The organism is Sphingomonas sandaracina (genome assembly GCF_036663695.1).
Lineage (GTDB): Bacteria > Pseudomonadota > Alphaproteobacteria > Sphingomonadales > Sphingomonadaceae > Sphingomonas.
Genome location: NZ_JAXOJK010000008.1, coordinates 1 through 57,671, shown reverse-complemented (window position 1 = coordinate 57,671; position 57,671 = coordinate 1). Strand labels below are relative to the sequence as shown.

The following is a 57,671-nucleotide window of genomic DNA, read 5'->3' as shown; positions in this document are numbered from 1 at the left end:
GCCGCGGATCTCCCCATATAACGGGCTGTCGAGCAGGAAGAGGTCGCCCTGCGGGATATCCGCCTGGCCAGCGCTCGACTTGCGGGCTTTCGCGCGCGGGGCAGGGGGGCGCTTGGTGGGGCTTGGTCGGGTCATCGGCTATTTCTACTCGAAAGCACGAACTTTTGGGAGCCTGCCAAGGGAGACCGAGGGGAAAATCACGGTTTTGGGTAGAAAGCTCGTGCTTTCGAGTATGAATTCACCGGATGGCGTACCGCAGGCCATGACAGGCTACACGTCGCTGCGCATCGCGATATAGCGTCGATCAACAGACATGTCTGCATGTCGACATGTACAATTAGGATAAGGGGGTTATTGCTCCCGTCGACGTAAAAAGCGGCTCCATGCCCCAGCAGGAATCTCGGTAGGCAAACGCGGTTGGCCACGATCGGTACGAAAGGCAGCTATAGAAGGCATAAAAAACCGGTTAGCGGGCGTTCAATTTTGATAGGACCCAATACTCACGCGGGTTTTATACCATACATGTCGGCACGTATACACGTCGACACTGGTACATGGTTCCTGGTTGTTGGCAGCATTGTCGGCCAGGCACAGCCGACAATGCTGCCGAGACAGCCGCAAACGTGCCCGACGAACCTGGTACAGAAAGCGGGTCGGGGGCGGGACGCATGTCCCACCCCGGACCCGATCCGCTCAGGCCTTGGCCTTCATCGCCTCGATCAATTTCTTGACCTCCTGGCTGCGGCCGCGCGGCATGATCAGGACGTCGTTACCGCTGGCGACCACGATAAGGTCCTCGACGCCGACCAGCGATACGCGGATGCCGTCGCTGCGCACGAAGCAGTTCTGCGTATCGATCGCCAGAACATGGCCGTCCTTGTCGCTGCGATGCGCGTTGCCGCTGGCGTCGAGGTCGCTGATCGCATGCAGTGCGTCCCAGCTGCCGACGTCGTTCCAGCCCATCGCGACCGGTACCACCGCAACGCGGTCGGCCTTTTCCATGACCGCATAATCGATCGAATCGTCGGGCGACGCGGCAAAGGCGGCCGCATCGGGATAGATCCGCGTGCCCTCGGTCCGGGCCGTGTCCATCGCTTCGCGCGTCGCGACGAGGATACCCGGATGGAACTGCGCCAGCGCCTCGAGATAGGCATCGGCGAGAAACAGGAAGATCCCGCCGTTCCAGGCATGATCGCCGCTCGCCAGCATCGACTGCGCCTTATCGAGTGGCGGCTTCTCGACGAAGCGCGCGACGCGGTTGATACCGGGCTGGAGTTCCTCGCCGATCTGGATCCAGCCATAGCCGGTCTCGGGTGCATCGGGCGCGATCCCGAAGGTGACGAGCCAGCCCTGTGACACGAGCGGCATCGCCGCCTCGATGGCTGCGTGGAACGCAGCGACGTCGCCGATAACGTGATCGGACGGCATCACCAGCAGCGCGTCGCCACCGCCACCCGCCGAGGCGGCCTTTGCCGCGAGCGCGGCCAGCGCGATCGCCGGCGCGGTGTTGCGGCCGGCGGGTTCGAGGATCAGCGCCTGCGGCGTCGCACCGGCCTCGGCGAGCTGCCGCTCGACCAGATCGGCATGGCGCGCATTGGCGACGACGATCGGCGCGGCGAACCTATCGCCCAGCGCCCGCCCTGCGGTCAGTTGCAGCATGGTCTCGTCCGCCGTCAGTGCCAGCATCTGCTTGGGCATTTCGGGACGCGACATCGGCCAGAGGCGCGTTCCCGAACCGCCGGACAGGATAACGGGAACGATCTTACGTACGGTCATGAGTCCTCCAGATTTCGCCGAGCTATAACGGCGGGTCCGTCCCTGCCGAAGCCGTCTTCTTTCACGGGTTCAAGCATCCTTCGGCTATGTAGACCCAGGGCCGTACAGCCAGATCACGGGTGCTTGCCCTCGCGGCCTTTAAGCATGAAGCACGCCGAAATTCAATCATACCATCCTACATGTCGACAGGTCGAGGTGTAGGATGCTGGTATTACGAGATCGCCGTAACCTGCCCGCTGGCCGACAAAGCGCCCGACATGTTTGCAATTCCGTGCCGCGGACTGGCCGCTTCAAGCCGTGCGATCACACCTTCCGTCACACGCGTGAGCGCTTCTTCGGAAAAGAAACCGCCGGGTATCAGACACTGGTCGATGAGCACGCGGCGGAAGGCCGCAAAGGTCTCGGGGTCGGGCTTGCCGGGGTCACGCCAGAAATCGTCCAGCGATCCCTGAAAGGTTATACCCTCCATATCATAGACTGCATGGCCAAGCGCGATCACCGGAACGCCTTGCATCAACGCCAGCGTGCCGCTGGTACTGTTGATCGTCACCATGCCTTTCGCCTTGCAGGCGATCGGAACCATATCACCGCTTTCGAGATAGTCGATGCGATCCGATACGCCGTGCAGTGCCGCAAGCGACGCCGTTTCTTCGCGCCAGTCTCGGACACCATTATCGAGCGGATGCTCCTTGATGACCAGCCGCAGGGGGGCTGCGGTGTTCTCCGCAAAGGAATGGATGACCATCCGCAGCGCATCGGCGATGCCGGCAAAGCTCGAATGCAGCCGGATCTGGGCATCGGAATCGAGCTGTAAGGGAAAAAGGACGTAAGGGTCGCCGCGGTTTTCCAATTCCGTGATCAATGCAGCCGAGCGCACCGCCGCCTCCTTGCGCCCGCGCAACCGGCGTACCCAGCCCATTGCCTCGACCAGCGGATGCCACGGCCGGTGATTGGCCCAGTGCGGGTAGTACCAGCGGCTGAAGACGTCAGCGACGTTATAGGCGACGGCCTCGAGTGCGCGGCGACGGAACGACGACGCCACCTGCCGATGCTCCGGGATCGGCGGAAGCGTTGCCGCCTGGGCACGGTACCAGGCGGGATCGCGGGGTAAACTCGAATGCCCGTTCACGCCGCCCAGTTCCAGCGTCACCCAGTCCGGCCGGATATAGCCCTCTTCGAACACATGAACGGGGATATGGAGGTCTCGGCACACTTGGGTCGCGCCCAGATGCATCGCCCGGCAATCGCCGAACAGCATGACATCGGTGATCTCATGCTCGCCGAGCAATCGCACCAGGGCGTCAGGCCAGTCGTCGAGCGATCCGCGATAATCGATGCCGTTCGGCAACCGCCAGAACAGCCGGTCACCGCCATTGAAATTGACCTTGTAGACCCCGTACCCATGCTTGCGCAGAGCCTTGCCGACCCGGGCGAAGAGGGGGCCCATCAACCCTTGCAGAAGCAGGATGTTACGTCGTGCCGGCGGTCGCACCGAACTCGGCGCCGCTATCTTGGGGGTAATGTCAGGCACGTCGGCAAAGGGAGGAAGCATGCGGCAGCCTTTCATACATATACGATGCAGGCGATAGACATATAATGCGGTGCATCATGGCTGTTGTCCGTCGGCATTCGAGGCGTGGGCCCGGCAGCTAGATAGGTTGACGTGCCGAGGCAAGATTACCGGACGGTGACAGCCTGACGGCCGGCCGCTATAAGCCCGCCCCTATACATTCGCCGTCGTCTACTTTTGCGCGTCGATTTCATGACCTCCCTTCGAGCCCGATAACGCGGCAGACCTGTGACGATCGGTTTCATTTCATTCCTGCTGATGCAGAGCGTCTCGCTGGTGCTCGATGCGACGGTGCGGCCGCGACACCGCCATCGCGGTCGCGTGCTGCGAAGTGCTCAAGGGTTGATCCTGCACTGTCTGACGATGACGGCCCTGTTCGGCCTGATCCTGGCTGTTTCGGGAAGCGCGCCGGTTGCCGCCACCTTGGTCGTCGCGCTCATGGCCGTGTTCGTAACCGCGTCGAACGCCAAGCATGCCATGCTGGGCGAGCCGCTGCTCTTCTCTGATCTGGCGTTGCTGTCCGGGCTCGTCCGTCATCCCGGGTTCTATTTCACGGCGCTTTCGACGCAACAGAAGGCGGGGCTGACGATCGGCGCGCTCGGCTTGCTCCTCGCGCTGGTCTGGCTGTTCGTCGCGTATCTCACGCCACACCTCGTGGGCGCGGGCGTGCTGCTGCTCGCAGGCGGTGCCTTGGCCGCGCTGCTCTGCGGCAAGGCCTTTGCCGGTCTGGCGCGGACACCCGACATCGACGCCGATCTCGCCCGCCATGGCCTGATCGCGACCTTGCTACTGTATTGGCGGCGGTGGCGGGAAACGCCCGATCCTCCCATGTGCCCGGCCGGACCTCCTGACGGATCGCTCCCCGCAGCCGATTTCGACCGCCCCGACCTCGTCATTGTCATTCAGTGCGAATCCTTTGCCGATCCCGTCGACCTGACGACCGATCCCCGACACGCCTTGCCCGGCCTCGCCCGCGCGCGCGCATCGGCTGCGCAATGGGGGAACCTCGGCGTCAGCGGGTTCGGCGCCTATACGATGCGGACCGAATTCGGCGTACTGTTCGGTCGTAGCGAGGCGGCACTGGGCTTTCGCCGCTACGATCCGTTTCTGACCGCGCGTGGGGAAGGCTCCTATGCCTTGTCCGCGAGGCTTGGTGCAGCAGGCTATCGCTGCCTGTTCGTGCACCCGCATGACCTGCGCTTCTACGGGCGCGACGAGATGATGCCGGCGATCGGTTTCGATCGGCTGATCGGGGAGGAGCATTTCCCGCCGGCGATACCGGGCACCGGCCGCTACGTCGGCGATCGGACACTCGGTGCGTCGTTACGCACGCTGATCGCCGATGCTGCAGCACCGACGTTCATCTATGCGGTGACGATGGAAAACCACGGTCCCTGGATGAAGGACCGGTTGACCGGTTCGCCGGGTGGGCTCGACGCCTATCTCCACCATGTCCGCAACAGCGACACGATGCTGACGGAGCTGATCGACGGTCTCGCCGACACCGGTCGCTCCGCGCTCCTGGTCTTTTTTGGTGATCATCGACCGAGCATCCCCGGCGTGGCGGAGCCGGGACCGGTCCGTCACACGCCTTATGTGATGCTGCGGTTCGTCGACGGGAAAGCCGTCCCGGACAATGATGACCGCGTCGATCTTACCCCCGACCAACTACATCATGCCATCTTGCGCGCCGTCCGCGGAAGCTGACATCACTTCGGCCTGAGGCTGCGCAGCAATCGATCACGTAAGGCGGCCGGCAACAGACGATCGACCAGACGCAGCGCGGCAAACGGCCAGGGCAGGACCAGATGCGCCTCTCCCCGCGCGCTCGCCCGTACGATCCGCGCGGCAACGTCGTCCGGTTGCATCAGAAGGCGCTGTGGTGCCGCGACCTGACGCCCCTCCGGGGTATCAATCGGGCCGGGCGAGGCTAGCATCACGCTGACGCCATAAGGCGCTACGCCGATACGCAGGGCCTGCGCGAAGCGGGCAAGTCCTGCCTTCGATCCGGCATACGCCGCGGCGAAGGGGAGGGCGTGAAAGGCCGCAGCCGATCCGATCAAGACGATATGGCCGCGACCGCGCGCCGCCATCCTGTCGGCCAGCGCCGCGGCCATCGCGCTCGGGGTGACGAAGTTCACCAAACCCAGCCTGACCATCCGTACAGGGTCTTCGCTCCGTTCGTCGCTACCCTGAATATCGCCGAGCCCGGCAGCGAGCACGGCGATGTCGATGGCACCCACGGCCTCTTCCTCGTCTATCGCAGCGAGTGCTGCTGCCGGATCGACAAGATCGAGCAAGCGGAGCGTCACCATCGCCCCGGTGCCGCGGCACTGCTCTGCGACCCTGTCGAGCCGCTCGCGATCCCGTCCCCATAATACCAGCAGGACATCCGGACCGGCATAGTGCCGCGCAATCGCGGCACCCAGCCCTCGCGATGCACCGGTAATGAGAATTCGCTGTCGCACGTCTATCCTGAAGGCCCCTTATCCCGAACGGTTTTGGCAGGTGCATCGTCTACACCACAACTTGGCCCGATCTGGAACCAGAACACCGACGGATGCCATCTGTGGTAAGCTTCGGATAATCTATCCCTCGTAGTGTGACTTGACAGCGGTACCCCGCCTCTGTCCATAGCGGCGGTATGAGTATGCGTAGACAAGAGCCAAAGCCGAACCACGGCGGGGGCGCCGAGTATCCGCAACGCCTCCGGCTGTTTCGCAGCGACCTGCTAGAACGCCTTACCGTGATATCGCCCCGGGCGTTCGTGGCAACCTGGTCCGTTCTTCTCGTACTGGTTGCATGGGCTGGATGGGGAACAGTGACGCCGCTGACCTGGGTCGGACTGGTGATGACGGGTCTGCTGATCTGGTCGCTGTTCGAATATTGCATGCACCGCTTTCTTTTCCACCTGGAATTACAGTCGGAAATGGGCCGCTGGCTTGGCTATGTGATGCATGGCAACCATCATTCCGATCCAAACGATCCCTATCGCAGCCTGATGCCCCCGATCGTCAGCGTAACCTGGTCGGGAGCGATCTGGGCTGGCCTGGCGATGGCGTTCGGGCCCGCTGGAACGGTAATCTTCCTGGGGTTTGCGATCGGCTACGTGTCGTATGACGCCATTCATTACGCGTGCCATCAGCTACCGGCCCGTGGCCGCATGATGCGCGCGTTGCGCCGCCATCACCTTCGGCATCATTTCGGCCGTCGCGACGGCAACTATGCGATCACGACGATTTTCTGGGATCGCCTGTTCGGCTCGCATATCTCCGCCAAGGCAGCGGCAACCGCACCGGAGCCCCGCGCGCACTCCTGAATTTGGAGGCGATTGATCCAAATCGAATGACGATTGCGGGATCAGGGGGGACGTGACGACAGACCCGGTGCGTTGCCCTCAGCGACGCCCTTTCATCATCCGGCCCTGGATCTGGCGAAGACGCGTGACCCAGCCAAGCCGATTGACGGCATCCCCAGCGACCATCCGGGCGAACAGGGTTTCGGGTTCGCAGGGCAGGCCGCTTACCGGGTCGAGATACCGCGGATAGAGGATCAGCACGCCGGCCACGAGTTCGTCGAGCTTCAGCCCGCGCCCTCGACGGTCCGACAGCGGCATGAGATCGCGCGTCAGACCCCAACCGGCATAGAAGGGCATGCCGTGACAGGTAACGTCGCACCCGCGCAGTAACGCCTCGAAACCGGTGAGCGACGTCAGGACATGGACCGCGTCGACCCGTTCGAGCAGCGCGGCCATGCCGCCTCCGCGGACAATCCGGTCGGCGACCTGCAACGCATCGGCATCGGGGACAGCACCTTTGCGATGTCCCGCATCGACATCGGGGTGCGGCCGGAACCAGATTTCGGCCTCGGGCTCCAGCGCGCGCGCGCGCCGCAGCAGCTCGAGGTTGCTGGCAAGGCCTCCGCCACCCAGTTTCACCGACATGTCGTCTTCGACCTGCCCGGGTACCAGCACGAGCCGGCGCCCCGGTTCGCGTGCCGGAAACACATGTTGGGCGCTGCCGCCATATTTGCTGATCCCGCCCGCCAGGATGGCTGCGCGGAGTTGTACTGCGCGCGCTAGCAACGCCGGCGGAAACTGCGTTTCCGCGAGCAAGGTCTCGAGATCGCTGGCACGGCTCGGATCATAATGGATCCCCCGCCAGTCGATGGTGATCGAGGAGGGCGGCACCATGTCGCTGCCCAGTCCTACCGATCGGACGAAGCCATCCTCGACCCGTACCAGCGGGACGCCCGCGGCCGCGGCATCGCGGACCATCGCCGGCGATATCCGCGACGGCCATACCGCGACGGCGCCACCCTGCCGTCTGGCATGGGCGATGGCGCGGTGTTCGGACGAGAAGAACCGCAACCGGCGATCCGGCTGCCAGAGGAAGCGCGCGATCTCGCGCCGCTTCCACCACGCGATACCGCAGGCTGCGCCGATATCGCGATTGCCCTCGCATATCCGCCGCCAGAATCCGAGATGCGCGATGGTCGCATCGACGCCGGCCGCCAAACCGGTCGGCGGGTCGCGATACCGGATGCCGAACACGGCATTCGCGATCCGCTGGCGTCGCTCATGCGGGGTCGTATCGAGCGTGCCATAGGTACCGTCCGACAGCACCCGTACGCGACATCCAACAATATCGGCCAAGGCCACCCATTCGTCACCGCCATGCGCGAACAGCTGCACGTCCTCTTTGAGCAGCGACCAGGGATCGACCTCCCCAAAGACTACCGCCCCACGCAAACGCGGCGCGCTGAATGCCGGGTCGCCCGCCAGACCGGCCGGCAGGAGCCACAGGACCGTGTCCTGTTCCGCATCGGCCGTGCCCGCGCGGAGGTCGGCGATCTCGGACGCCGACCATGCGCGGACGATCGTGCGGGCGTTTGACGCAGCGACGGGTCTCTCCCAGAAGGGTCCGCCTACCCTGGCATCCCGAATGGCGGCAAAGACCCGCTCGATTTCGGCGTCCTCGATCACCGGGACGGTGACAGGTTCGACTCCAGGTATCGAACCCGGATCCGTCACGGCAGCGCCGGGGAAAGGCGGCGCCCGGAGCAACGGAAGGCGTACGCCCTGCAGGGCCGCGTACGTCACGGTACCGCCACCCCGTCCGGATGCGCGGGCGCAGCCGCGGTCTTGAGCCCGGCATTGCTCCACGGCTGGCCGAGTATCCTGCGCAACCGATCGCGGATCGACCATGCCAGCGGCGCGCGACGTTCCGCGATTCCCGGCAGGCTGAACGGATCGAACCCCGTCCAGGGCAGGAAGGGATTGCGGCGCCCATAGGTCCAGATCTCGATCCGCACCGACGGTCGCACCGAAGCGCCCCGCGCGTGAAACCCCGACGTGTCCGCGACGACCAGGGTATTGGCCGGGACGGCAAACGCCTGCGGTTCGGGAAGGTCGAGCGCGGCAAGTTCTTCCGTCGCGATCCGCAACGACCCACGCGCCGACAGTCGATCGAGACCCGCACGCGCACGGACGCTGCGGTCACGTTCCCAGGCCAGCCGCTGCGGCGTCATCCGGTGGGACCCTGGCACGTAGACGAACGGCCCTTCATCCACGGCAACGTCGGTCAGGAACAACCAGGCCTTGACCGTCGCGTGGAAGGTATCGGCGTGCAGCGCGGTCTGCGGGTCGGGCGCGGCATCGCTCACATGGCTGAGAATAGTCTGGATGTAGGCGATCGGCTCGCTGTTGAAGCTGCCGACATAGCGCATCAGCCCACGCCAGCGGGCACTGCCGATCAACCCGGCGACTGCCGGCATCGCCGCCAGCGCGGCGGGATCGAGCGCGATCCGCCGGGTGATCGTGTCGCCCTGCACCATTTCGCGCGCGGGACCGACATGCGCCAGCGCCTGTCGCTTTAGGTCGGCGAACATGTCGGCTGGAAGAAAGTCCCGCGTGAGGACGAAGCCGTCGCGGTCGAACGCAGCGCGATCCTCGGCCGAGACGAGATGCGCGAGCCGCTTGCGACGGACAGCGGCCAGCATCCCCGCCAGACGAACGCGCGCGACATGCAGGCCCCAACGATTAAGCAGGGGCGAACCGATGATCGGATTGTCGCTGAAGGCCTTGGCGCCGGTCGGCAATTGCGCGACCCACCAGGGCAACAAGAGGTAACGGGCCGGATTCATCGCCACCCTCTCTTCGAGGATACGGACGGACGCAAGCGTGCTGGGCACGCGCGCGCGATCATGGGCGGATCACGGGCGTCGATCCCAGGCGACGAGCTGCGCGCCGGCATCGTCAATCCGGATGATTCCGAACGCGCCGGTCCGCAATTTCAAGGTGGCGCACGCGCGTGCCTGCGTCATCAATGCGGCATCGGCGAGCAGCGCGAAGCGCGCGGCGCCGTTGCTCGTGACCAATAACGTCGTGCTGTGCGCCGACTCCGTTGGCGCGCAGATGGAAGTGGGTGCCGAGAAGAGCGCGCGCCATCCCGCAAGCCGCGCCTCGGCATCGACGATCCACCCAGGGGGCGCGGTGCCGTGTGTTTCCCATGCGACCAGTGCGTCGTTGCCGATCCGGTCGATCACGTCGCTCTCGATACGATCCTCGTCGATACCGTGGTCGATCTCGGCGAGCAGCGGCGCGGGTATACTCGTCGGAGCCTCGTCGAACGCGCCGCGGATTGCCTCGGCTGTCTCGCGCGTCCGCTGCAGGGGAGAACACAGGATGGTGTCGAAACGCCAGCCTTGCTCGGCGAACCAGCAACCCAGCCGTCGCGCCTGTTCATGACCGCTGGCAACGAGCGGCAGGTCGGTTCGTGCACCGATCCGGCGCGGCGCTTCGTGTTCGGCAAAGGTATTGCCGTGGCGGACGATGACGAACGTTCGGATCACGACGCGTAAGGATCGCCAAACCGACGGATCAGGTCCTCAGCGAGCGCGACATCCTCGGCGGTGTCTATCCCCGACATGGCATGGGTAGGCGGCGCGACCGCGATCGTCTGGATATCAAGACCCATTTCGAGAAAGCGCAACTGTTCGAGCCCTTCGAGACGCTCATAGCGGGTCGGGGGCATGGCCTCGAAGCGTTCCAACGCGTCGATCCGATAAGCATAGAGACCGAGGTGGCGGAACACCGGCGACAGCGCTCCCTCCGCGCGCAGGACGTCCTCGTCGCGGACGGCTGGGATGATCGTCTTCGAGAACCAGAAGGCCTTGCCTTCGGCATCCCTGGCGCAGGTCGTACCGCTAAACGGCGAGCGTGTCTTGTGCACACGCATCGCATCGAGTGCCGGCCAGTCAAGTTGGACAACCGGGGTGACGCAGGCGGCGGGGCTTGTGCGCGCGGCCGCAACCAGCGCGGCGACCATCTCGGCCGGAATGAACGGCGCATCACCCTGAAGGTTCACGACGATATTCGGGCGTATTTCGCGCTGCACCGCCGCGGCGCACGCGCGTCCCGAGCCCGACCGTATATCGCGTGCCGTCATTACTGCGTCGCAGCCGAGCGACCGGGCATGGGCCGCGATACGATCGTCGTCGGTCGCAACGACCACATCGCAATCGCCGGCGATCGTGGCGGCGGTGCGTGCGACTTGTACCACGCGCTCCAGCAAGGTCCGTCCGGCGATCCGGAGAAGCGGCTTTCCCGGCAACCGCGTCGATCCGTATCGTGCGGGAACGACGATCAGGTCGGTAGAAGGCGGAATGGGACTCAGACGACGCCAGCCCGCAGCAGGTCATGCACGTGCAACACGCCGATCAGCCTGGTGCCGTCGCACACGAACAACACCATGACGGCATTGGCGTTCATCGTGCGCAACGCCTCGGTCGACAGCGTCGTTGGCGGTACCGCCAGCGGGGTCGGCGTCATGTGCGCCTCGATCGGATCCTGCAAATGCTGGGTCGCGAAACTGCGCCGCAGATCGCCATCGGTAAACGCGCCGACCAGATTGCCCTCGGCATCGACGACGGCGGTCGAGCCATAGCGTTTGCGGCTCATCTCGAACGTCGCATCCATCAAAGATGCACCAAGCCGGACCACGGGGACCTCGTCGCCGCGGCCCATCAACTGTTCGACGGTGACGAGCTTTGCGCCCAGCTGGCCGCCCGGATGCAGCGACAGGAAATCCGACTTCGAAAAACCGCGTTGCTCGATCAGCGCGATCGCCAGCGCATCCCCCAATACCGCTTGCAGCGTCGTCGACGAGGTCGGCGCGAGTTCGTTCGGGCAGGCCTCGCGGACATGCGGCAGGACCAGGCAGATATGCGCAGCCTTCCCCGCCGTGCTGTTCGCCTTGGCGGTCGCGACGATCAGCGTGATGTTGAACCGGTGACAATAGGCGATGATGTCGCCGAGCTCGGTGGTTTCGCCCGACCAAGTGATCGCGAGCACGACGTCGCTCGGCGTGATCATGCCCAGATCGCCGTGGCTGGCTTCGCCTGGATGGATGAACAGCGACGGCGTGCCCGTCGAGGTCATTGTCGCGGCGATCTTGCGGCCGATGATGCCGCTCTTACCCATCCCGCTGACGATCAGCCGCCCTGAGGTCGCCGCAATGGCCGCGACCGATCGCTTGAAGGCATCGCAGAGCGCGGAATCCTCCAGCGCGATCGCGAGAATGTTGAGCGCCTCCTGTTCGATCCGAACTGTCTTCAACGCCGACGCCAGCGCGGCGTCGCCGACTTTACGCATTTCCATGGTCTGCAACTCGCCACCTCGTCGGACGGTCTCGTCATATCGCATATGGCGAAGCCGCCCCTTAAAAGATACACGACGGTCAGGGGCCGTCGCGCAGCGCATACTGCAAGTGCGACGGGCGATCCAGTTCATACAATTCTCGTGATCGACCGCAACGATACCGATTTTTCGCCGGTAATTGCGGTGGTCGTGGAATGACAAAAGGTAAAGCTAGATGCAATTGTGCGGCAAGGCGGTAGGCTCGACGGAACCTTTGTTCCTGATCGCTGGTCCATGCGCGATCGAAAACGAGTCGCTTGCGCTGTCGACCGCCGAGACGCTGAAAGGCATCGCGGACCAACTGGGCATCCTGCTGATCTACAAAAGTTCTTTCGACAAGGCCAACCGCAGTTCCGGTCTGTCCTTCCGTGGACCCGGGATGGACGAGGGCCTGCGCATCCTCGCCAAGGTGCGGTCGGAGATCGGCGTGCCCGTTCTCACCGACGTCCATACCACCGAACAGGTCGCTTCCGTCGCGGAGGTGGTGGACATGCTCCAGACGCCGGCGTTCCTCGCACGCCAGACCGATTTCATCGCGGCGGTCGCGGCCTGCGGCAAGCCGGTCAATATCAAGAAGGCGCAGTTCATGGCGCCGGGCGACATGAAGAACGTCATCGATAAGGCACGGCGCGCCGCGACCGAGGCGGGCTGCAATCCCGACAGCTTCACCGTGTGCGAACGCGGCGCGACGTTCGGCTACAACAATCTGGTATCGGACATGCGCAGTCTGGCGATCATGCGCGAGACCGGATGCCCCGTGGTGTTCGATGCGACCCATTCGGTGCAACTGCCGGGCGGGCAGGGCGATCGATCCGGTGGTCAGCGCGAGTTCGTGCCCGTCCTGGCGCGTGCCGCGGTCGGCGCCGGCGTTGCAGGCCTGTTCATCGAAACGCACCCCGATCCGGACCAGGCACTGTCGGATGGCCCGAATGCCTGGCCGCTGGGTGACATGGAGCCTCTGCTGCGTCAGCTGATGGCGATCGACGCGGTGGTCAAGGCGACACCAATGCTCTGACGTGCCGATGTTCCGGCACGCCCGCCTTACCGTGCGGGGAGGGTTTCCAGCCAGCGTTCGACGATGGCGAAATGCCCCTCCCAGCTCGGTGCGCGGTACGCGCGCATCGCCGCGATCTGCCGCGCGCGTTCGGGGGAGGGACCGCAGAAATCGAGGATCGTGCGTTCCCATTCGCCAGCGTCATGGACAGAAATGAACGTCGGGATCGTGTCGGCAATCTCGCGGAATACGGCAAGGTCGGATGCGATCACCGGCGCGCCGAGCTGCATCGCCTCAATGACCGGCATGCCGAACCCCTCGGCGAAGGAGGGCATCAACAGCGCTCGTGCACCCTTCAATAGCCCGGCCAATTCGCGGTCGTCGCATCGGCCGCGTTCGATCACCATGCCCTGCAGCGCCAGACTCCGGTCGAGCAATGCAAACGCCCCCTCGGCCTCCCAGCCGCGTTGCCCGACCAAAACCAGGCGGGGGGCGGCATCGCCAAGCCGTTCGACCAGCCGCTTCCACAGTTGCAACAGCAGCAGATGGTTCTTGCGTCCCTCGATCGTGCCGACGACCACGAAATAGGGGTGCTCGGCAGGCGTTGGCACGACATCGGACGGCAGAACATCGCCGGCGAGCCACGCAGCGACCATCGGCGGGCAGGGCAGGCTATGTGTTGCAGCGAAGTTGCGCAACGCCGTCAGCGTGGCCTCCGAATTGCCGATGATCCCGCTTGCGCTGATCAGTGCGTTAGTCATGCGCTGCACGTGCCGATCGGCTTCCCCCGGACGGCAGAATTCGGGGGTCTCGATCGGGATGAGATCGTGGATCAGATGGACCGCGCGCAGACCATGGTGGGCTATCCAGGCCACCAGGCTGTCGTCGTTCAGTCCGGTATGGCCGATGTTCAGATACAGTTGGCCGCGCTGCGGCGCGCCGGCAAAGGCGCTCGGGATCGCGCTGCCCAATATCCTGATCAGCTGTTGCCGGGACGGAGGCCCCGGTGCGACGAGCAATGCCATCAGGCGTCGCGAATGGTCGGCGGTCAGGACGATGCGCCGGCGCTTCCATTGCACGACGGCCTGCGCGCGCGGGCCGAAATGCTCGACATACGCCAGGCATACACGATCGATGCCGGTCGGTAGCCGACCAGACCAATATCGCCAGATCGAACGGCTGACATCGATAAGTACGGGGATCGGCACGGGACCATCATCGCGCGCGGATACGGGAGGGCGGTCGATCACGGTCATGATCGACGGTCACCAGACCGGTGATCAACGGGATAACGAACCCGGTAGAGGAATTGCACGGGGATGTCTGTCCTCGAAAACCGACGTGGAAGCACGTCGGAATGTGGCTCACCGAGGAATGCCACGGCTGCAGCTAGCGATATCGTCACTAGCTGCAGATTGCCTGTCGGCAAAGCTACGCCATCGACGGCCGAGACCGTCGATGGCGCTAACCGCTTACTTGAAGCGGATACCGATGCCGCCCATCACGCGCTGGCGCGAGGTGTGGTCGGAATACTGCGAGTAAACATACTGCGCGTTGACGTAGAGACCCGAAAGCGGCCCCTGGAAGCGGTTCGCCATCGAGGCTTCGACGCCACCGCCGACCTGATAGCCGTCGGTGTTGAAGTGGTTGTAGAAGCTCGTCTGGCCAGCCGGTGCGTCAAAGCGCTTGCGCTGCTCGTTAGTGACGTAACCGCCCTTTGCGAACACCAGCAGCTGCGGGGCGACCAGAACGCCTGCGCGAACGCCGACGCCGTATTCCTCGAACGACTTGTGGCAGATCGACCCGCCCGAAACGCCGGCGGTGCAGTTTTCACCAAAGCCGCTCGAACGCCAGTAGGTCGCTTCCGGTCCGATCACGATCCGCTCGCCGATCTGGCCGTCGAAGCCGATGCTCGCGCCGTAGCCGAGATTGTCGTCGTGGCGGCCCTGCGACTGGAAGCGATCGCCGCCAGCGTTACCTTCGATGCGGAAACCACGGAACGAGGTTGGACCGGTATCGGTTGTGGTCTGGGTCGTATCCGACGTCGTATCCTGTGCGAGGGCCGGGGTAGCAACGGCTGCAAAGCCCGCGATCGCGCAGAGCGCAACGAATTTACGCATGAAAAACATCCTTCATTGGTACGGTAGACGACGTTGAAACCTTGGCGCTGGCGGGACGTTCCCCGCCCAACTTAGAATAATCGGAGCGTGACTTTTGGGCCACAGGGGTGCCGCGCCATCTGGTTCCCACTATTTTAGCTTCGTTAAATTTCGGTTAGCCAATCGATATCCGGCGGGCATGATCGCTTCATACGGCTGTGCCGGTGGCTAGAGGTATGCCGTAAAATCCCTGTCCGCCCCTCAGCCCACACGCTAGGGACCCTGGCATGCGATCAATCAAATGGTGGTGGATCCGCGTATCCGCGCAGTTGCCGCTCAGCCAGCGGTCGGGCGGGGTTCGGGTCAACAGAACAACAGCCCGACACATTCGGACCGGAAATGCCGCCCGGGACCATCAGGACTGGCAAAGCGCGGCCGTCGCCTACCGCCATGCCTTGGCGCGCGAGCCCCATTTGCAGCATGTCTGGGTGCAACTGGGCCATATGGAAAAAGAGGCCGGCGAGATTGATCAGGCCACCCGCGCCTATGAAGAGGCCGCGCGCCTGAGGCCGGACGATACCGAACCGCTCCTTCGGCTGGGCCATCTCGCGAAAGCGTGGCGCCAACCGATCGATGCAGCAGCATATTTCATCGCGGCTCTACAGCGCGACCGCGGCAATTTGCAGGCCCTCTCCGAACTCGTGCGCCTTTTCCCCGATCGCGACGATGTCGAACCGGACCTGTGGTCTACCGTGCTCGACGTATTGGAGATCGAACCGAACGACCGGATATCGGACGATACGGGCCACCTGCCTACGGGGGCAGTGGTACTCGACGTTACCGACCTGCTCGCCTTTTTCGGTCAGCGCCGTCTGCCCACCGGCATCCAGCGCGTCCAGATCGAGGTGTCGCTGGTGTGCCTCGAACAGATGTTCGATCCACAGCCGGTATTCTGTGTCTATTCGAGCGCACGGCGCGGTTGGATCAGACTGTCGCGCGAGCATTTCGACACGCTCTGCCGGCTGGCTAAGCAAAGCGACGATGTCGAGGATCCGGCCTGGACCAGCCAGCTCGACCGGATGTATCGGAAAATCGCGGTAGCCCGTACGCTCCGGTTTTCATCGTCGACCGTCCTGGTGAATTTGGGGACATCGTGGGCGGACCGGAACTATCTGCTCGATGTCCGCATCGTCCGCGCGCGCGATGGCGTGGTGTATGTGCCCTTGGTGTTCGACCTGATCCCGTTGATCGGACCCCAGTGGTTCATGCAGTCGCTGGTCCGCGATTATCGCGCGTGGTTCGGATCGCTGCTCCATTCCGCCGACGGGTTCCTGGCGATTTCGCAGGCCACGCGCGAGGATCTGGTGCGGGTTTCCGCGGAGTGGCGGGCACCTGTCCCCCCGGCATCGGTTCCGGTGGTCCGTCTCGACGGTGACTTCCGCCAAGCCGCGGCCGATGGCGCTTCGCTGCACGCTTATGGTCTTGAACCGGGCAGCTACGCCCTGCTTGTCTCCACGCTCGAGCCCCGCAAGAACCATCGGACCGCGTTCGAGGCATGGCTAGCGCTCGCCGACACGCTGGGCGAAGCGCGCGTTCCCCGGCTCGTCTGCGTGGGTGGGCGCGGCTGGCTCAACGAGGGCCTGCACCAGATGCTGCGCGAGAAGCCGGCGCTGCGGCGCATGGTCCTCATCCTGCACGGGATCCCCGACGATACGCTGGCGGCGCTCTACGAACATTGCCTGTTCGCGCTGTATCCCAGCTTCTACGAGGGATGGGGCCTGCCGGTTTCCGAAGCACTGTCCTACGGCAAGGTTCCGGCGATCTCGCGCGTTTCGTCGCTTCCCGAAGCCGGCGGACGCTTCGCGCATTATTTCGATCCGAGCGATCCTGCCGATATCGCTGCGACGGTCCGTGCCCTCCTGGATGCGCCGACCCGGCACACCGCCGAAGCGGTGATCCGGCAGGACTATGTGCCGCGCACATGGCGCGGGATTGCGCAGGACGTCGTGGCGAAGGCGAGAAGCGTCTCGTCGCGCGTGCAGGAAACGCTGCCTTGCCTCACCGATGCCGGATCATGGACCTTGGCATTGCCGCATCAGGCAGACACGTTCGATCGACCGTCGGCAGACGCCTGGCAAGGCGAGGCCCTCCGTCAGGGTCGGGCATGGCAGTCACCCGGTCTTTCGGGATGCAGGGTCGATGGCAACGATGCGGCGCTGTGGTTCCATTGGGCAGGACCGCCAGGCGCCATGCTGCATATCCATTTCGCGCCCGGCCGCGCCGAGGCCATGGTCGAAGTCGGGATAGGGGGTGTGGAAAGGACAGGTCGTATTCGGCCCGGTATGCCGGAGATCGTTTCCTGCCCGCTGCCGAATGCGGCCGAGACGATGTGGATTACGATCGTACCGATCGTCGGCGACGTCATCGTCGAAAAGATCGAGATCGCGACCTAGAGACTAGGCTTCGAAGATCCGCATTTGTGTGTTCGGCCGGTCGAGCCAAATGGTACAGCTGGGCGATATACTAAAGCTGATACCCGAAATCGCACATCACGTCGCGAAACATCGTTGTCAGCTTTTCGATAGTAACAGGCTGCAGCTTGTTTGCGTGGTCTCCCGGGGTTCCACGGCGGATATGTCTTGTCGGATCTTCGGATACCGGGCGAATATCGTGCGCCATTGCGACAGCTTCTATCGCCGTCCTATCTATGTTTATCCCGATATGCGATATAACAGCTTGGAGCGACCGGTATTTATCGAAGAAGATATCCTCGTAACGAACTATGAGCAGATTTTCATCGAAAATACGCTCCCTGTAACAGCGTAGCTTGTCGTGCAGAACCTCGGCATGGTCGATCACATACTCGTCTATCTCCAAATGCTTGTCGCGCATATGGTACTCGACGACAGAGTCCGCATTCTTGTTGGGCAGCCTGTGAGAAAAATGCTTTCCGCCAAAGGAGAAATACTGCGATGTCAGTATGTCTCTCGGATCTCTTATGAGGAAAACCTTGCGAACCGCACCGAACCGCGCGTAATTTTCCAATACCGGGGGGAAAGACCGAAATCCGAAATACACGTAGCCCGGCGTGAACATCGGTCGAATATCGTCGTCCGCCTCCCAAGCGTGATCGCCGATACCTTCCAGAAACAAGATATCCGGTATGGATATTGCCGGAACCTCGCATCTGGCGAAGAGATCTTCCAGCATGCCGAAAAGTAACGAGCTTCCCGCTTTGTGCACCGAAAACACAAAGGACTCGCTACCGACCCCGGCCACGGGCATCTTTATAATGGAACTATAGTCCATGCGGATTTCCGCGTGTTCTATATGTCGCCATCACTGCCTATCCGCCTAGAGTTTACGCACTCCCGGCACCTCGCGACGAAACAGGAGAGACCTAGCCTTCAATCACGGGACGGTGAACCAGGATATTCTCAGGGACGTCTATCATGACTTCGAACAAAATGAAGCCGAGTTCCTGCCCAGGCGGGCGCAGCACGTCGCTGACTTCGAACGTTACATCGATATCCCCTGTTGGCCAGTCCACCAGCCATGCGCGACGCTCGACGTGACCGATCGGGCCGGCCAGGGCCGCGCACCAGTCATAGGCCCGTCCCGCAATCACCGGGCGGACGCGCTGATCGCGGACACCCGCGGCCAAGGCGAGACGCAATGTCCGCGGTCCGCCGACCGTGGTCCGCACGCGGATTTGGCAATTATCGCCCAGACTCCAGCGGAAGGGAGCGTGCAGTCCCTCCTGCGGGACCGCCGGTTCTTCGGGGAGAAAGCGCGCCACACGCTCCCAGTCGCCATCCACCGCCAGCATCGGCGTCGGCCAGGCCGCGGCGGGTACGAGCGCGAGCTTCGTCTCTTCCCAGCCTGGCACCGACGATACCGACTTGCCGGTCGCGCTCAGCCCGATCACGTGAAGGAGTGGAGCGCCGGCATCGGTATCGCCATGCCGTTCGAACCGGACGCGGGTCGGGCCGGCGTCGTACGCGCCAGCCACCGATACCGTCTCGGCACCCTCCACACCGACGCAGAACGTCGTTGTCCCTTCGCCGGCATGAACCGTCCATGTGTCACCCGGCGTTCCCCGGACATGCACCCGCAGGCCCGACATGTCTGCATGGTCGAGGCACACGATGATTTCCGCATCGCGTCCGCCGATCGACAGGCCGCGCTCCCCGTCCGCGGCGACGAAGGGCACCGCGTCGCCCAGCACCGCCATCGTCGCGGAGCCGGCGATCGGATCGAACCATCCGGGTCGATCGGCGTCCCGGTAGGATCGTACCCGTACGGTCCCGCCGCGCAGATGCAGCGGCGACGATCCGCCGACGCCGCGCAGATCCGGGCAATGCTCGTCGATCGCGTTGGCGAGCGCGACCAGCGAGCGCGTTGCCACGATCAGGTCGCGGAACCGGCACGCGTCCTCCGTCGTGTCCTGCGAAAGGCGCGTCGCGATTCCCAACTCGTGCAGATCGTCTTCGGGGCGCAAGACCCTTCCGCTCTGGTCGAGGACCATGAGCCCGCACGCCCATGCCGCGCCGGCAAGCATCGTGCCCCCTGGCTCGGATACGACCGCGGCGTCCGCCGCACTGAGCAGATAGGACAGCAGCAGCGGATCGGCGATTGTGTCCAGCGCAAGCACCGAACAGTCCGGCGTCGCAGACGATGAACCATGTCCGAAATTCAGGATCCGCGACGGGCCCTCCACCATCGCGGCCACCCGCGCGATCGCCGTCGCCGTATCCTCTACGGATGCCTCGGCTATGCAGACGATCCGCTCGTCGGGAGCAAAGCCCAAGCGCTGGCGTGCCTCGCGCCGATCGCGCGGGAGAAGCAGATCGGTATCTACCGCCAGCGGCAGGTCGACTGCACGGCCTGCCTGCCCGACGAGACGCAAGATTCCACCGTCTAGGGCGACTGTCATCGTCGCATCGGTTCGATCGGCGATATTCTTCGATGCGACGACCAGGCCACCGGGGGGGAGCGTCGGCACGGAATCGGCACCGGCGACGATGTGCCGAACGTCATACCCCAGCAGCGCGAACCCCGCCGCCAACAGCGCGGCCGGCGTCCGACCCAGCATCGGTCGATCGCCGTCGAGTACCCATATCACCGGCGGATCGCACACCGCGATCGTCCGCGCGACGGCCTGGGCAAGCGCGCATCCCACCCGGAGCGCTGCGCTGGTTTCGACCGTGGCGCGGTACAACACCGGTGCAGCTCCGCGCATGCTCGACAATTGCAGCGAGCACCCCATCGAATCGCGCTCGTCGACGAACCCTGCCGCAGCGCCAGCACCAGTCGCATCAAGCAGAGCCGATGCCGCGTCTATGCCGCGCGGCGACATCACCGACCCGCGCTGCAGGATCAACACCTCGTCATGGCCCGCGGCGTGGAGCATGTGGCGCAACAGCTCTATGTCGAGATGCGGCCCTGCGATATCGATGCAGCCGGCTATGTCAGCGTCGCGAGCACGGACGACCCGGTCCAGTGCCGCGCTTTGGGGATCGCGGACGACGAAGATCGCCGTGCCAGCCGGTGCAACTGCAGTGCAGCCGGCCAGGCTCACATCGAGCAGATCGGGCTCCTCGTCCTCGCACAGGATGGCGATCGCCAGCGCCCGACGATCGGACCGTGTCGGCTGGGGAGGGGGCAGAACCGGTCGGCGCAGGAACGCTTCGTCGGTGCTGGTCGCTTCGCACCGGATCAGCAATACGGATCGCGCGTCGGGCGGGCCGTTGCAGTCAATGAACAGGCTGTTTTCGCCCAGTTCGAGCCAGCGTACCGTCTCGATCACCTGATCGACCAGGGGTATGGGCGCCCCGAGCGTTATAGGCTGCGGTTCGCGCGCGCCGATGCCAAGACCAATGACGATATCCTTGCGGCTCGCCCGAAGCGTAAGACGGAGCCGATACCGACCGGTCGCGGGGACACGTATCGCGATCTCGGCACGGCAACCGTTGATCCAGCGAATACCGCCGGGGAGCTGATATTGCGGATACGGTCCTTCCGGTGCGGCGAAACCCATCACCGGACGACAGCTCCCGCTGAGTTCCGGTCGGCCATCGCGCAAGAGCGCCGAGGCGGTGAGCATCGCGGGGTCGTAGGCGGTCTCGATCCAGCGCGCGCTCGCCTGGTCGAACGTGACGATCGTACCGAGCACACTCAGTTCGGACACGTCCGGCAGGGGGGCAGCCGTGTCGATCTCACGGCGATAGGCGTCCATGTCGCCCGACAACTGCCCGACACGACGGCGGTGATATCCCGTCAACGAGTCGACCGTACAGTGCCTGGCAACGCGCGCCATGCGACGCCAAAGATCCCAGTCGCCAGCGAGGCGAAACGCCGTATCGACGCCACCGATCGCGTTCCAGACCCGCCCCGAGAAGAAGGTCCCTTCCTGCATCAGGAAAGATAGCGTGCGACCATCATGAAGGCCCTCGGCCAACGCCTTGCGCGCATAGGGAAGCGCTGGTGCCAGTACGATCACCGCACCTGCCTCGTTGAGCAAGGCGGTCCGGCCGCTGAGAAACTCGCACCCCGGTATATCCTCGAACACGCCGCCTACGGTGACCAGCGCACCTTGTGCCAAGCCGTCGTCGCTGTTGATCCAGGTCAGGATATCGCTGTCTTGCGGCGCCAGTCGCGCAAATCCGCGCTGCAACGCGTCGTACATCCCGCCATCGCGCTCGGACTCGAAGGTAAAGACGATGTCGCCCGCATGAGGAATATACAGACCCTCGCGCAATCGGCGGTCCCACGCGCGCAGCTTGTCCACCGTGCCGTCGGTCGAACCACCGTCCTGCACGTGATAGTGGAGCGAATATCCGGGAAATCCCTGTCGCAGCACCGACGCGACAGCGTCGTCTATGAACGCCTCGGCGTTGAAGACGGGTGTGACGATCAGGAAACGTCGACCGCCTGCCTCCGCCATATGATGCGATGCGCCCTCGTCATCCGCCGTTTCGACCGGCTCATCGGAAGGGGGTTGCGGCAAGGAGGCCCGGCCTTGCATGAGCAACCGGAAGCGGTCAGCGAGCGCCGCATATCCCTGCTTCAAGCGAACAGGTCCGGCCGACGCAGGCGCAGCGCCTGGACGAGGATCAGCGTCTTGGCGTCGAGCAGCCGGCCGTTGTCGGCATCCTGCGCCAGTCGTGCCAGGGATAGTTCGTGCACCATGATATTCTCATGCTCGTCGTCGCACCCGCCACCTCGGCCGGTCCTGTTCGCCATAGTGTAGGGGGCCAGGAAAAGATCCAGACGTTCGGTCGAGATCGAAGGCATCGTCCACAGACAGACGACGTGTTCCAGCGATCCGAGTTCGACGCCTGCCTCCTCCATCGCTTCCGCACGAACGCGCGTGGCGGGATCGGCAGCGTCGAGCCGTCCTGCGATCACTTCGAGGACGGAAGCAGCTCCGCCGAGCATGACCGCTGCACGCGGCTGGGAGATGAGCAAGGCGGTCCGGCGCTCGCTATCATAAGGCAGCACGGCTACGCCCGGGCCATGATCCTCGACATGCCGCTCGACCAAGGCGCCATCGGGCATTTCCATGCTGACCCGACTGACATTGATCCATCCCTGCAATACCATGTCGACCGCAGCGATGCGGGCGCCGGGGTCTTTGATCACCGTCACGCCGATGGCGCCCATGTATTGACGTCGACCGCCGCCTGAAGCCGGCGAAGCGATTGCCATGTCTCGGCAAAGGCCTGGTAGTCGGCCTCTTGGCCGAGCTTGGTCGTCTCGCGCGCCGCGCCCGCGATTGCCGAGACCAGAGCGGACCAGTCAAACAATGCCGCCCGCTCCAGCCCGGCGTGGCGCAGACCGTCCCGCACCGAGACCGACGTCAGTTTGCCGAGCGCGGCCGCCATCTCCGGCCGGGACGCGCCGTCGATGATCACGCAGGCATCCCCCGTTACCTCGGGCAGCGATCCGCGCGCGGTCGTCACGACCGGGCATCCGCAGGCCATCGCCTCGAGGACCGGCAGGCCGAAACCTTCGTACAGCGACGGGTAGATCAACCCTGCCGCACCGGACAGCGCAGCCGCCAGATCATCGTCGGACAGAGCGATCCGCTCGGCCTTCACGGCTGGAGGCAGTGCCGCCAGTTTTTGGGGCGCGATCGTCGGCTCGCCTCCGATGCACAGGATATCGAAGGCATCGATACCGAACGTGGCCACCGTATCGAACAGCAAGGCCCCGTTCTTGTAATTGAGATGCTGCTCGCGCGAACCGACCGTGACGAGATAGGGGCGCTGGTCGAAACCGATCCGTTGCCGGAACGCCGCGACCCGCTCCGCGTCGACCGGATGGAACACCGCGCTGTCGAAGCCCGGATGCGCGACGTCAACGTGATCGAGCGTCGGATAGCAGGTCAGCAGATCCTCGCGCGTGCTCTGCGAAATCGCGATGTGCCGCCTGGCATAGGCGATCGCAACGGCCTTCTCCTGCCAATGGCGGTGCGTCAGATCGAACTCGAACAGCTCAGGAATCATGTCGTACACGACGAGGAACATCGGCGTGGACAAGGGCGTCGTGTAATAGGTCGATGTAAAGACATCGATCGCGTAGAAATCGCAGATCCGCTGGATCAGCTCGCTGTCGTCCGCGGTGTAGAGATCCTTGTAGGTCGGGAACGGGATCCGCGTCACGCCCTCGAGCGCGGGCATCCCGCCGCGGTCCAGCACCAGCACGTCGAGCCCGTCGATCGCGGCCAGCGCGGGCAAGACCGATTGCCACACGCGGGCGATGCCCGAACTGGCAAGCTGGAAGAACACACCGTCGACGAGAAGCTTCACGCTACCACTCCTTCGCGCCGCGTGCCCAGCGCGAGCAGCGCGGACTGGACGATGTCGTACCGACGCCCCTCGCGCAGCGGCGCCGCGTCGATCTCGTCGACCCTCGCGAGAAACTCGTCGTCGGAGATTACGAGCATCGGCGATACGATCTTGCGATAGAGGTCGCGGGAAACCGCGTACGCTTCGATCGCACCGCGCGTGTCCGGACGCGTGGACATGCCGTCGGGATTGACGAAATAGGCGGCATGAGCCTCGTTCACCTTGTAGAAGGTCTTTCCGGCAGCCCGGCAGCGCAACCAGAACTCGAAGTCCGCAGCAGACTGCAGCGACTGGTTGAACGGGCCGACGTCGCGGTGCAACGCCGCGCGCCACATCGGCGCATTGTGCGGACTGTTGAACTCCATCAGATTGTACCGGCTGACGACCGGCAGGTCGCTACGAAAGTCGCGTTTCGCGATCTCGTCGAACGGCAATCGGGGTTCGAAGCAGTAGAGGACATCCTGGTAGGCGACGTCAACGAAATCGAGCGTGTCGAGCAGAGCCGCCTGTATTTCGAACGAGTCGTTGCGGCGGATATCGTCGACATTGGCATTGGTGAGATAGCGCCCCTTGGCCATCCCCGCCGCGATATTCCAGGCCTCGTAGATGCCAACGCGCGCGTCCATCCGCTTGTAGACGATGTTGGGAAAGTCCCGGCAGAATTCCTCGATTACCGCGCGCTCGTTCTCGGGCGAGTTGGCGTCGATGATGATCAGTTCGCAATGCGTCCTGAAGATTGTCTGGGACGTCATGTTCTCGAGGAAGGAACGGATGAACGCCCCACCGCGATAGAGGCTCGTGAGGATACTGACGACGCAGTCCTCGGCGGGCCGCAGACGGACGACGCTTCCGGAACCAAGGACATCGTGCTTGATTGCAGTCTTGGCGACAGGCTTGGTTCCGGTCCGCCAATCCGCGAGGGTCACTGCACCGCGCGAACCGAATATATACGCCAGATGGGGATCGTTGGCGTGCTGTGGCGGTAGCAGGCGCTTGCGCGCTTCGTCGGCGAAGAGTTGCCAGACAAGCGGCGAGATATCCGATCCCTGCTTGTCGACCATGCGGCGAAAATGGTCCACCTCCGCAGCCGCAGCACCGCGACCCAGCACGATTTCGAACGCAAGCTGGACCTTGGTCCCCGGCACCACGTCGAGCGCCCCGCGGATCAACTTGGCCTCTGCACTCTCGCCGATGCCGAAAACCACGTTCGACAGACGACCTCCGTTGCCGGCTGCGCCACGCCAATTTTCCAGATCCGCCGGGCCGGGCATGCGCCCTAGTGCCAACCGGTACATAATCTCGATCGTCCGATCGATCGAGGCGTCGTCCTCTACCGACTCCTGCGGAAGCTGGGGTGGCTGCAAGGCATCCCGAAGCACCACGGCGAGCGGGGTCCCGCGTTCGACATCATCGACACGCAACTCCACTTCATAAGCCGACGGGGCATCGCGCCTGGCCGCTTCAAGTGCGTACGCCACGACCTCGGCAATGTCAGCTCGACCGATCGCCAGCATCCCCTCGGGAAGGCTAGGCCTGGACGGCTCGGCGTGGGCCCGAACGGACAACGCCTCTTGGCTATAAATAATGTCCGATACGGCCGTCATCGCGCCATCACGCTGCATATTTGCCATATGCACGGCTACCTCGCCGTCACCCGGGTCCCGAGCGAGAAAGGCACGATATAATTGCCGTACCAGATCGGCCGCCTGGTCTGCAGGTACGGCATGCTCGATTGTCATCAACACATTCTCGAAAAGGGGCTCGTAAGCGAAAAGGGCGGTCACACGACGACGGCGCCGTGCCTTACTCGGCCGTGGACGCTTCCAGGAACGCATCGACGGTCGAGCGGATGCCGTCGACAAGCTCGATCTTGGGCGCCCAGCCCAGTGCCCGCAGGCGGCTCGAATCCATCACCTTGCGCGGCGTACCGTCGGGCTTGCTGGTGTCGAACGCAAGGTCGCCCTCGTAGCCGACCACTGACGCGATCGTCTCCGCCAGCTGGCGGATCGTGACTTCCGACCCGCTGCCGCAATTGATGTGCTCATAGTCGGTGTAGTTGTCGTGACAGAAGACCACGCCGGCTGCCAGATCGTCGACATGCAGAAACTCGCGCATGGGCTTGCCCGAACCCCAGACCTGGACGGTCGGGCTTCCCTGGCGCTTGGCGTTGACGATCTTGCGGATCAGCGCGGGCATGACATGGCTGCTGCGGAGATCGAAATTGTCGCCCGGGCCGTACAGATTACACGGCATCACCGAGATATAGTTCCGGCCATATTGCCGCATATAGGCTTGGCACATCTTCAACCCGGCGATCTTGGCGATCGCGTACCATTCGTTCGTCGGCTCCAGGCTGCCGGTCAGGAGGCTATCCTCCTTGATCGGCTGTTCGGCGAATTTCGGGTAGATGCACGACGAGCCTAGGAACACCAGATTGTTGACTGCCGCAAGATGCGCAGCGTTGATCGTGTTCACCTGGATGCACAGATTGTCATACAGGAAGTCTGCGGGCAGCGTGTCATTGGCCATTATCCCACCGACCTTGGCCGCGCAGAAGATGATGGAGGAGGGCTGGTTCTGCTGAACCCAGTCGCGCACGTCGCGCTGATTGGTGAGATCGAGCTCGGCACGGTCGACGGTGAGCACACGCCGCCCCTGTGCCCTGAGCGCCCGCGTAACGGCACTGCCTACCATGCCGTTATGGCCAGCGACCCAGACAAGCTCGTGCATTCAATACTCCATCGGAAAGCGGCGGTGCTACCATAGCCGTTTGCGCCGTCCAAGCAGGACACCCCATAGGAGTCCTGCTTTCTTGTTCAACACAACAGATCGTATCGGGCTCTGATCGCTGCCCGTGTCATGACCGCCGCGGTATCTTCGACCGCCTATCCATCTTTACGACGCCGGACTGCGACGTACCGTACGGCGTTATCCAGTTCGTCCGACGATGATGCCCGGCAGGTCGTTTCCATTGTGATCGGTCAGATCGAAGATCAGCCCGATCTCCGTACCAGCCGGCCCGTACAGCCGCCCGTTAAACGCCCCCACGTAGACACCATCCGCCGTCACGGCAGTACCGGTGAGGCGGCCGGTCTGCACATCGACGCTACCTTGAAACACGACGTTGATTGCCGCAGCCCCTCCGGTCAACGTGATCGCGACGGTACCGCCGACACGCCGGGCTGCCGCATCGACGACGAGCGTCTGTCCAACAGCCGACGTGCCGATCTGTGCCACGGTCAATCGATAGGTGCTCGTCCCGGTCGTAGGCAGTTCGCCGACGGACGTCGGGGCGCCGATCAGCGCAAAGTTTACGAGACCCACCGGCTTTACCTGTTCATCGTCGCGCACATAGCCGACATAGGTCGTGTCCGTGGATCCGCGATAGACGGTGAGTGTCGCGGGGGAGGTGCCGATCAGATAGGTGTAGACCAGGCTGTCGCCGGTCTGCGCGAGCGTCGCGCCCATCATGCCCGGTATGATGGTCGTGCCGAACGCCGCGATCGCTCGCGTTGCGGCGGTGTACGCGATCGTGCCGGAATCGAAGCTACCATAGCCGATCCTCGCGGGAATGGTCTGCGTTGTACTTGCCGTGACCAGCCCTGCAAAACTGCGATCACGCGTGAAATCGAATACGGGCTGATATGTTGAAGGCGTCGGCGTCGGCGTCGGCGTCGGAGTTGGCGTCGGTGCCGGCGTTGGCGTTAGTGCCGGAGTTGGCGAAGGGGAGGGCGTTGCTGTCGAGGAATCGCCGCCGCAAGCTCCCAAGAGCAGAAGACACACCATCGGCAGCGGCAGATACCGGTGGGTCTTTACGGCCATCCCCACCCATTTGTTTCGCAAGACATATCCCCCAGATGGTTTCGACAGACAGCCTTAGCTCCCTTATCCGTCCTTCCACATCTTGCCGCCCGCTGCCACGCCCTTGGCGACATAGCTTCATATCCGTCCGGTCTAGCGGACCAGCAACAGCATGACGTCTTCGGTAGGTGGTGCCGCAAGGATCGCCGCGCGGGTCGTGGGCTGGATGCCCGCCTCCAGTGTGATTTCCGCGAGCGTAAAACCGTCCGCGACGATCCGGTCGATGAACGCACCCGGATCGTCGTACCGCATCCGCGCGAATTCGAGGACGATCGTCAGCGGCCGCGCCGCCTGCAGGATACCCGCCATCCCGCGCCAGATCGCCAGTTCCGACGTATCGGCGTCGATCTTGATGAGGTCGGCATCCAGCAACGTGGCAAAGCTGTCCAGCCGACACGTCCGCATCAGGCGGGTCTCGGTCGCCTGATCGTCCGAAACCGGATGATCGGCGGGCAGCAGATGGCCGTTCTTGGGTTCGTCGGTCGGCACGACCAGCACAACGTCGGTCTCGTCATCGGCCAGCGCCTGCTCGTACACCGTGGCGATATCGTGGAAGCCGTTGATGGCGATGCTCTGCGTCATGCGTCGCGCCAGATCGGTGTTCGGTTCGAACGCATGGACATGGCCGGTCGGCCCCACCAGATCCGCCATCAGCAAGGTGAAATAGCCAAGGTTCGCCCCGACATCGACGACCTTCATGCCCGGCTTGATCAGCGTCGCCAGTAGTTCGGTAAGCCACATCTCCCAATAACCGTCGAGCAGCAGATGGCTCGACAGGCCGACGTCAGTCGTATCGACGATCATCTTGTATCGACCCAGCACCCGGCACAGCGAGCGGTTGTCGCCGAGATAGGCGTTGGCACAGAGCTGCCGGATCACTGCCTCGTTACGCTGCCGCGACTGGGTCTGCAGATGATCGAGGTGGAACAGACGGACGCCCGCCTCGGCGGTCGATCGACGATGAAGGCGAGACACGATACTCGACAGAACGGAAGACTGATTCATGCGGGCGCCATATGGCAGGCCGCACGATAAGGCGACCATAACCCGGTGAAATGGTACGTCACACGGGCCGATGCGACAAAAATAGCGCGGCGTCTTTCGACATCGAGAAACCGGCCCCGCGATATGCCGCGCGAGAACGCGTACCTGCTTTTCTCTCAGCCTGGGCGGCTAGCCGGCGCTTATTCGGATCACACATTTTGATCGCACATTTGGATCTCGGCAGCATCCAAGATGCCGGTCGGGCAATCACTGCGCGTTCTTCCCAACTCCGACACGCTCCGTCGCTGCCACGCTTGATTAAGGGGCGTCGAACGGCTTTGACCGGAGCGATATCGATGGAAGTGCCCTTTCCCTACCGCAATTTGCTGATATTGCGCGACCATGGACACTATCCCGAACATGCAAATCTGTTGGGCAGGCTGAAATTGGCTGACGCGCATTCCTCACGTGGTTCGCGGGGCGCCTCGCATCGCCATGCCAAGCCGTCTTGCGCAAGCCAGTGCCGCGTTTCGGCATCACATGCGTCGCGCATGCCTTCCTTCCGCCCGCTGGATGCTCGGGCATGACGATGATTTCGGATACCTCGGGGTCGACCGGAGACCGTGGCTTCTGGCGCGGCTTGAAGGTGCAGGGCGATGTGATCGGCGCGCTGCTGATGCGCGAACTCCATACCCGCTACGGCCGGGAGAATATCGGGTATCTATGGATCTTCCTGGAGCCGATGACCCTGGCAGGCGCGGTCGCCTTGCTGCATATCGGTGGCGGATCGTCCCATGGGACGGGCATCAACCCGATCCCCTTTGCTATTCTCGGGTACACGCTTTTCATCATGTTCCGCGGCATGGTCACGCGCGCCGACGGTGCGCTGGAGGCGAACATGCCGCTGCTGTACCATCGCCGCGTCACGATCTTCGACATGATGTTCGCGCGTGCGTTGCTGGAAGGCGCAGGTACGATCGTAACCTATGCCGTGCTGATCGGCTTCGTCATGATCATAAATCTGGCATCGCTACCGGCACGCCCGTTGGAACTCCTGATCGGGATCATCCTGATATTCTGGTTCTCGTTTGCGGTCTCCCTGCTGATCTGCGCCTGGACGCATGACAATCGGCTGGTGGCACGATTTGTACACCCCATCACCTACATATTGATGCCGCTATCGGGTGCCTTCTACCAGTTGGCCTGGATCCCCGAGCCGTATCGAACGTGGCTTACCTGGTTTCCGCTGACCACGGTCTTCGAGTTGCTTCGCTACGGCCAATTCAGTGCCGCGAAGGACACGTACGTCGATATTCCTTACATCGTCGGCTTCTGCCTCGTGCTGACATATGCCGGGTTGGTGTCGATCCGGGTGACGCGGCGTCGCATTCATCTTCACTAAGGTAACTAGACTTGGATAACGTCTCTTCATTGGACCGGCCAGGGCGCGGCGGTGCGCTGCTTGGGTGGGTGCGTGCTCATCGCAACTGGTGCCTGATCGTTCTCGCTCCAACGCTGCTGATCGCCGCCTATTATTATCTGATCGCGTCCGATCAGTACGTCTCCGAGGCGCATTTCGTCGTGCGCACGTCGGATACACAACCCGCTGCACCCAGCGGGCTTGGCCAGGCACTGAGTTTGGTGGGAGGGGCTTCGTCCGAGCGGGATGCCTTGCTGGTTGCCGATTACCTGAAGTCGCACGACGCGGTCGATGCCTTGCAGTCGCGGATTGGGCTGGCCGAACGTTTCCAGCGCCCCGAAGCCGATATCGTCTCGCGCCTGTGGCATGCGAATCCCACTCCCGAACAGCTGCAGAAATATTTCGAAGGCAAGGCCGAGGTCGAGGTTAGCACCGAGACGGGGATCACCACGTTGAAGGTGCGCAGCTTCCGACCGGAAGATTCCTATCGGATCGTCCGCGAGATGATCCAACTGGGCGAAGCGCGTGTGAACACGCTCAATCGGCGCAATTACGCCAATGCTGTTGCCGCGTCGAAGCGCCAGGTCACCGAAGCCGAGACCAATCTTGCCCAGGTACAGGGGCAGATCACCCGGTTTCGCCGTGACGAACGCGATTTCAATCCGCAGGTGACGGGGACCTCACGGACCAGCATGGTGTCCGAACTGCAGGGCCAGCTTGCCATTGCCCGGGCGCAGGAATCGTCGATGGCGGCGGTCCTGTCGCCCAACAGCCCCCAGTTGATCGCGACCCGCCAGCGGGTAGCGGCGCTCTCTCGTCAGGTCGGCGCGGAAACCGCCAAATTGTCGCAAGGGCCAGGCAATGTCGCTGCCGGCATGGGTGCGTATGAGAACATCAAGATTCGCCAGGAGTTGGCGGGCAAGCGGTTCGAACTCGCGTCCGCGGCACTGCAGCGCGCGCAGGACGACGCTCAACGGCAACAGCTGTATGTCGTACCGGTGGTCGATGCCAATCTGCCGGTCCGCGCACTGTATCCGCAGCGTACCAAGATCGTCCTGACCGCATTTCTCGCGCTCTTGCTGATCTACGGTATCGGCTGGTTGATCACCGCTGGTGTCCGCGAGCACGCCGCGTAACCCGAATGGGCTGGTCGGCGCGATGCTTCGCACCGACTAGCCCATCACAGCCCCAACCCCAGCCGACGACAGCGCGATCCTGGGGCGAAAGATCATGGACGGCCTCGTGGCAACGGGGCTCTACGATGCCGGAAGCAGATCGGGGCTGTTCGATGGTCGCCGATCGGCGCCGACCGATCGAGGCACCCATGTCGCAGCGTCGCCCGCGCTCAGGTCTGGCGTAGTCTTGCAATCCCCCGCACGCGTTCGCCTGAGCGTAGCGTATAGGCCAGCAGAGCATGCCGCGCGGCCAGCACATGGGGCCCCGCGGCGATGGTTTCGAGCAGCCCAGCTTCTGTACGCGGTGCGATTGGCATCGGTCAGGCAGCGCTAGCGTACCCAATCGTCTACCGTTGTCTCGCGCCAGAACGGCGGTGTACGTCCGCGACGGGGCCGTAGAAATGCGCCTGTCCCGTAGATCGATGATCGATGCGCCGCGGCGCACCGATCACGTCATCAGCGCGTCGCGTTCTGGACGGCGATGACCGGCGAGAAGAGCTGGCCCAGCGCCTGCACCAGCTTCAGCGGCTGGTTGGCGGAGGCGTTGGCGATATACACCACGTCCTTGTCCCGCATCGCGAACTGCTGCGCCAGGAAGTAGTTTTGCGCGCGCAGCATATCGATCCGGTAGACGATCGGCCTGACCGTCGCGGGTGCTGCGCCTGGCTGCTTGGGCTCGAGCGATGCCGCCCCGGCCGGCAGGCGGAAAACGAACACCGAGCGAGGATCGGCACGACCGTCGTTCGGCCCGCCGGCGCGCGCCAATGCCTCTGCCAGCGTCAGCGTACGGCTTTCGAAGGGAACCTGCGATATCCGGTCAATCGCACCGAAGACGGTGAAGGTGCGCGGCTGCCGGATCAGCTCGATCCGATCCCCGCCCAGTAGCACCAGGTCGTCCGGCGACCCCGACACGATGGAATCGAGCGGCTGCTCGACCGTCCTGCCGTAACGGGTAAAGCGCACGATGGAATCCTGGGTGCCGGTGCCGGTCGCGGTCGACGAACCGGATTGCGCTGAACGGGAAATTCCCCCCGTATCCGCGATCACATCCAGCAAACGCTCGCGCGCCAGCGTCAGCGGTATCCGTCGCGGGGTGGTCACGGCGCCCATCACGACCACGGTATTGGCGACGTTGTTGCGCAGCGACACGATCACCTGCGGGCTTTGCGACTTGCCGCGCAGGCCGGCGAGAATCCGCTGCTGGACCTGCGCGAGCGTCAGCCCGGTGACCTGGATCGTCCCGACATAGGGTACGGTGATGTTGCCGTTGCGGTCGACGGTGATACCGCCTTGGCCGAGCGTCTCGCCACTTGCGGACGGCGTATCGCTGCCGCCAGACATGCCGGCACCGCCGCCAGCGGCAATATTGGCCCTGCCGCCAAACAGCGAAACACCGACTTCGTAAATCTCGATCGACAAGACGTCGCCCGGTCCCAACGTATCGACGAAGCCATCGGCCGCCAGCGTGGCCAGCGCACCGCTCGGAACGTCCACGGTCGACAGCGCCGCAATGTTACCGGGCGCGATGTCGACGATCTGGTAGCCGATATCGTTCGCCTTGGTCGCATCACGCGTGATCTGGCCACCGGTCGGCCCGTTGCGGGGCAGCGTTGCACAGGCGCTCATCGCCGTCATCACCAGCAAGGCAAGGCCAGGTCGAACGACCCGCGCCGTGTGCATAACACGCATCATCTTCACTCCAGTGTACCAATCGCAGCTGCGGGATATAGTCGAATGGGTCACGTTCGATCCGGGAGCCTGCGCCGTGCCACGCGCCTAGCGCGTCGCGACCACTTGGTAAAGTTGACGAATGCGTTCGGCAAAGACGCCGCCCGAGAAGGTCGCCGCCTGGATCGGTCCCTCACTCGAAAGCCGGGCGCGCAATGCGGCGTCCGTATCGAGCCGTCGCATGCCGTCGACCATGCCATCGACGTCGTACGGATCCACCGCAAGCGCCGCCTTGCCGGTCACTTCGGGCAGCGCGCCGGTCGTACTCGACAACAACGGTACTCCGGCCGCCAGCGTCTCCAGCGCGGGAAGCCCGAAGCCTTCGTACAGCGCCGGAAACAGGCTCGCCTTGGCGCCGTGCAACAGGTCGGTCAGCAAAGCGCGCGGGACGTAATCGATACGGCGGATCCGGTCGACACCAGGCAATTGCCGGCCATGCGCGCTGCCCAGCAGCTTCAGCTCGCGCTCGGCATGCCAGGCTTCAGCGCCGACGATGACCAGAGGGGTTTCGAGATCGGCCTCGAGATAGGCCTGGATCACGCGCCCGAGGTTCTTCTTGGGCTCGATCGCGCCGAAGAACAGGAAATAGCCCTTCATCTCCAGGTCGAACAGTCGCCGCAGCCGCCCGGCCAGACCGGCCGGATCGCGCAGCGGGGGAATGTCGCTCGACTGATAGCAGTTCGTGACCCGGCCAGGATCGGCGCCGAGCAGTTCGATGATGTCGTCGCGCGACTTTTCGGAGACCGTCACGATATGGTCGCCCCGCGCGACGCAGGCGCGCGCGAGCCGGTCGTAATAGCGCTTGTCCTCGAGACTGGCTCGGGGCAGCCGCAACGGCACGAGGTCGTGCAGCGTGTAAATGTTGCGCGCCCCGGCCACGCGAAGCGGCAACGGATAGGTCCAGTGCATGATCGTCGGCGGGTTGGGCATCCGCAGCGTCATGAACGTGCCGTAGCGTCGGAAATGCCGCGCGCAGACGTCGTAAATTTCGCTCAGATTGAACAGCCGGTCGAACCGCGGCAACCGGTCTCCCGCATCCGCCATGATCGCCCGGCCGGTCACCGGGATCTCGATCAGGTCATGTGCCAGCGGATGGACGCGCCAGCGCCGCACGCGCTTGCGCCAGGTCAGGCGATTGGGCACATCGGCCCCCAATTGCCCGAAAAACAGCGATTCCCGAAGATCGATATCGGCCTTGCGCGGAATGTTGACGCCGAACACGAGATCGACCGGATAGCCGAGCTGGTCGATCGCCGCGGCCAGGTTGCGGCCATAGGTGGCGACCCCGGTACCCTGCGGCAAAGCGAGATTATAGCCATCCAGTCCGATCCGGATGGCCGATGAAGCATGGTCGGTCATGCCGTCCCGTACAGGGATAGCAGGCGCCGTGCATAGGGGCCGAGCGCAAAGTGTTGCGCCCGCTGCCGGCCCAGGCGCGACAACCGGTCGCGCAGCGTCGCATCGCCGTCGATCGCGAGCAGCCCGGTGCGTAGCGCGGACAGATCGAGTGGATCGACCAGCAACGCCGCGCCGTCCGCGACTTCGGCGAGCGCCGCGACGTCGGCCGCCAGCACCGGCGTACCCAGCGCCATCGCCTCCGCCACCGGAAGCCCGAAACCTTCGGCGAGCGACACGAACACGAGCGCGCGCGCACTGCCGATCAGGTCCAGCACGCGGCCGCGCGGCTGCAGCCCAAGCCGAACCGCTCCGGGCGTCGCGGCGATATGGTCGTCGATGCTTGCGGCATCCAACCCGTCCGGCCCCGAGATGACCAACGGCGTCGTGATCCCGCTGGCGCGGTAGGCGTCGAGCAGCCGGTGCAGATTCTTGCGCGCCTCGACCGCCCCGACATACAGCAGATAGCCGCCCTCATGGAGCGTGCCGGGCAACGGGGCCTCTTCGGCACCGGCGACATCGATAGCCTGGTGGCAGCAGGTTACCGTCCCCGCGGGCCATCCCATCCGCGCGACGATCTGGACACGCGCGGCCTCCGATACCGTCGCGAAATCGCCGCCCGAAGCCCGCAGCGCATCGAGCAGGCGACGCAGACGCGGGCCATTGACCGGACTGGGGATCGCCGGATCGAGCGGCAGCACGTCATGCACCGTGTAGAGGTTGCGCCAGCCCATAATCCGCAAGGGCAGGGGATAGGTCCAGTGCATGATCCCGGGAGGGCCGGGCAGGGCGATCGGCATCGGGCGCTTGTGGATATCGAAAAATACCTGCGCCTCGCGAAAGACGTCGCGGACCAGAAACCCCTCCGCACTTACGGTTGCATGACGGCGCCACGGGCGCGCTGCCGCCAGCAGCTTGCCGATCCGCGAACGGCGAACCAGCGAACCACCGTCCTCGAGGATCGGCGGGCGGATCCCGACGCCGTGCAAGGCACCGACAAGGGTACGCGCGAATTGCCCGACCCCGGTACCGGCACCACCATCGGACATCATCCGCCCGTCGATGCAGATCGGCACTGCCGGCGAACGGACCGCCGCTGCTTCTCCGAAACGTGTGGCGCCGGATATCAGGCTGCCAAATCCTGCAAGGTCATGGCCTCGATCAGCTCCTGCCGCGCAAGCGTGTTGTCGGCCTGCGCATAGCCAATCGAGCGTAGCCCGATCGCGTAATTGCGGACTTCGCCCGGCAACTGGGAATAAGATCCGACAACGCTGAAACGCAGATGGAGCGCTCCATCTTTACCGACGACGGCCGGCATGCGAATCGCTCCCCCGGCATGCCGAAGATCGTGCAATCCGATTGACGCCGTTTCCGTATCCGACACGATGTCGGTTATCTTCAAACGACACTCAAGCGCACCGGGTGCGATCGAAACCTTGAGATAGACCAATAGCGATGTGCCCGCTGCCATATCGGTCGCTATCGACAGCTCCGGATTGGTCCCCCTCATCCACACTCCATGGTCTTCGGCGGTGTAGAAGAACGCGGACTCTGCCAACAAACGGTTCAGCCGCCGAAAATACCGATGCGTATCGACGCGATCGCCGGGATGGACCCGGAAAGAGAAATTCTCACCTTCCTTGAGCGTCGCCGTGAACGGCGTGATCGGCGTATCCTGATGCAGCTTTGTCTTTGCCAGGAAATCGGCGCCGACATCGTTCCACGTCCGTGCAACGAAACGATCGCGGATCGCCTCCACCCGGCCACGAAGATACCCCCGATCGGTGATCATTCGCCGAAAGACCTCGACCCCCTGGGTCAGGTTGAAAGGATCGACATAGTCCACCAGGTCGCCGCCAACCTCGGGGATGGAGGACGTATCGGAGGCGATGCACGGGCGTCCGTGGAACAGGCTTTCGCCAACCGGCAACCCCCAACCTTCGACGAAGCTCGTGAACACCGAAAATTCGCATCCGGCATATACCGCGTTCAGCTCGCCATCGGACAGGTTGTGCGCGATATGCACTCGTCCGCCGAGATTCTCGGTCGCCATCAATACATCGGTAAGTGCGCCGATCTTCCAGCCATGCCGGCCGACGAAAACAAGATCGGGCACATCGACGCCTTCGGCGATCAGACGTCGCCAGGCGTTGATGACGTACAGGTGATTTTTGCGCCCCTCGATTGTCGATACATACGCGACGTAGGGCTTCCCCTTCACGCGCCGGAGCTGCTCGGGCCACGCGACGGAATGGCCAGCTTCGCGCGTCAAATGATGCGCCAGCGGGACGGTCGTCATCGGGATCGGCCGCCCCCCGTTTTCCGCGATGAAGTTGGTCAGCGCGATGCGCGTCGCGTCGGAGATCGTCAGAACGAAGTCGGCCGTACCGCACAGCTCGCAGATCGCCATCGTAAAGTCGGTGACCAACGCATCGTCGCAGAATTCTGGATGCGTCACCGGGATGATGTCGTAGACATAGGCACCGATCCGCACACCATCGCGCTTGGAGCGGACGAAATTCTGGATGCTGTTCCCCAGGCCCCAGAAAGCGCCTAGCAGGATGATCGTACTGCCCTCGAGCGGCCTGACGCGTTCTGCGGCATTCTCGCACGCCATCAACATCGCCCGCAGCGTTTCGTGATCCACCTGCCGTCCCGAGGCATAGTCGATGGCTCGCATCATCTCAGCGTTGTCGACCATCCAGAACTCACCGGCGGGAAGCGCGGGCGTTTCGGGTCCGACATTGCTCAGGATGAAACGAACGTCGATGTCGGTATCCCGTATCGCATGCATGGCGATGCCAGCTTGCACACGCTGGATCCCGGACATCGTCACATGCGCCTTGAGATACCCGAAAAGATCCTGGATCGCGAAGAAGGTCGTGCCCTCCCCCAAACCCAATGCCTCGGTTGCCTTCGTGTCACGGCGTAGCAACCGGATTTGCTGCATACTTTCGACGTTGGGTGCGATGTCGTTTACCCTCTCATAGGCTGCAAGTGCGTCTTCGCCGCGACCCAGTCGCCGCAGAACGTCGGCAAGGTGGATGCTGGCATCGGCATCACGGCTATCGAGGTCGGCCGCGGCCTGATACGCGTCCGCCGCCTCGGTCAGAAGCCCTTGTTCCTTGTAAGCGTGACCCAACTGAACCCATATAGGCTGGTCGGTTCGGTTGACCGCAAGATGCCGCGCATACGCAGCCGATGCGCCCGCCCAATCGCGGGCATTACGGCATTGATTACCGGTACGGCGATCGTTAGCCCGGCTTTTCTTGTTCAAAAATTTTGAAAGCATGTTTTGCTCCTACCGCGCCCGAGCCGTCGAGTTCCACTGTTGCGGCGCTCCCTGCACCAGCGGGCATCGCCTCGCAAGCAAGGGACATTATATACCTACCGATACATCGGGGCGCTTATTCTGATGCTGGCCGTCGCGCTGGCGGCGATGTCGGGGTTCGGCGGGGGGGATCGATCAGTCGCGACCGCAGCGCCTGCGCCGGCGCCCTGCGCCGCGATATCGCGCCTGGCCGGCAGCGGACGCGATGCAGGACCCGCGCTTCAGGCCTGTCTGGACGCGACCCCGGCGAACGGGAAACTGGCGCTTCCATCCGGCCGGTATGAGATCGCAACGCCCGTTAGGCTGCGACGTCCGGTGACATTGACGACACGCGGCCTTTCACCGGATGCGCGTCCGTGCTTTGCCGACGAGCGTCGCTGTGCGGTCCTGCATCTCGCGATCAAAGCGTCCGCGATCGCGGACGCGATCATGCCGATCACGATCGACAGCAACGCGGTCCGGCTCGATCACCTGGTGTTCCAGGGAACGCGACTGAGCGATCCCGCCCTGTCGGCAAAGCGCTGCGCATCGGACAAGGAACGGCCGATGGCGGGCGGACTTCTCGTCAACGGGAATTCGGTGACGATCACCCGCTCGGTTTTTCGCGATATGGCCTGCTATACCGCGCTCGAATACGGAACCGGTGTCGAGGCCGTCATCAGCGACAACGCCTTCATCGGAAATGGCACGCATAACGCGTTGCTGCGCTGGGCGGACGGTTTGACGATCCATACCGCGCAACGCTTCCAGATCTCGGGCAACCGATTTCGCGACAATACTGACGTCCAGCTGATCTTCGGCAGTTGTGTCGGCTGCACAGTTACCGACAATCACTTCGATCATAGCGGAACTGCCGAGGGCGGCGCGTTCGCCGAGATCATGCTGCAAGCGTGGCCCAACGCCACCAGCGGCGATTTCACTGGGACGCAGGTCACCCGCAACACGATCGATTGTGGCCCGCAGCGGCGCTGTGGCTTCGGCATCATGATCGGGTCGGCGCCCTGGTATGAGGCGCCGACATTCGGAGGTGCGGTGACCGACAACCGGGTTCGCGGGGCCATGCTTTCGCTCAACGTCGATTATCTGACGGGGCCGATGGTGATCGCGCGCAACGACCTCGAAGCAGTCTCCGGCACCTATCCGAGCATGTGCGGCCCGCAACGGATCTCCGGCGCTTCGGCGAATTTCTCCGCAAGGTCCCGGATGGTTTTGCCCCCGACCGCCACGGATACGGCCACGACCGCCAAGCATTACTGCATTCTGAACTACAGTATCCGCTAGGCTAGAGCGATCGCATCTCGACTTCGACTGCATGGTTTAGAATATCGACCGTCTTTTCCTTGGCCGTAAGGTTGAGGACAGTCGTCCGGGCATTCTCGCTTAGCTGCCTGTATTCGTTCAGCGTAAGCGCCTCCAACGCTGCGATGGCCTGCTCGATGGTATCTGTGACAATGGAGTTTTCGGGACGCAGGAAATACTCGCCGAGCGTTTTATCGCGCATGAACTCATGCGTACTCACAACCGGCGTTCCCAGCATCATCGACTCCAGGCACGACAGACCATAGGCTTCTTCGTCTTTGAAGTGTGCCGTGAAGAACGATGTCGCCATTCGTGCATTGCATTGCGCATGTGTAAGCAGGCCATCGGTCGCTTGATGGCCGAACATGTAGCAATTCCCCTGCCACTGCGCACGAAACGCTTCGAAGGCAGGCAGTCCCCGCTTCCAGAACGTCGGCATACTTATGAATGACGCGATCGTCCGGTCTTCGAACGACTGAACAATATCCTTGGCAGGAACGTCGGCAATTACGGGTCGCGGAAAATACAACAACCTGTGCTGTATCGGATCCGGATAACTTCGCCAAAGCCCAACATCCGGGCATATCAGGATATTGGATATATTCGGCTCGTACACATGGTTTTGCTGAGCGATATTGAGGATCATCTTGTCGCCATGCTCACGCGCAATAGCCTTTAGATCGTCCTCCTGCGCCTTGCATCCGATCAGCACGAAACCGGGTTCGGTCTTCATATAGTCTTCGAGGGATAGGATCTCGCCTCCAAGACCGGTATTTTCAGCAAAATACTTAATCCGCCCCCAGTCACTATCGGGACTAAAAACCTTGAAACCAATCGATTTAAAATCACGAATTAACGCTTCGGTACCCTGGGGATGATAGTTCTGGATAAGGATAGATTTATTCATGCATGTATTTCCCAGCCCGTGTACCGATTGAATAGTAATATCTTACTGTATGGACTGATTATGCATGTGGATATCGATGGCCTCGTCTATCGTTTCGTAAAAACTGAGCCGGCCATCCTGCAAGACCGCGCCGCGTTCGCAATACGCACGCAAAGTATTCGGGTCGTGACTGATCATCAACAGGGTTCCGGCCGAGCGCCGATGATGGAGCGCGTCTTCGCAGCGCTGCCGAAAGCGGTCGTCGCCCGCCGCAGTAACCTCGTCCACCAGATAACAATCGAAATCGATCGCCAACGAAATGCCAAACGCTAGACGCGCCATCATACCGGCCGAATAGCTATAGATCGGCTGATAGAAATAAGCGCCCAGCTGCGCAAAATCCTCGACGTAATCGAGCAGCTGCTGGATATCCCTGCTGTAGATCCGCGCGATGAAACGCGCATTGTCGGCGCCGGTCAGGCTGGACTGGAAGCAGCTCGAATACCCGATCGGCCAAGAGCACGATACCGAGCGTGTAATGCGACCCGCGCTCGGTGCCTCGACGCCCGAGATCAGACGCATCAAGGTCGATTTACCGGCACCATTGGCGCCGCATATGCCTAGACTGCATCCGGTCGGAATATCGAAGCTCAGATCGCTCAGCACATCCTTGCGGAACTTCCGAATGTGATAGCTTTTGGATACGTTTTCAAACGAGATCATCAATTGAACCACAATATATCAATGTCATCGCCCTGTGCGATCACGCTCGGATCTACCGAGCAACTCAATGCTCCGTGTCACCGCGGTCGGGACCCTGTGTAAGGCGCCGAGACGTAATTCTCAAGCAGCGGCATTAATATCGCTTGCTGGATCGGACGGACAAACATACCGTCGCCGCTGCTCGATTCCATCCCGAAATTTGACAGTTTTGAGCACATTTTGCGATGCCTTACAAATACTTAGCCGATCAGTATCTGGTCTAGTAATCAGGAGTTACAATGGTCGACAGCCCATTTTGGCATTATCAAGCCCGGTTTGACGTTCCAGGAACTATACGCCGTCATGCGGCTGGCCCGCAGATCGCACGCTCCGACTATGCGCTCAATTATTTCGGTGTGGCGATCGATCCAAAATTCTTTCCCGAGCATCTTGAGCCGATGAAGGGGACCGTCGAAGTCGACGTTATTCCGGCCAATTGGCATGCCGACATGGCAGAATTCGGAGCGGCATTGCGCGCCGTCGATCTGGCTGGCGATGTGTTCACCGTCATCGAGCTTGGCTGCCACTGGGGCTGCTGGATCAACATTACGGGTGTGGCAGCGCGCCGAGCGGGTAAGAAAGTTCGCGCGATCGGCATCGAGGGCGAGCCAAATCACGCGGCGTTCGCCCGGGAATCAACCTTGGCAAACGGGTTTTCCCCCGAAGACGTGACGATCCATCACGGGGTCGCAGCGCCCCGTTCGGGAACCGCATTTTTCCCGCCTGAGGGGAGTGGGCTCGATCCGATTATCAACGGAACACAAGACCAGGAATCGAAGGCGGGAAACAGCGGGCTCTACCACAAGCTGCCCGCGGTCGGTTTCGCCGATCTTGCGGTTGGCGTGGAACGCGTGGATTTGCTGCATATCGATATCCAAGGCGGCGAGGCCGACCTGGTCGCCAGTTCGCTGGACTTCCTGAACGAGCATGTCGCTTACATGATGATCGGGACGCATTCGCGCGAGATCGAAGGCCGCCTCTGCGAGGACTTGCTATCGGCGGGGTGGCAACTTGAGGTCGAACGTCCCGCCATCATGGATCTTGCCGGCAAGCCGACGCCGCGGGTCGACGGTGTCCAGGGCTGGCGCAATCCCCGCGTCACCGGTCATGCCCGGTGACGTTTCCGCAGCCGCTCCTGTCGGCAGGAGCGGCTGCCATAGCCTTTTGCGGGGGTTTTCGTATTAGGGCCTAAGCGTCGCCCGAGACGTACATCCACTGCAGCGTATCGGCGAGGCTCCGCGGCCGCCAGTCCGGCAGCGTCTGGCGGAGCAGCGTCGCATCGCCGCCCAGCACTTCGACATCGCCCTTGCGGACGAACGCCTGGTTGACCTCGACCTCGATATGGTGACCGCTGATCGCGGTCAGTTGCTCCAGGATGTCGCCGATCGAGGATACCGCCCCCGTCGCGACGTTGACCACAGGGGGAACGTCCGCCGCCAGCGCCAGACCCGCATAGGCGGCCGCAACCGACCGCACGTCACCGAAATCGCGTTCCACCCAGGTATTGCCGAGCTCGATCACATCGGCGCGCCTGCAGAAATGATCGACGATCTTGGGGATCAGATACTGCGTGTCCTGACCGACGCCCGTATAGTTGAACGGCCGCGTCACGACGATCTCCAGCCGGTCCCGCCACAGGTCCGCGGCTTGCTCCATCGTGCGCTTGCTGATCGCATAATGGTTGACCGGATTGGTCGACGCTTCCTCGGTGATCAATCCCTCGGCCTTCGGGCCGTACACCTGCGCGCTCGACGCCAGGATGCACCGTGCGTCGGGCTTTTTGCGGCTGACCGCGTCGAGCAGGTTCAGCGTACCGAGCTGATTGACCGTGTAGAAGGACATCCAGTCGCTCGCATCGACGAACGCATGACCGGCAAGATGGATGACCCGGTCGAAGTCCAGGCCGTCGACCGCCTGGTCGACGGCCGCTTGGTCGCGCAGATCGCACTGCAGCATGACCGGCATCGCGCCGGCCTGCTCCAGGGCGTCGGACACGAAGCGACCGGTAAAGCCGGTTGCTCCGGTCAGCGCGACCCGCATCAGAACGACCAGCCGGCAGTGTTGCGACGCATGTCCGCTTCCATCATCAGCCGCGCGAGTTCCTCGAGCTGAACCTCGGGCTTCCACCCCAGTTCACGCTCGGCCTTGCCAGGGTCGCCGATCAGCAGGTCGACTTCGGACGGGCGGTAGAAGGCCGGATTGACGCGCACGAGCATCTTGCCCGTCTTGCGGTCGATCCCGGTCTCGTTCTCGTCCTTGCCCGACCAGTCGAGCGTGATGCCAACATGGCCAAAGGCCAGTTCGACGAAATGGCGGACCGGCTCGGTGCGGTTGGTCGCCAGTACATAGGTATCGGCGACATCGTGCTGGAGCATCAGCCGCATGCCTTCGACATAATCCTTGGCATAGCCCCAGTCGCGCTTGGCATCGAGATTGCCAAGCTCAAGCATCTCAGCCTTGCCCTGGGCGATCTTGGCGACCGTATCGGTGATCTTGCGGGTGACGAACTCACGCCCGCGCAGCGGCGATTCATGGTTGAACAGGATCCCGCTTGTGCCGAAAATCCCGAAGCTCTCGCGGTAGTTCACGGTCAGCCAATGCGCGTAGAGCTTGGCCACGCCGTACGGGCTGCGCGGGTAAAAGGGCGTGTCCTCCTTCTGCGGGATCGCCTGGACCTTGCCGAACATCTCGGAGGTCGATGCCTGATAGAAGCGGATGTCGCGATTGACGGTGCGGATCGCTTCCAGAAGATAGGCCGCGCCGAGGCCCGTAATCTGCCCGGTGGCGATCGGCTGGTCGAACGACACGCCGACGAAGCTCTGCGCGGCGAGGTTGTAGATCTCGGTCGCTTCCGACGTCTCGATCAGCCGGATTGCCGAGCCCATGTCAGTAAGATCATATTCGACCAGCTTGAGCTTGGGATGATTGGTGATACCGAGTTCATCGATCCGCCAGAAATTGACCGAGCTCGTCCGCCGGTACGTCCCATAGACCGTATAGCCACGGTTCAGCAGGTTTTCCGCCAGATATGCGCCGTCTTGGCCGCTGATCCCGGTAACGATAGCGGTCTTGGACATAGTTTCTTCCCTCGATAACATTTCGGGGGCGATAGTAGCGTCATGCGACGATAACCAGAGATCACGCGCATTTTTTGCGTTTTCGTGAGGCAATACCGTGCTGAAACGCCCCTTTACAGCCCCTTCTCGACTGCCCACCGGGAAAGCCGCGTGACAGACGGGTGCGACGGCCCGGACGGGGTTGCCGCGGTATCCGGCGATCAGCGCGCGGCCTGCTGCCCGCGCACCGCGAAATCCGCTCTTTCGTACAGCGCCCAGTCCAAGCCCGACAAGTGGGCGCTGCGGCGGGCGACGACCTGGCGATAGCGCCAGCCGCACCGAATGGTCGTCGGCGATGCCTTTGCCTGCGGGCTCGGATCGACGTGCAAAAAACGCCGCGCGGGACAGTCGCCAACGATCGTGAGCGGATACCGCGCCTCGGCCGCGGCGACGCGCAAGACCGCGACCGGACGCAGATAATCGACCATCACGACGGCGCCGCGCGGCGCACGCGCCGCCATCGCCGCGATCGCCGCCCCGGGATCGCCGCGGCGCAGCGCCGCTTGCGCGAGATCCTCGTAAAGGCTGGCGACGACGATCGCACCGAGCGCGGATACGGCTAACACCCCGCGCCATCCCAGCCTGCGCCATCCAAGCTCGCCCTGAGGACTGGCGAGCGCCCTCGCGATGCCATCGGCGACCAGCAACAGGATGGCCACCGCGGTCAGCAGGAAATAGCGCGGGAAACCGCTGTTGCCGATCTGCAGAATCGGAAAGATGAACGGGAAGACCAGGCACGCGACGATCGCGAACGGCCCGATAACCGATCGCCGGCTACGCGGGCCGAGACCGAGCCACACGACCACGACGATCGGTACGGCAACGATCCATCTCCCCATATCGGACAGGCCGAGCGTAGAACCGATCATCGTCGTCATGGCGCCGGACCACCCGGCCAGCGAAAACTCACTGTAATCGCCGACCTGCATACCGGTCGTGCTCAGCGCCGCAGCGCCGATCGTTGTTCCGATCGCAAGGATACAGACCCCGATCGTGGGCAGGAGCAGGCAGAAGGTCGATCTGAGCGCGGCGTCGATCGGCATCCGTCGCGCCATCACCCACACGGCCCAGACGGCGATGGCCCCGACGAAAAACAGCATCGTCAGTTGCGAGAACAGGCCCAGCACCGCCAGCCCGCCGAGGCACCAGGCCGTGCGCGGCGTGCTGCGCTGCGGGTCGTCGAGCACCCACGCAACCCGCCAGATCATCGTCATCGCGGCCAGCAGCATCGGCGCATAGCCCCGCGCTTCCGACCCGTAGTTCACGAGGATCGGCGAGACCGCGAACAGGAGCGCGGCGACCAGCGCATGGGCGTCACCCTGCCGGGCACCGATCGCCGCAGCCACCAGAATGGTGAGGGTGCCGGTCGCGATCGACAGGCTGCGTAGCGCGATCGGCGCGGCACCGATGCCCCACATCTGCATCCACAGGCTGTTGAGGTGATGATTATTGTCGTGGTTGATATCAAGGAACACGCCGAGCGGCGTTCGGGCCCGCGCCGCAAAGACCGCCGACCACGCCTCGTCGACCCACAGCCCCCCGCGCGCGGACCAGATCCGCAGGGCAAGACCCAGCAAAATGATCGCCAACAGGGCAGGGGCGTAAAGACGGTCGCGCACATCCCGACCGTAGGGCAGCATGATTAAGAGCGGATTAGTCACCCGACACCCACCGCGTGCCTATCTGCTGCCGACGGCCGGCATGATGCGCGCGGCCAACCCGCGAAAAGCTTTGGTCCATACCAGCGTCGGAAACATAGCAAACAAGTCCGCCGCGACTAACCGCTTGTTCCATTTTGTCTTTATCACGAACGATAATGCCGACGGTCATTAACACCGGCAATGCGACGATGCTGAATAGCCGATTCTAGGTAGCGAAAGCGATCAGGCAAGTTCATGCGATCTTGCGTCGAGATCAATAAATGACGATGCGATAACAATGATACTTTCCGTGTTTCTGCTCCCTCCCGCCGCGACGATCGGGAATTTTAGTCATGTGCGATGAAACGCGAATTGAGCCGCGGACAACGGTCGAATTGTATCGCAGCGACACCCTGCTGGTACGGCAGGTGGTTGCTGACTCGTCACAGCGTTGGGTCATCACCTTTGACCATCACAGCATCGGCGATGGCTTCGACCGGTTCGGGTTTGGCGAGGAATTTCTGCTCGCGAATGGCATTTCCGCGATCCACGTCCTCGGTCGCGGAAACGACTGGTATCAATATGAAGACATCTTGGATGCAATGGCCGCCGTTCGTGCAGCGACCGCTGGCGCTTCGCGAAGAGTAACATACGGATCGAGTATGGGGGGTTATGCAGCGGTACGTTTGGCCGATGCTGTGGCGGCGGACGGCGTGCTTGCACTATCCCCGCAATGGTCGATCAACCCTGCACGCGCCCGTTGGGAAAACCGCTGGCCACAGGATTCACACAGGATCCGCTGGCTCGATACGATCGATGGATCCGTGACATGCCGCGCGCAACCGGTGCTGGTCTACGATCCACACATGCCACTGGACGGTCAGCATGTCCGACACATCGCGGCAGAGACGCCGTCATTGCTGGTTGCGGTGCCGTACAGCGGACATCCGGCGAGCACCTTCCTAGGCGAAATCACTTTGCTGAAGCCGATGCTGGAGGATTTGCTGCACGACCGTTTCGACGCCAATGCCGTGGCGAAGACGATCAGAGCGCGTCGATCGACGAGCTCGGTGTATCTTGGCGCACTTGCCGAGCGACAGCCCGATGTCCGCCCGCGTACGGCGCTCGCTCTCGCGCGTGCCGGGCACGCCGCACGACCTGACGGTACGCTCGGCATGCTCAGTCTGGCGCGCATCCTGACACGTACCGGCAACCATTGCGAAGCGGTGACGATTCATCGCGAGATCTCCGTCAAGACAGAACGCCTGCCGCTGTATCTGGTCCCTTTTGTCGATGCGCTCTGGCTGGCCGGCGTAAAGAGCGAAGCGATTGCGATTGCGGAGGAGGTGGTGGAGGCTTTGCCGGAGCGTGCCCATCTCAGAAACTGGCGTGCCATAATGTTGTGGAAGCATGGTGAGCGATCAGCGGCGATCGGCCAGCAGAAACAGGCCGTTGCGCTTAATCCCAATAACCGCCGATATCGGCGTAAGCTCTATCTATACCGGATCGCACGATGCGGATGGTGGTTACCCGACTTGATGAGGATGGGGACACGGCGCATGATCTTTAAACGGGAAGCGCTGCAACAAGATAATTCGCTATGTAATTCAGTTTTAGGTTAATTAGCTGAGTTTTATATAAATAAGTTTTCTACTAAACAGAGATATCAATAAAATATATTATGATGTCGACATATATTATTCAGTTTTATACATGATCGCGTTTGCTTTCAAAGCGATTTAGTTTTTAGTTTATTAACATCCTGACGGTAATGAATTTTGATTTGTAAATCAATATTAAACATTCAATTCGCTAATGTAATAATCATAAAACCCGACAGCTGAAAACCCCGCACTTGCACGGCCGAAACTATAGCCGTAGCGTTTTTCGTACTAAGAGGAACGGACAATGGAAAAGATTTCGCTAGTGCGGGCCTCTGTAATATTGGCAGCCCTGACGCTTACGTCATGTGGCGACGACAGTGCCTCGTCGGGCCCCGGTTCTGTTAGCACGATCCCTGGCACCACCCCGACACCCACACCGGCACCCACACCCACACCGACGCCGACGCCGACGCCGACGCCGACGCCGACGCCGACGATAGCCTATACTGCCGCATCTGATTTCACCCAAAATCGTAGTTTTAGTGCAATCTCTATGTCTAAGACATATTCAACTGGCGGCGTCCTATATGCCGTTACTACGCCGCAACAAGAAGTATCGTCCGTCGGATTTGATTACAATGCATCAACCCGAAACTATCAAGTCCGATATGACGGTACTACGCTTTCTGCTGGTCCCGCAGTCCAGAAAATTGATTCATTTGCATACGATCATTGGGATAATGTTGTTGATGACGGAGGCGTGCGCGTTGTGAAATCCTATGATCCCGACGGCACAGCGGTATACTCGACCTACTCATTGTTTGACAGATCGCCGTTACGTTTAAAGGCGACCGGCAATGGCGCTTATGCTCCATCGGTATACTCGGGTTACGCATTATGGCAGCAGACGACCGACACCTCGCGCATGTCGCGTGGCTTTATCAATTACTACCTCTTTGGCGCACGAACCGTTACGGGTGATTTGCCGACCTCGGGAAAAGCGACACGCTCGGGTTTTTCAAACATATACAACCTTGGAAAACCTAGCATTCCTCCATTTAACGGCACTGAACCGACCTCTATCACCGTCGACTTTGACCTCCATACCATCTCCGGCAACACTTCAATATTCGGAGGTAACGGCCAGATTATTATCGGCTTCACTGGCACCATAGATCCACTTACTGGTCGCGTTCACGGAAATCTTGATCAGTATGTCACCGGTACTTTTGAGGGCGCCTTTTACGGTCCCCGCGGCATCGAGCTAGCGCTGATGTTTAACGGCGCGCCCTACATTGGCTTCTCCGTCGTCCAGTGATTGTGCGGCGAGGTGTCACCGCCAGCGCGCCGAAGCAAGCGATGAACGCCTAAAATAGCGGGACGGCCTTGCCGCGCCATGAGGGTTCATCCCCGCGGCTTCGCCCTCCGCCGGTTCGAACACACCCGGTACAATAGGAATACGAAAGGCGAAGATTTCGCTTTCCTTCGAATCGGCGGTGACTCATAGAATCACGATGCCGATCCGCCCCGAAAACCGCTGGCTCTATCCGATCGACTGGCCGCAACTGTCGCAGGCGATCCGGTTCGACCGGGCCGGCGCGCGCTGCGAACGGTGTGCGCGGCCGCACCGCCGGTTCGTCGCGCATCTCGGCGACGGACGCTGGTGGGACGGCGATGCGGCCTGCTGGCGATCCGCGCGCGGGCGGCGGGTCGCGGTCCGCGATCGCTTCGACCTCGGCAGCGTCCGCACGACCTATGTGGTGCTCGCCTGCGCACATCTCGACCATGATCCGGGCCACAACATGCCCGCCAATCTGGCCGCCCTGTGCCAGCGCTGCCACATGCTCCACGACGCGGCCGAACATCGCTGGCAACGCTGGTGGAACGTCTTTCGCCTGTGCGCGCTGCACGACCTGTACGAGGATCCCCGCCTGACGCACGCCCGTATCGCCCGAAATCCGGTGTCGGCGCGCGGGGAGGGTGCATCGCTACCCGCTTAGACGGCAGACGAGGCGCGCGTGCTACAGGCGTGCTGGCCCCACATGCTCTGCACGATGCATTGCCGTTGTCATGCTCGACGTGCTTGACTGCGGCAATTTGGAGAAGATGGCGAAGCACTTGTGAGTGTGCCTTGCCAGTTTCGGACGTTATGATCACCGTTTGCCACGGATTTGTCGAAAGTAAGACAATGAGTGGACTTGGCGCGGATGATGCCCAAGCTACAGCAAGCGCAGCGGATCGCTCGAAGAATGCTGTTTTGTCAGCCCTATCCCAGTAGTTTTGTCGGAAGGTGTCGCGTCTCCGAATCCGGCCAACGCAGCGAGAAGCGAACAGGCAGCACCTGAAGCAGTACGGAGCACTACACGACCGGCCATCCGCATAGGCTTACCGAATGCCCTATGGGGCAAAGAATTAGATGGCAGAGGTCCGGAACATGGGCGTTGGCGACCGGCAACGGGGGCATATTGGCTGTGGCGGAGGATCCCATCTGCCAGGTCGGCAAATTTTGACACTCTCCACTGCCTGCCCTTAACTCACAAATCATTGATCGAATCTGGCAAAAAACGCTGTCCTACAAACCTCGCCGTATGCTTGAGAAGTAATGCGCGTTGTTCTGACAGGCGCGCTCGGTTGAAGGGGTCATCGTGGTAGACATTTCTAACGATATTACTTCGGCGGGCGGTGGTTAGGCACGCGTCCTAAAAAAACTCTTCCTCCAATAAGTTACAAGATCTGTGACTTCAGGTCATCGACGAACCTTTGCGGCTTGGAGCTACTATTGTCGCTCAGGCCGTGCCAGCGATGATCAACATCTAGACGGCTTAAACTGGCTTATATTTGGCCAATAACGAAAGAAAATCACATGGCTGACATGGAAGAAACTGCCGCGCTGACGCCGCCCGGCGTCTACACCACGCTCGTTGCCGGTCGCGACGCCGTCGCGACCAACGCGACGTTCTGGGCTCAAGATCGGGCTGGAGTTTCGCTGTACCGCAAAACGGCAGCAACGACCGAGGCGCGCGTCATGACGATCGGCAGCGACCCCGGCATCCGCCTCAGCCTGGTCGCCACGCCGGATGCGAAGATCGTCAACTTCGCAACGATGGCTATCGGATCGACGACGCTTACCGCGCGCACGGCAATCTTCGACGCATCTGACATCGGCAAGTCCGTTGCTGTCGCCGGCGCAGGATCCGCTGGTGAAAAATTAACCAGCACGATCGCGTCTGTTCAATCGGCCACGCAGGTTACCCTAGCTAACCCGGCTGGCACCGCCACGGATGGTCGTGGTGCAACGCTTGGGACGAACTGTGGTCCTGCCTTCGCAGCTGCGCTGGCAGCACTTAACGCGGCAGGTGGGGGCGAGTTGATCATCGACGGTCTGTTCTTCTTGAGCACACCTGTTGTCGGCTCGTTCAATGACAATGCAGCGCAGGTAGCGATCGTCGGCTACGGTGGGGATGCGGGCATCGTCATTGCATGTGACAGGGATAAAGATGCGTTGCTGCTCTCGGGCGGCGGGCGTCTCATGGTCGACGGGGTCAATTTCATCGGCACCCCCTTGGAAATCGCGGACGCGCGTCGCGCGCTCAGTTTCCACAGTTGTCGTGCCATGCTCCGCAATACCGGGTGGTTCGGCGTGGCATGTATCGGTACCGATGATGGTGCTGTTGTATATGCCGAGAAGACGGACCTTACGACAGAGGACAATTTCTTCGGATCGTGTGTCGGGGGCCTGGGCAACGCTACAATAAAGCTCCGGAAGTTCATGGGCTTCCGATCTGCTCGAGATTGGTTTCTGGACTACGGCCGCTTCCAGAGCATCCTGTTCATCAAGACAGGCATGTCATTCACCAGAGCATGGATTTTTGCGGAGGACCAATTCGAAAAAGACTCGAACGCTGTCGGTCAAAGCGTATTTCGCGTTACTGACACTCGTTGCGACGAGGGTTGCCTTTACGCGATTGCCGCAACAACGAGGAGCGGTACCGGCAACAGGATTAAACACGTCGAGATCACTGGGCTGCAGGCCAACAACTCGTTTGGCGGCAACGCGATCTACCTCGAGCGGGTCGACCACGCAGTCATCGACCAGCCAACGATCGGATGGCGAAATACACCAGGCGATGGCCTCGTGCTCAACGATTGCGGTTCGGTAACTGTGCGCGGCGCGTCCATCACGACCGGCGCTCCGGGCGCACCGACCGGTATGGCGGACGGTATTCTCGCAACCGACGTGCGCAGCCTAATTTTGGAGGATGGGAACTTCGCGCGCTTCACCTTCACGCGCGTCGACCGGTTCCAGCAGGTATCCCTCGGTCAGGGCGGCGTGGCACCTTACCAGAAGGGTGGACGCATAACGGACGCAGATTTTAAGGTTCCCCCCCCGGTGGGAACGATCGGAATCGATACGGCGAACAAGCGGATCTACGGCCGTTTTGCACAGGGCTGGCTTGCCACGCCGATTATGACAGCCAACGATGATCCAACCTTCGCTCTCCGTAACATCACGCCGAATGCGGGCGCATTAACGGGCTTCACCAAGTATACCAAAACATCTGGCGGCAACGTGTGGGGCGAGGCGACTGCCAACCTGTCGCAGACCATGCGAGGCAGTTTCCGGTTGCGTATGCGTTTCCCCAACGCCGCTCCGGGGAATTACGTGGCTGCGGGTGCGTCGCCGGCAAGCTTCGGCGCGAACGTCGGAATCAATAACGCTGGTGTGCGACTGGGTCTACTGCAGAATAATGGCACTCAAATGTACGCGACTGCCAATGGTAATGTCATTACCGCCCCATTCCCATACGTGGCCGGGCAGGTGGTGCAGTTAGATTACAACGCGGCGGCTGGTACGTTCCAGATGACGATTAACGATCTTGTAGTCGTTAGTCCCACGGCGGTTCCCGCAACCGTCACACCTGACCTCGAGCAGCGGTTCTCGTCATCGATCTACAACGTCGGTGGTACGTTCGAACTGCTCGAATACTCACCAATCTAACCACTGGACCGTCAGCATTTGGCAGGAACCTCGCGGCCTTTACGGCCGCGGGGAAGGGGGCGGTGTATGATCCCTCTCGGTAACTTCGTCCGTGCCGTACGTGCCGAAACTCTGAAGGACCCAGCATGAATGGTATTGACCTGCTCACCAGAAATTATGCGATTGGTAAGTTAGCTCGTCAGATGAAACCGAACGATGCGGCGAGGCCGTTTTACCGAGGATTAAATCATTGGGGTGCTGCGCCAGCATGAGGCTCGCGTGAAGACCGCGAAGCTGTGCCGGAAGGACGGGATCAGCGACACGACATTCTATAATCGCTGCGGTCAATGGTCAGAGCTGGTCGCGTGCCCCACGGTCATCGAGCAAAGCGAACACGGCGAAAGATCGACAGCCAGATCGCCGCAATCTTCCGCCGACATATTGCCGTGAATCTGCATCACTTCGGCCAGCAGATCATGGGTTACGCGCACCCGGTTGATTCCGTCTCGATATCCGCCACGCCAGCCCCCTGTTCTACATCCGATAAAGGACATTATCGTATGTACGATGACCAAAGAATCTGACTATAGCTTGCGCCCCGCACAAGCCGAGTGTATGTACAAATTTGTCAATACAGAATTCAGCGTGGCGTTCGAGTGGGATAACGAAAAGGCTGCTTCGAATCTCGCTAAACACGGCGTTTCATTCGAATTAGCAAAAGAGGTCTGGAAAGATGCCTTCCACGTCATCCTCCCCGATCGGATCGAGAAGGGGGAACAGCGATGGCACGCTCTCGGCCTAGTCGGGCCAGTTGTCGTGCTGGTTGTCGTCCATAGCTACCCCGATCCCGACGACGAGAATTGGACGCGCATCATCAGCGCCCGAAAGGCGACGAAGCAGGAAAGGTACCGCTATGAGCAAGAAGGCGCTTAGCCCCGAATTGCAGGACCAGCTCGACAAGCTCGCCGCCCTGCCTGATGAGCAGATCGACACGGCCGACATTCCCGAAGCTTCCCCCGAGGCGTGGCTGCACGCTCGTCGACCTGGCCTCTATCGGCCGATCAAAAAGCCCGTCACGCTTCGCCTCGATGCCGACGTGGTGGCTTGGTTCAAAGAACACGCGCAGGATCGTGGATACCAGACCGAAATCAACCGAGTGCTGCGTCGCTATGTATCGGAGGCGCAAGCCTGATACGGCATTCTAATACTTCGCAACCGCAGAAAGCGCATAGTTATACCTGCTGCATTAATGGTTTAAAGCGAGCCAATTTCAGGTATTATAATAACGATTCAAAGTAGCTTCGGCAAAAGCCACCTTGAACAATAACTTAGCTCCGACTAAGCGCCCTTGATCACAGGTAATTGTTTGAACGGGAACATTGGGGCTGACGGACGATGGATACCTTTTGCAACGACGCCTAGTCGCCGAGGTGCCGGGATAAGACACGATTGGGCGGACGGGACACGGCATCTCCGACGCCCCAATCGGTCGGCGCCAGAAGACATGAGGCCACTTGCTCGTGATCGCCTCCGAGCCAGGATGACAAGCCGGGCAACCGATGAGGCACGCGGCCGCGGCCTCTGACGGTTTGAACACGTCCGGTACAAGACGAAACGAAAGACGAAGATTTCGCTTTCCTTCGAATCGGCGGTGACTCATAGAATCACGATGCCGATCCGCCCCGAAAACCGCTGGGTCTATCCGATCGACTGGCCGCAACTGTCGCAGGCGATCCGGTTCGACCGGGCCGGCGAACGGTGCGCGCGGCCGCATCGGCGGTTCGTCGCGCATCTAGGCGACGGACGCTGGTGGGACGGCGATGCAGCCTGCTGGCGATCCGCGCGCGGGCGACGGATCGCGATGCGCGATCGCTTCGAACTGAGCAGCGTCCGCACGACCTATGTGGTGCTCGCCTGCGCGCATCTCGACCATGATCCGGGCCACAACATTCCCGCCAATCTGGCCGCCTTGTGCCAACGCTGGCACATGCTCCACGACGCGGCCGAACATCGCTGGCAACGCTTGGAACGTCTTCCGCCTTTGCGCGCTGCGCGACCTGTACGAGGATCCCCGCCTGACGCACGCACGTATCGCCCGACGTCCGGTGTCGGCGCGCGAGGAGGGTGTATCGCTGTCAGCTTAGACGGTGGACGGGGGCGCATGCTCTACACGATGCGTTGCCATTGTCGTGCTCGACTGCCGTTGCACGACTAGATCAATTTTCGCGGACAAATGTTTCTCAAACCCTGCCCAAGAAAAAGGGACCCCTGCTTTTGCAGGGGTCCCGAGGCGGGGAGGCCGGTCCGGGCGAACGGGGCGCCATTTCCCCTCACCGGAGAGTATCAGAAGGCGAACCCGGCGCCGACCGCGCCGCCACCCTTGCCGCGGGTGTTCATCGTAGCTCCAGCCTTGACGATGAAGGAGCCATCGGCATTTGCCTTGGACACGCCGACCGCGAAGCCCGCTTCGCCGCCCCAGTTGCTGATGCCGCCACCGACCATACCCATACCCGGCCCGTACGCCTGCGGGATCGTTGCTAGCGCCATCGCCGCTGCCGTGCCGCCATTCGCATCGCGGCGCACTTCCTTAAGGTCAAAGCCGAGCTGGTTGAGCCGCGTGTCGGTATACGTGTTGGCCTGCGCCAGCGTCTGGTTGAGCCCACTGCTAAGCTGCCCGACGTTCACCGCATCGCTCGGCGAGATGCCGGCTGCGACGTTGGTGATCTGGCGGTTCGCCGCTGCGGTACCGACCGACACGCTGTCCGCCCGATCTGCGATCGACCCGGTACCGAGTGCGACGCTGTTGGCCGCCGTGGCATTCGCTGCGGTGCCGAGTGCGACCGCATTGGCACCCGACGACGTCGCTCCGCCGCCCGCTGCGATCGCGTTGACTCCGCTCGCCACCGGGGTCGGGTTACCAGCGGTGTTGTTTACCTGGAAGAAGCCAGCGGTGCCGCTTTGCAAGTTGGTAATGTTGGTCGTGTTGGAGGCAACCTGCTGCCCGACCGCATTCAACTGCGCACCGTTGACCGCGTCGGTAGAAGTTGCACCAAGCACGCCATTCGCCACGTTGGTAATGCGCACCGCGGCACCTGCCGTTCCGCCCACCAGTGTCGCGACGTTGGCACGGCTGCCATCGGCGTTGCGATCATACTGGATTGCATTCTGCGAAGCCGCAGCAATCGCCGCTACCTGGCCGCCGTTGACCGCGTCGGTCGAACCAACAGCGATCGACCCCGCCGCTACGTTATGCAGCCTGACCGGCGCTGCCACGTCCGCACCGATCAACGTCACGTCGTTCGTCAGTACGCCGCCGTTCGGGGCCGTCGGTGTTGCGGCGTTCGAATATTGTACGGGGCTGACGGCCGATCCGACCAGCGTATTGCGGATCGTCGTGATCTCGGTCGTGTTGTTCGTGACCTGTTGGTTGGTCGCGAACAACTGGCCGCCATTGACGGCGTCGGTCGAGGCGGCGGAAAGCGTGCCGGCCGCCACGTTGGTCACCGTCGTGCCGGCCGCTCCGCCGAGCGTCACGCGGTCTCGTGTCGCGGTATCGTACGTTACGCTGGTGTTCGCCACCTGGGTCGCCTGCCCACTGACGCCGGCAAGCGCATCGCCCACAGTGGCGTAGGTCGCGCCGTTGATGACATAGGTCGGACCAGTCAGGGTACCGGTCGCCGCGGTGTAGGCAGCACCTCCGCCGAGGCTGGTAGCGAAAGCCGCGCCCAGCGTGTCCGATACGCCGCGCAGCTGCGCCACATTCACCGCGTCGGTATTCGCGCTGCCGGCGCCGACCCCGGTGATCTGACGTTCACCGAGGGGAAAGAATTGCCCGGTGGTGGGATCGATAACTTGCACACTCCGGGCGACCGCGATTTCGCCGACCGTGCTTTGCGCGGCGGCTAGGCCGAACGCAGTATATCCCACCACGCCGCCGCGCTGCGTCGACGCCCCGCGACCCAATGCGACACTGCTAACGGCTGATGCGTTTGCTTCAGCGCCGATGGCTACCGAACCCGTCGCCGATGCGACGGCGTTGGTCCCGAACGCGGATGAGGCAAAGCCCGATGCATTGGCATTTTCGCCGACCGCAAGCGCCTGATCCGCACCGGCTACCGACATCGTGCCGAGCGCGGTAGAATTGAGCCCGATGGCCATGGCGCGGTTACCGAAAGACGCGGCGCTGTCACCCGAAGCGCTAGCGTCGTTACCGACGGCAAGCGTATCGTTGCCGGTGGCGATGATGTTGTTGCCGAACGCCAGTGACTGGTTGCCCGTAAGCCGGTTATTGTTGCCAATCGCGCTCGCCTGGGCCCCGTTGACATTATTGCCGGTGCCGATCGCGATCGCATTGACACCGTTCAAGGTGTTCACATCACCGATTGCGACCGCGCCCGCGCCGACGGCGTTGTTGTTGCCGCCGATGCTGACCGCCGAGTCGCCGGTCGCGAAGTTGGTATCGCCGAGCGCGACCGCGCCGATCCCTGTCGCCTGGTTGTCGCGGCCAAGCGCGACCGCGCCGTCGCCCGTCGCGATGTTCGGATCGCCGATCGACACTGCGCCATCGCCCGAGGCGATGTTGGCAAAGCCGATCGCCACTGCCTTGCCGGTCATCGCGGCCGATCCGTCACCGATCGCGACCGAGCCTGCGCTCATCGCCATAGTATTGCGCCCTGCGGCAATCGATCCGTCGGCCCCGGCCATTGCTGCCGGACCGATTGCGGTGGAGTCCGTACCCGCCGCCTGCGAGTCAGCCATGACGGAGTTCGCCCGGAAGTACCGCAGGTTGCTGGCAACGGCGCCCCCGATCGATGTCTCGATCGCGGAAACCGCCCCCTGGACGTTGCCATAGGTGGCACCACCATAGGCGATGCCCGCAGTCACCTGTCCTGTCACCGGATCGTAACTGGACGTGCCGCCCAGCGCCGCGGCGAGGCTATTGCCCAGCCCGAACACCTGCGCGCCGTTGACCGCGTCGCTGCTGGTCGCGCTGAGCACACCCACAGCCACGTTGGTGATCCGCTGCGGCGTGCCACCCCGCGCGGCGTTGAAGGCCTGAAGGCCGCCGTCGTACAGCAACGCGTCGGTCTGCAACGCTGCAACGTTGGAGTTGAGCGTGGTGACCGACCCACCGAGGTTGGTGATGTTCGCGGTATTGCCCGCCACCGCGTCGTTCGTCGCGGAAAGCTGGCTGCCATTGACGGCGTCGGTCGAGGTCGGGTTCACCGCACCCGCCGCGACGTTGGTCAGGACCGTACCGTTTACGCCACCCAGTGCGAGTGTACCCTTGGTTGCATCGGTATAGCGCACGGCGAGCGGATCGGCTGTGCCAGTGGCGATGTTGGTGGTGAGGTTGGCGATGGCCGAGGTGTTGGAGCCGACCTGAGTGTTGGTGGCGAACAATTGCGCGCCGTTGACGGCATCGGTCGACCCGGCATTCAGCGCACCGGCAGCGACATTGGTGATCGTGCTCGCAACCCCGCCGCGCGATGCGTCGAAGGCA

Annotated in this window: 45 protein-coding genes (1 of these 45 running past the window's edge); 16 read left to right on the top strand and 29 right to left on the bottom strand. The window is 62.4% G+C overall.

Annotation, left to right across the window (positions count from 1 at the left end):
* The 3 genes from U1707_RS17875 to U1707_RS17865 all read right to left on the bottom strand — a co-directional run.
* Nucleotides 1-135 carry the 5' portion of a replication initiator protein A gene (locus tag U1707_RS17875; RefSeq protein ID WP_332801410.1) on the bottom strand. 945 nt of this gene lie to the left of the window's left edge, so the window shows 135 of its 1,080 coding nt (coding positions 1-135); the start codon lies at nt 133-135; the stop codon falls past the left edge of the window.
* A gap of 558 nt (nt 136-693) precedes the next feature.
* Nucleotides 694-1,776: a mannose-1-phosphate guanylyltransferase/mannose-6-phosphate isomerase gene (locus U1707_RS17870; protein WP_332801409.1), complete on the bottom strand. Its 1,083-nt coding sequence runs from the start codon at nt 1,774-1,776 to the stop codon at nt 694-696.
* A gap of 211 nt (nt 1,777-1,987) precedes the next feature.
* The gene (locus U1707_RS17865; protein ID WP_332801408.1) at nt 1,988-3,343 is read right to left on the bottom strand and encodes a capsule polysaccharide biogenesis protein; all 1,356 of its coding nucleotides are present in this window, start codon (nt 3,341-3,343) and stop codon (nt 1,988-1,990) included.
* Nucleotides 3,344-3,574: 231 nt separating this feature from the next.
* On the opposite strand from U1707_RS17865, the gene U1707_RS17860 reads away from it, so the two are divergent.
* A complete protein-coding gene (locus tag U1707_RS17860) occupies nt 3,575-5,053 on the top strand; it encodes an LTA synthase family protein (RefSeq protein WP_332801407.1) in 1,479 nt (492 codons plus the stop codon).
* 2 nt (nt 5,054-5,055) lie between these two features.
* On the opposite strand, the gene U1707_RS17855 is transcribed toward U1707_RS17860, so the two are convergent.
* Nucleotides 5,056-5,814 carry an SDR family NAD(P)-dependent oxidoreductase gene (locus tag U1707_RS17855; RefSeq protein WP_332801406.1) on the bottom strand — a complete coding sequence of 253 codons (759 nt, stop codon included), beginning with the start codon at nt 5,812-5,814 and terminating at the stop codon, nt 5,056-5,058.
* A 353-nt stretch (nt 5,815-6,167) separates the two neighbouring features.
* Between U1707_RS17855 and U1707_RS17850 the strand changes: the two genes are divergently transcribed.
* Entirely contained in the window at nt 6,168-6,665 is a 498-nt protein-coding gene (locus U1707_RS17850) for a sterol desaturase family protein (protein ID WP_332801405.1), read from the top strand.
* Between the two features lie 78 nt (nt 6,666-6,743).
* Here U1707_RS17850 and U1707_RS17845 read toward each other — a convergent pair whose 3' ends face one another.
* The 5 genes from U1707_RS17845 to U1707_RS17825 form a co-directional block, all read right to left on the bottom strand.
* On the bottom strand, nt 6,744-8,378 hold the full coding sequence (locus tag U1707_RS17845; RefSeq protein WP_332801404.1) for a capsular polysaccharide export protein, LipB/KpsS family: 1,635 nt from the start codon (nt 8,376-8,378) through the stop codon (nt 6,744-6,746).
* Nucleotides 8,379-8,443: 65 nt separating this feature from the next.
* Nucleotides 8,444-9,490: a phytanoyl-CoA dioxygenase family protein gene (locus U1707_RS17840; protein ID WP_332801403.1), complete on the bottom strand. Its 1,047-nt coding sequence runs from the start codon at nt 9,488-9,490 to the stop codon at nt 8,444-8,446.
* A 69-nt stretch (nt 9,491-9,559) separates the two neighbouring features.
* Nucleotides 9,560-10,195, bottom strand: a complete 636-nt coding sequence (locus U1707_RS17835) for a histidine phosphatase family protein (protein ID WP_332801453.1) — start codon at nt 10,193-10,195, stop codon at nt 9,560-9,562.
* Nucleotides 10,195-11,013, bottom strand: coding sequence for a 3-deoxy-manno-octulosonate cytidylyltransferase (locus U1707_RS17830; protein ID WP_332801452.1), 819 nt, complete (start codon nt 11,011-11,013; stop codon nt 10,195-10,197). Before U1707_RS17830 ends, U1707_RS17835 begins: the two co-directional genes overlap by 1 nt.
* 5 nt (nt 11,014-11,018) lie before the next feature.
* Nucleotides 11,019-12,005 (bottom strand): KpsF/GutQ family sugar-phosphate isomerase, encoded by a 987-nt coding sequence (locus U1707_RS17825; RefSeq protein ID WP_332801402.1) that lies wholly within the window; start codon nt 12,003-12,005, stop codon nt 11,019-11,021.
* A 214-nt stretch (nt 12,006-12,219) separates the two neighbouring features.
* Here U1707_RS17825 and kdsA point away from each other — a divergent pair, with 214 nt between their 5' ends.
* The gene (gene kdsA, locus U1707_RS17820; protein WP_332801401.1) at nt 12,220-13,059 is read left to right on the top strand and encodes a 3-deoxy-8-phosphooctulonate synthase; all 840 of its coding nucleotides are present in this window, start codon (nt 12,220-12,222) and stop codon (nt 13,057-13,059) included.
* A gap of 26 nt (nt 13,060-13,085) precedes the next feature.
* Here the strand turns inward: kdsA and U1707_RS17815 are convergent, their stop codons facing one another.
* A complete protein-coding gene (locus U1707_RS17815; RefSeq protein WP_332801400.1) occupies nt 13,086-14,288 on the bottom strand; it encodes a glycosyltransferase family 4 protein in 1,203 nt (400 codons plus the stop codon).
* 222 nt (nt 14,289-14,510) lie between these two features.
* Nucleotides 14,511-15,158 (bottom strand): outer membrane protein, encoded by a 648-nt coding sequence (locus U1707_RS17810; RefSeq protein WP_332801399.1) that lies wholly within the window; start codon nt 15,156-15,158, stop codon nt 14,511-14,513.
* Nucleotides 15,159-15,424: 266 nt separating this feature from the next.
* Between U1707_RS17810 and U1707_RS17805 the strand changes: the two genes are divergently transcribed.
* Nucleotides 15,425-17,590: a glycosyltransferase family 4 protein gene (locus tag U1707_RS17805; protein ID WP_332801398.1), complete on the top strand. Its 2,166-nt coding sequence runs from the start codon at nt 15,425-15,427 to the stop codon at nt 17,588-17,590.
* 70 nt (nt 17,591-17,660) lie between these two features.
* On the opposite strand, the gene U1707_RS17800 is transcribed toward U1707_RS17805, so the two are convergent.
* The 8 genes from U1707_RS17800 to U1707_RS17765 all read right to left on the bottom strand — a co-directional run bounded on the left by U1707_RS17800 (nt 17,661) and on the right by U1707_RS17765 (nt 28,855).
* Nucleotides 17,661-18,446: a sulfotransferase domain-containing protein gene (locus U1707_RS17800; RefSeq protein ID WP_332801397.1), complete on the bottom strand. Its 786-nt coding sequence runs from the start codon at nt 18,444-18,446 to the stop codon at nt 17,661-17,663.
* A gap of 91 nt (nt 18,447-18,537) precedes the next feature.
* Complete coding sequence (locus U1707_RS17795) at nt 18,538-22,146, bottom strand: glycosyltransferase (RefSeq protein ID WP_332801396.1); 3,609 nt, start codon at nt 22,144-22,146, stop codon at nt 18,538-18,540.
* 59 nt (nt 22,147-22,205) lie between these two features.
* The gene (locus U1707_RS17790) at nt 22,206-22,787 is read right to left on the bottom strand and encodes an NUDIX hydrolase (protein WP_332801395.1); all 582 of its coding nucleotides are present in this window, start codon (nt 22,785-22,787) and stop codon (nt 22,206-22,208) included.
* Nucleotides 22,784-23,950, bottom strand: a complete 1,167-nt coding sequence (locus tag U1707_RS17785) for a glycosyltransferase family 4 protein (protein ID WP_332801394.1) — start codon at nt 23,948-23,950, stop codon at nt 22,784-22,786. Before U1707_RS17785 ends, U1707_RS17790 begins: the two co-directional genes overlap by 4 nt.
* Nucleotides 23,947-25,620: a glycosyltransferase gene (locus U1707_RS17780; RefSeq protein WP_332801393.1), complete on the bottom strand. Its 1,674-nt coding sequence runs from the start codon at nt 25,618-25,620 to the stop codon at nt 23,947-23,949. Before U1707_RS17780 ends, U1707_RS17785 begins: the two co-directional genes overlap by 4 nt.
* A 172-nt stretch (nt 25,621-25,792) precedes the next feature.
* Entirely contained in the window at nt 25,793-26,719 is a 927-nt protein-coding gene (locus U1707_RS17775) for a GDP-L-fucose synthase family protein (protein ID WP_332801392.1), read from the bottom strand.
* 198 nt (nt 26,720-26,917) lie between these two features.
* Complete coding sequence (locus U1707_RS17770) at nt 26,918-27,811, bottom strand: HupA family protein (RefSeq protein ID WP_332801391.1); 894 nt, start codon at nt 27,809-27,811, stop codon at nt 26,918-26,920.
* A gap of 132 nt (nt 27,812-27,943) precedes the next feature.
* On the bottom strand, nt 27,944-28,855 hold the full coding sequence (locus tag U1707_RS17765; protein ID WP_332801390.1) for an FkbM family methyltransferase: 912 nt from the start codon (nt 28,853-28,855) through the stop codon (nt 27,944-27,946).
* Between the two features lie 562 nt (nt 28,856-29,417).
* Between U1707_RS17765 and U1707_RS17760 the strand changes: the two genes are divergently transcribed.
* Both U1707_RS17760 and U1707_RS17755 read left to right on the top strand, forming a co-directional pair.
* Nucleotides 29,418-30,236 (top strand): ABC transporter permease, encoded by an 819-nt coding sequence (locus tag U1707_RS17760; RefSeq protein ID WP_332801389.1) that lies wholly within the window; start codon nt 29,418-29,420, stop codon nt 30,234-30,236.
* 68 nt (nt 30,237-30,304) lie between these two features.
* Nucleotides 30,305-31,390, top strand: coding sequence for a KpsE/RkpR family capsule polysaccharide export protein (locus tag U1707_RS17755; RefSeq protein WP_332801388.1), 1,086 nt, complete (start codon nt 30,305-30,307; stop codon nt 31,388-31,390).
* A gap of 495 nt (nt 31,391-31,885) precedes the next feature.
* On the opposite strand, the gene U1707_RS17750 is transcribed toward U1707_RS17755, so the two are convergent.
* The 4 genes from U1707_RS17750 to U1707_RS17735 all read right to left on the bottom strand — a co-directional run bounded on the left by U1707_RS17750 (nt 31,886) and on the right by U1707_RS17735 (nt 37,844).
* On the bottom strand, nt 31,886-33,118 hold the full coding sequence (locus tag U1707_RS17750) for a polysaccharide biosynthesis/export family protein (protein ID WP_332801387.1): 1,233 nt from the start codon (nt 33,116-33,118) through the stop codon (nt 31,886-31,888).
* Nucleotides 33,119-33,205: 87 nt separating this feature from the next.
* Complete coding sequence (locus U1707_RS17745) at nt 33,206-34,516, bottom strand: glycosyltransferase family 4 protein (RefSeq protein ID WP_332801386.1); 1,311 nt, start codon at nt 34,514-34,516, stop codon at nt 33,206-33,208.
* Complete coding sequence (locus tag U1707_RS17740) at nt 34,513-35,604, bottom strand: glycosyltransferase (RefSeq protein WP_332801385.1); 1,092 nt, start codon at nt 35,602-35,604, stop codon at nt 34,513-34,515. Before U1707_RS17740 ends, U1707_RS17745 begins: the two co-directional genes overlap by 4 nt.
* A gap of 74 nt (nt 35,605-35,678) precedes the next feature.
* Entirely contained in the window at nt 35,679-37,844 is a 2,166-nt protein-coding gene (locus tag U1707_RS17735; protein WP_332801384.1) for a glycosyltransferase family 4 protein, read from the bottom strand.
* Between the two features lie 123 nt (nt 37,845-37,967).
* Between U1707_RS17735 and U1707_RS17730 the strand changes: the two genes are divergently transcribed.
* Complete coding sequence (locus U1707_RS17730; protein ID WP_332801383.1) at nt 37,968-39,164, top strand: right-handed parallel beta-helix repeat-containing protein; 1,197 nt, start codon at nt 37,968-37,970, stop codon at nt 39,162-39,164.
* A 1-nt stretch (nt 39,165) separates the two neighbouring features.
* Here U1707_RS17730 and U1707_RS17725 read toward each other — a convergent pair whose 3' ends face one another.
* Nucleotides 39,166-40,089, bottom strand: coding sequence for a glycosyltransferase family protein (locus tag U1707_RS17725; protein ID WP_332801382.1), 924 nt, complete (start codon nt 40,087-40,089; stop codon nt 39,166-39,168).
* 42 nt (nt 40,090-40,131) lie between these two features.
* Nucleotides 40,132-40,791, bottom strand: a complete 660-nt coding sequence (locus tag U1707_RS17720; protein WP_332801381.1) for an ABC transporter ATP-binding protein — start codon at nt 40,789-40,791, stop codon at nt 40,132-40,134.
* Between the two features lie 278 nt (nt 40,792-41,069).
* Between U1707_RS17720 and U1707_RS17715 the strand changes: the two genes are divergently transcribed.
* Entirely contained in the window at nt 41,070-41,948 is an 879-nt protein-coding gene (locus tag U1707_RS17715; protein ID WP_332801380.1) for a class I SAM-dependent methyltransferase, read from the top strand.
* Between the two features lie 70 nt (nt 41,949-42,018).
* Here the strand turns inward: U1707_RS17715 and U1707_RS17710 are convergent, their stop codons facing one another.
* From U1707_RS17710 to U1707_RS17700, 3 genes are all read right to left on the bottom strand, one after another.
* Entirely contained in the window at nt 42,019-42,870 is an 852-nt protein-coding gene (locus tag U1707_RS17710; protein WP_332801379.1) for a GDP-mannose 4,6-dehydratase, read from the bottom strand.
* Entirely contained in the window at nt 42,870-43,907 is a 1,038-nt protein-coding gene (gene gmd / locus U1707_RS17705) for a GDP-mannose 4,6-dehydratase (RefSeq protein ID WP_332801378.1), read from the bottom strand. Before gmd ends, U1707_RS17710 begins: the two co-directional genes overlap by 1 nt.
* 200 nt (nt 43,908-44,107) lie before the next feature.
* On the bottom strand, nt 44,108-45,565 hold the full coding sequence (locus U1707_RS17700; RefSeq protein WP_332801377.1) for a glycosyltransferase family protein: 1,458 nt from the start codon (nt 45,563-45,565) through the stop codon (nt 44,108-44,110).
* Nucleotides 45,566-45,939: 374 nt separating this feature from the next.
* On the opposite strand from U1707_RS17700, the gene U1707_RS17695 reads away from it, so the two are divergent.
* The 8 genes from U1707_RS17695 to U1707_RS17660 all read left to right on the top strand — a co-directional run bounded on the left by U1707_RS17695 (nt 45,940) and on the right by U1707_RS17660 (nt 54,383).
* Nucleotides 45,940-47,208, top strand: coding sequence for a tetratricopeptide repeat protein (locus U1707_RS17695; protein WP_332801376.1), 1,269 nt, complete (start codon nt 45,940-45,942; stop codon nt 47,206-47,208).
* A 286-nt stretch (nt 47,209-47,494) separates the two neighbouring features.
* Nucleotides 47,495-48,508, top strand: a complete 1,014-nt coding sequence (locus U1707_RS17690) for a HupA family protein (protein WP_332801375.1) — start codon at nt 47,495-47,497, stop codon at nt 48,506-48,508.
* A gap of 178 nt (nt 48,509-48,686) precedes the next feature.
* A complete protein-coding gene (locus tag U1707_RS17685; RefSeq protein WP_332801374.1) occupies nt 48,687-49,190 on the top strand; it encodes a hypothetical protein in 504 nt (167 codons plus the stop codon).
* An 863-nt stretch (nt 49,191-50,053) separates the two neighbouring features.
* Nucleotides 50,054-52,189, top strand: coding sequence for a hypothetical protein (locus U1707_RS17680; protein ID WP_332801373.1), 2,136 nt, complete (start codon nt 50,054-50,056; stop codon nt 52,187-52,189).
* 125 nt (nt 52,190-52,314) lie between these two features.
* The gene (locus tag U1707_RS17675) at nt 52,315-52,440 is read left to right on the top strand and encodes a hypothetical protein (protein WP_332801372.1); all 126 of its coding nucleotides are present in this window, start codon (nt 52,315-52,317) and stop codon (nt 52,438-52,440) included.
* 295 nt (nt 52,441-52,735) lie between these two features.
* Entirely contained in the window at nt 52,736-53,101 is a 366-nt protein-coding gene (locus tag U1707_RS17670; RefSeq protein ID WP_332801371.1) for a BrnT family toxin, read from the top strand.
* Nucleotides 53,082-53,360 (top strand): BrnA antitoxin family protein, encoded by a 279-nt coding sequence (locus tag U1707_RS17665; RefSeq protein ID WP_332801370.1) that lies wholly within the window; start codon nt 53,082-53,084, stop codon nt 53,358-53,360. The genes U1707_RS17670 and U1707_RS17665 overlap by 20 nt, the downstream gene beginning before the upstream one ends.
* A 459-nt stretch (nt 53,361-53,819) precedes the next feature.
* The gene (locus U1707_RS17660; protein WP_332801369.1) at nt 53,820-54,383 is read left to right on the top strand and encodes a hypothetical protein; all 564 of its coding nucleotides are present in this window, start codon (nt 53,820-53,822) and stop codon (nt 54,381-54,383) included.
* 128 nt (nt 54,384-54,511) lie between these two features.
* On the opposite strand, the gene U1707_RS17655 is transcribed toward U1707_RS17660, so the two are convergent.
* On the bottom strand, nt 54,512-57,671 hold a 3,160-nt coding region (locus tag U1707_RS17655; RefSeq protein WP_332801368.1), incomplete at its 5' end, for a YadA-like family protein.

What these genes read in the sequence shown, in the direction of transcription:
- U1707_RS17870 (WP_332801409.1), bottom strand. Translation starts at nt 1,776, where the DNA reads ATGACCGTACGTAAGATCGTTCCCGTTATCCTGTCCGGCGGTTCGGGA.
- U1707_RS17865 (WP_332801408.1), bottom strand. Translation starts at nt 3,343, where the DNA reads ATGAAAGGCTGCCGCATGCTTCCTCCCTTTGCCGACGTGCCTGACATT.
- U1707_RS17840 (WP_332801403.1), bottom strand. Translation starts at nt 9,490, where the DNA reads ATGAATCCGGCCCGTTACCTCTTGTTGCCCTGGTGGGTCGCGCAATTG.
- U1707_RS17825 (WP_332801402.1), bottom strand. Translation starts at nt 12,005, where the DNA reads ATGGAAATGCGTAAAGTCGGCGACGCCGCGCTGGCGTCGGCGTTGAAG.
- kdsA (WP_332801401.1), top strand. Translation starts at nt 12,220, where the DNA reads ATGCAATTGTGCGGCAAGGCGGTAGGCTCGACGGAACCTTTGTTCCTG.
- U1707_RS17810 (WP_332801399.1), bottom strand. Translation starts at nt 15,158, where the DNA reads ATGCGTAAATTCGTTGCGCTCTGCGCGATCGCGGGCTTTGCAGCCGTT.
- U1707_RS17805 (WP_332801398.1), top strand. Translation starts at nt 15,425, where the DNA reads ATGCGATCAATCAAATGGTGGTGGATCCGCGTATCCGCGCAGTTGCCG.
- U1707_RS17800 (WP_332801397.1), bottom strand. Translation starts at nt 18,446, where the DNA reads ATGGACTATAGTTCCATTATAAAGATGCCCGTGGCCGGGGTCGGTAGC.
- U1707_RS17780 (WP_332801393.1), bottom strand. Translation starts at nt 25,620, where the DNA reads ATGGCAAATATGCAGCGTGATGGCGCGATGACGGCCGTATCGGACATT.
- U1707_RS17775 (WP_332801392.1), bottom strand. Translation starts at nt 26,719, where the DNA reads ATGCACGAGCTTGTCTGGGTCGCTGGCCATAACGGCATGGTAGGCAGT.
- U1707_RS17770 (WP_332801391.1), bottom strand. Translation starts at nt 27,811, where the DNA reads ATGGCCGTAAAGACCCACCGGTATCTGCCGCTGCCGATGGTGTGTCTT.
- U1707_RS17765 (WP_332801390.1), bottom strand. Translation starts at nt 28,855, where the DNA reads ATGAATCAGTCTTCCGTTCTGTCGAGTATCGTGTCTCGCCTTCATCGT.
- U1707_RS17760 (WP_332801389.1), top strand. Translation starts at nt 29,418, where the DNA reads ATGACGATGATTTCGGATACCTCGGGGTCGACCGGAGACCGTGGCTTC.
- U1707_RS17750 (WP_332801387.1), bottom strand. Translation starts at nt 33,118, where the DNA reads ATGCGTGTTATGCACACGGCGCGGGTCGTTCGACCTGGCCTTGCCTTG.
- U1707_RS17745 (WP_332801386.1), bottom strand. Translation starts at nt 34,516, where the DNA reads ATGACCGACCATGCTTCATCGGCCATCCGGATCGGACTGGATGGCTAT.
- U1707_RS17740 (WP_332801385.1), bottom strand. Translation starts at nt 35,604, where the DNA reads ATGATGTCCGATGGTGGTGCCGGTACCGGGGTCGGGCAATTCGCGCGT.
- U1707_RS17735 (WP_332801384.1), bottom strand. Translation starts at nt 37,844, where the DNA reads ATGCTTTCAAAATTTTTGAACAAGAAAAGCCGGGCTAACGATCGCCGT.
- U1707_RS17730 (WP_332801383.1), top strand. Translation starts at nt 37,968, where the DNA reads ATGCTGGCCGTCGCGCTGGCGGCGATGTCGGGGTTCGGCGGGGGGGAT.
- U1707_RS17725 (WP_332801382.1), bottom strand. Translation starts at nt 40,089, where the DNA reads ATGAATAAATCTATCCTTATCCAGAACTATCATCCCCAGGGTACCGAA.
- U1707_RS17720 (WP_332801381.1), bottom strand. Translation starts at nt 40,791, where the DNA reads ATGATCTCGTTTGAAAACGTATCCAAAAGCTATCACATTCGGAAGTTC.
- U1707_RS17715 (WP_332801380.1), top strand. Translation starts at nt 41,070, where the DNA reads ATGGTCGACAGCCCATTTTGGCATTATCAAGCCCGGTTTGACGTTCCA.
- U1707_RS17710 (WP_332801379.1), bottom strand. Translation starts at nt 42,870, where the DNA reads ATGCGGGTCGCGCTGACCGGAGCAACCGGCTTTACCGGTCGCTTCGTG.
- gmd (WP_332801378.1), bottom strand. Translation starts at nt 43,907, where the DNA reads ATGTCCAAGACCGCTATCGTTACCGGGATCAGCGGCCAAGACGGCGCA.
- U1707_RS17695 (WP_332801376.1), top strand. Translation starts at nt 45,940, where the DNA reads ATGTGCGATGAAACGCGAATTGAGCCGCGGACAACGGTCGAATTGTAT.
- U1707_RS17690 (WP_332801375.1), top strand. Translation starts at nt 47,495, where the DNA reads ATGGAAAAGATTTCGCTAGTGCGGGCCTCTGTAATATTGGCAGCCCTG.
- U1707_RS17680 (WP_332801373.1), top strand. Translation starts at nt 50,054, where the DNA reads ATGGCTGACATGGAAGAAACTGCCGCGCTGACGCCGCCCGGCGTCTAC.
- U1707_RS17675 (WP_332801372.1), top strand. Translation starts at nt 52,315, where the DNA reads ATGAATGGTATTGACCTGCTCACCAGAAATTATGCGATTGGTAAGTTA.
- U1707_RS17670 (WP_332801371.1), top strand. Translation starts at nt 52,736, where the DNA reads ATGACCAAAGAATCTGACTATAGCTTGCGCCCCGCACAAGCCGAGTGT.
- U1707_RS17665 (WP_332801370.1), top strand. Translation starts at nt 53,082, where the DNA reads ATGAGCAAGAAGGCGCTTAGCCCCGAATTGCAGGACCAGCTCGACAAG.